Source organism: Enterococcus aquimarinus, assembly GCF_001885765.1.
GTDB classification, from domain to species: Bacteria; Bacillota; Bacilli; order Lactobacillales; family Enterococcaceae; genus Enterococcus_I; species Enterococcus_I aquimarinus.
The window spans coordinates 115,343-173,013 of record NZ_JXKD01000004.1 but is presented as its reverse complement, the minus strand read 5'-3'; the positions used below and the strand labels follow the sequence as shown (position 1 = coordinate 173,013).

Sequence of the window (57,671 nt, the reverse complement as noted above, 5' to 3'; positions counted from 1 at the left end):
TTCTTTTTTAACTTCTTCACGAACATCAAAACCTAAATCTAAACCAAATTGAATTAACGCTGTTTCGGTAGGATCTCCAACTATTTTCCCTTCTTTATCAAAGCGAGAGTCGTTGGCGTAGTTCATAATTTTAACAGCTAATGTATCCGTTGGGATGGTTCCTGTTTTATCATAGACTTGGCGGTCAACGTATAATTTTTCAACGGTCATTTGGTTTAATGTTAATGTTCCTGTTTTATCAGAAGCAATAATATCTGTTGCACCTAGTGTTTCCACCGCTGGTAATTTACGGATCATCGCATTTCGTTTTGCCATGACTTGTGTTCCTAAAGCTAAGATAATCGTTACAATCGCGGGTAAGCCTTCAGGAATCGCTGCTACCGCTAGTGAAATCGACGTTAACAACATCTCAACGACGCCACGACCATTTAACAAGGTTCCAACGAAGAACATAATGACTGCAATCAGTAAAATCGCATACGTTAAGAATTTTCCTAATTGGTTTAAGTTCCGTTTTAATGGTGTTTCTGTTTCGTCAGCGTTCGCTAACATGTTGGCAATTTTCCCAACTTCAGTGTTCATTCCTGTGTAAGCTACAACACCTTTACCGCGACCATACGTTACGTTACTATTTGCAAACGCCATATTAACACGATCACCAATACCGACTTCGCTATCATTTAAGACAACGAGTTCTTTATCAACCGGTACGGATTCACCTGTTAAAGCTGCTTCTTCAATCTTTAACGTACTAAGTTCGATTAAACGCATATCTGCAGGAACAACATCGCCCGCTTCTAGTAAGACAATATCCCCTGGTACTAAGTCATGACTGTTGACCGTAATATTGTGGCCATCGCGTAAGACGTTCGCATTTGGCGTCGACATTTCTTTTAATGCTTCAATGGCTTGTTCAGCCTTGTTTTCTTGAATAACACCCATAATCGCATTAATGATAACCACTGCGAGGATGATTAATGCATCGACCCACTCACGGTGACCTTCTGCATTGGGTACAAGCGCTGAAATCGCTGCTGCAGCAATTAAGACAATGATCATTAAATCTTTAAATTGCGCTAAGATTTTTTGGAACGTCGTCGTTTTTTTGCCTTCATCCAACTCATTTGAGCCGTATTCAGCTAAGCGTTTCTTCGCTTCTGCTTCGGTTAACCCATTAACCGTTGTATCAAGATTCTGTAGTACCTCTTCTGTCGTTTGTGTATAAAACACCTGATCGACTTGTTGCTGCTTTTTTGTTTCTTCTGTTGACATGTTCTTCCTCCTTTGAATTCGTCTTCACACGTCTATCCTTTTGCCAAAAAAAATAGACTTGTGTATGTGCAACACATACATAAGTCTCACTAATTAAGGCAACACCAGAAACTTTCATTTCGGATGGTGATGTTGCCACAGCCTTTTGTATGCTGCCAGTTACTCCCCTATGAACAAAAAATTATTACAGTTTCTATTATACAAGACTTCGGAACGTTTTGACAATGTTTTTACATTATTTTCAGAAACTAAATGTCGACAATCCGGATTTTTGTAATATTTTTATAACGGGATAAATCTTCCATGACTTGGGAATACGTCATCTTCTTGGGTAAGTCTACAGTATAAATGTTCGTATAGATACGATAGTCTTCAAAAAATTCGACGTCAAAATCAAGGGCTTCAACCTTTATCTGGTTTTCCTCAAAGTAATTCATAATAAATTCTTTCGTTTCGGCTCGGTGGACATAACGAATTTCCATTTTTTTCAACGCATTCACCCGAATGAAACGATTAATTACTGTTAAAGACAAAATAATCCCGACAAAACTACAAACGGCAATTAGATAGTACCCCATCCCAATCGCAATCCCTAAACCCGCAACCGTCCAAATTGAAGCCGCTGTTGTCAAGCCTTTGATCGAGCGATTGGAAACAATAATCGTTCCAGCACCTAAAAAACCTACCCCACTAACAATTTGGGCAATTAAGCGCGTTTGATCCGCTCGCAGTACCGGAATGAGTTCCGGAAATTCACGAGCAAGCTGTAAACTATTCGTGGCAATTTCAACTTGAGTCAAGGCAATAATAGTTGCTCCCAAACATACTAGCATGTGTGTCCGTAAACCAGCTGGTCGATTTTTGTACTCGCGTTCAGTCCCAATCACACCGCCCATGATGAGTGCCATTAGTAGGCGCAACGTGATTTCCGCCAAACTCAAATGTAATTCCATTTCCCATTCCCCCTTTGATTTCTCTTTAGCTAAATTTTAACGTATTAGTACTAAAATGGATAGCCAGAGCCTCCTGTGATTGCTTCTTTATTGCGACTTATTGGTAATCCTCGTATTTGACGACATTATAATAGAGAGTCACAACCGATTACGACCTTAGTTGCAGGTTGAATAGAACGCCCCTTTCAAACAGCAAAAAAAAAAGCAAAAAGTGATTTGGTCCCCACTTTTTGCTTTTTGATTTTTAGTTAAGGCCAGTCATGATTGCTTTTTATGCAATCACAGAACCATTTGGCATGCCATTTGGTGCTTCCACTAATTTTAATTTTCCTTCTTTGCTTTCCGCTGAAAGGATCATCCCTTGGCTAATTAAGCCACGCATTTTACGCGGTTTTAAGTTCGCCACAATGACAACTTTTTTCCCAATCAATTGACTTGGGTCTGGATAAAATTCTGCTACACCAGATAAAATTTGACGGTCTTGGTTATCACCCGCTGCTAAACGAAATTGCAGTAACTTGTCAGCGCCTTTTACTTTTTGGCAATCAATGACTTCTGCTACTTTTAATTCGACTTTATCAAAATCTTCATATTTGATTTCTTGTTCTTTCACCGAAACAAGCTCTGTCTCTTCTGGATCCCATTTAATGGTCTCTTTGGCATTTGGACTACCTTCTGCCATTTTTTTCTGAATATAAGTCACTTCCGCTTCGATTTCTAAACGTGGGAAGATTGGTGTTCCTTTCGCGACAACTTTTGTCCCTTCAGGAAACTCACCGAAATGAAGGCCTTTTAAGTTCATATTTTCAGGATTTAATCCTAATTGTTTAAAGATTTTAACCGGCACTTGCGTCATAATCGGTTGTAATAAAATCGCTGAAATACGTAAACTCTCAGCTAAATGGACCATGACACTATCTAACTCCGCTTTTTTGCTTTCATCTTTGGCTAAAACCCATGGTGCTGTTTCGTCAATGTATTTATTCGCACGCGAAACGAGTACCCAAATTTCAGATAACGCGGTATTAAATTCCATTCGCTCCATCGCTTGATGATAACGACCGATAACATTCGCTGCCGTCGTTGATAATTCACTATCAAACTCGGTTACTTTTGACGCATAAGTTGGCACCACACCATCACAATATTTGTTAATCATCGCGATTGTACGGTTTAGTAAGTTGCCAAGATCATTGGCTAAATCATAATTAACCCGCGAAACAAAATCTTCTGGCGTGAAGACGCCATCGCTACCAAATGGTACTGCGCGTAATAAGTAATAACGTAACGCATCTAGACCATATCGTTCTACTAACATTTCAGGATACACGACATTGCCTTTTGATTTGGACATTTTTCCGTCTTTCATCATTAACCAACCATGGCCAAAGACTTTTTTCGGTAATGGTAAATCAAGTGCCATTAACATAATTGGCCAATAAATCGTGTGGAAACGTACAATTTCTTTCCCAACCATATGAACATCTGCTGGCCAGTACTTACGGAATAATTCATCGTTTTGCGTTCCATAACCTAATGCAGAAATATAGTTTGATAACGCGTCAATCCAAACGTAGACAACGTGTTTTGGATCCGCTTCAATTGGGACGCCCCATGAGAACGTCGTACGTGAAACGGCCAAGTCCTCTAGACCAGGTTTAATAAAGTTATTCACCATTTCGTTTTTACGTGATTCTGGTTGAATAAATTCTGGATGCGTTTCGTAATATTCTAGCAGTCGGTCAGCGTATTTACTCATCTTGAAGAAATACGATTCTTCTTTTACGAGTTCAACTTCATGTCCACTTGGCGCTTTACCACCAATAACTTTTCCGTCAGCATCGCGATACACTTCCGCTAATTGTGTTTCAGTGAAATATTCTTCATCCGAAACAGAGTACCAACCTTCGTATTCACCAAGGTAAATGTCCCCTTGATCTAATAGTTGTTGGAAGATGCGTTGAACCGTTTCTTTATGCGCTTGATCCGTCGTCCGAATGAATTTGTCGTAGCTAATATCGAGCGTGCGCCATAATTTTTGAATATCTGCGACCATATGATCGACATACTCTTGTGGTTTCACGCCTAATTCATCGGCTTTTTGTTCAATTTTTTGGCCATGTTCATCAACGCCTGTTAAATAAAAAACATCAAATCCCATCAAACGTTTGTAACGCGCTACCGCGTCACACGCAATTGTCGTATAAGAATTTCCAATATGTAATTTTCCACTTGGGTAATAGATTGGCGTCGTAATATAAAATGTTTCTTTTTCAGCCATAAGTATATATTCCTCCTTGTTCTCTTCGAAAGTCATTCCTCGCTAGTATAACATATTTTTTTAGCCTCGTTTTATTTTTCCATCAGTTTCTTTTTTAGAAATCAAAAAAGAAACTTTCTTAGGCTTTTGCTCTTGTGCGAAGCGTGCTAAAATGGGAACTAGTATTTATCGAAAAAAGGGGTAGCGTGATGACATTTACTTCAAAAGAACAAGAAAAACACTATTACGAACAAGAAGCGAGTGAAGAAGAATTTCTTGCCTGGTATAAAAATCAAGAACAACCGCAATACGAAAAGCCATCGGTCACTGTCGACATGGTGTTAATGTGTTATAACAAAGAAGAAGATCAACTGAAAGTCGCGTTAATCCAACGAAAAACCAATCCCTACCGCAATTCATGGGCTTTGCCAGGTGGGTTTGTGAATCCAAAAGAATCCACGGGAGAATCGGTTTTACGCGAAACACAAGAAGAAACGAGCGTCGTGATTTCTGCGCGCAATATTGAACAACTGCACACGTTTAGTACACCGAATCGCGACCCTCGTGGCTGGGTCGTTACCGTGAGTTATTTAGCCTTTATCGGTGAAGAACCGTTGACTGCCGGCGATGACGCTAAGCAAGTTCGTTGGTTCGCACTTGAACGTCAGGGTGAAACGGTCGCTTTAATCGACCAAGAAACAGAAATTCTCTTAGATTTAAACACTGGAGAAGCGTTAAGCGACGATCGTCTCGCCTTTGACCACAGCGAAATCATTTTAAAAGCCTTTAAACGGATTATGAACAAAATGGAAAACCAACCACAAGTCTTACAAGTCTTAGGTGAGAATTTTACGATTACCGAAGCACGAAAAGTCTTTGCGAAATTCTTAGGAGTGAATTATCGCGAAATCGACCACTCGAATTTTAAAAAGTCACTCTTGCGTTTTCTAGAAGAAGTCGGCGTTCGTTCCATGGGAATTGGTCGCCCGTCTAAAGTCTATCGCTTAAAATCAGAAATCTTATTTGATGAGTTTTCTTAAGAGCATTCTTTCACGTCAAAAAAATGGACTGACAGGAATCACAGTCATCCACACTGAATAATCAACCAAAAAAAGAAGCCAGATCTCGTCTGACTTCTTTTTTGGTGTTAAACCACTTTTTCTTTTTTAATTTGTTTGCTTCGTAATTGGCCACATGCCGCATCGATATCTGTTCCGAATTCTTTACGGATGACACAATTCACGCCGTTTTTCTTCAAAATATCATAAAATGCTAAAACATCCGCTTTACTACTACGAGAATATTGATCGTGTTCGCTCACTTTATTGTAAGGAATCAAGTTAACGTAGGTTAATTTCTTCTTGTCTTTGAGTAAGTCGGCTAATTGTTGCGCGTGTTCAACGCGATCATTGACGTTGCTTAGCATAATGTATTCAAAAGTAATCCGACGATTGGTTTTTTCTAAGTAATAATCGACCGCAGCCATTAATTTTTCTAATGGGAAATTGCGGTTAATTCGCATAATCGATGTCCGAACGTCATTATTCGGTGCATGAAGTGAAATCGCTAAGTTGACTTGCAGACCATTTTCCGCAAATTCCTTAATTTTATGCGCCAATCCACTTGTTGAAACGGTAATGTGTCGTGCACCAATCGCTAATCCTTTGGCATCGTTGACCACATGTAAGAAAGTCATTAAGTTCTCATAGTTATCAAACGGTTCCCCAATTCCCATCACAACAATGTGCGACACGCGATGTCCTTGATCTTGTTGATCAAAGTAGCGTTGAACCATCATGATTTGGGCCACAATTTCTCCGGCAGTTAAGTCACGGCTTTTTTTCAAAAGACCACTCGCACAAAAGGTGCAACCGATATTACAGCCTACTTGTGTTGTCACACAAACGGACATACCGTATTCTTGACGCATTAAGACCGTTTCAATCATATGTTTATCCGGTAATTGGAACAAATATTTCACTGTTCCATCTTTTGATTCTTGGACTACGACTTGATTTAACGGATTAATGATAAAAGCTGCTTCTAATTTTTCAATTAACGCTTTGGATAAATTCGTCATCTCATCAAAACTTGCGACCCGTTTTTGATATAACCATTCCCACACTTGACTGGCCCGAAATTTCTTCTCATCATTTTCTAAAAACCATGCTTCTAACTCTGCTCTTTGTAAACCATAAATTGAAGGTTTCATACTCTTCCTCATTTCCAAATATTCTGTTTCACTATACCGTAATTTCGTCTAGAATACAATCCGGCTTAAGTAAAAATGAAAAAGAAATGAAAAAAATCACAGCGCTCACACACGTATGATTTTTTTCATTTCGCTATTTATTCAAACTCGTCAAAAGGTAATTCCGTTACTTCCACTTCTGCTGTAACGAGTACTTTTCGTGGCTTGCTGCCTTCTGAAGGTCCAACAATGCCGTTTGCTTCTAATTGATCGACTAAACGAGCCGCTCGATTATAGCCTACTCGAAAGCGTCGTTGTAACAACGAGACACTTGCCGTTTGCATTTCGATAACTAATTCGCGGGCTTGGTCATAAAGCTCGTCTTGTTCATCGGCAAAGGCTGTTGCGCTTTCCGTGGCGATTTCTTCTTCTGTAACCATCATTTCCTCGACATAGTTCGCTCCTTGTTGATCGGTCACAAATTTCACAATGGCTTCCACATCTTGATCGGAAATAAAGGCGCCTTGCACTCGGATTGGTTTGTTTTCACCCATCGGCAAAAAGAGCATGTCCCCACGACCAAGGAGTTTCTCCGCGCCATTGGTATCAATAATCGTACGGGAATCCGTCCCGCTTGAAACGGCAAATGCCATTCGTGAAGGAACGTTCGCTTTAATAATCCCTGTAATGACATCGACACTTGGCCGCTGAGTCGCTAAAATCATATGAATGCCTGCCGCACGAGCCATTTGTGCGAGGCGAATAATCGCGTCTTCCACTTCGTTACTTGCAACCATCATTAAGTCGGCCAACTCATCCACAATAACGACAATAAATGGTAAGATCGGATGTTTTTCACCCGTTTCTAAATTGCGTTCCCGAATCATATCATTATAGCCCGTAATATTCCGAACGCCTGCTGCGGCAAATTTTTCGTAGCGTTCTTCCATTTCTTTCACGACTTTTTGTAACGCTTGTGCCGCTCTTCGTGGATTGGTCACGACTGGCGTAAGTAAATGCGGAATGCCGTTATAGACATTTAGCTCCACCATTTTCGGATCGACCATCATTAATTTAACTTCATGTGGTTTCGCGCGCATTAAAATGCTCGTAATGATGCCATTGATGGCAACGGATTTCCCACTACCTGTAGAACCAGCCACCAGTAAATGAGGCATTTTGGCTAAATCGGCTGTTTGGACACGTCCTGAAATGTCGCGCCCTAAAGGCACTTCTAACAAGTTATCATTTTGAGCGGGGTTGTTTTCGATAATTTCGCGAAACGAAACCGTACTCACCGCGTCATTTGGTACTTCAATTCCAATCAACGATTTACCTGGAATCGGAGCTTCCATTCGAATATCTTTTGCAGCTAATGCTAAAGCTAAATCATCCGTTAAATTCACAATTTTACTCACTTTTACCCCAACAGCTGGTTGGATTTCAAATTTTGTCACCGAAGGACCCAAACTCGCTTTGACGACTTTGGCATCGACACCAAAACTTGCAAAGGTGCGTTCGAGCACCCCAATATTGTGTTCGATTTTTTTATATTCGCCACTTTGATCAGTCGCTTTGACAGCTTTTAACAACGTTGCAGGCGGCAGTTCATAGGCTTCATCTTCCACTTCTTGCGGAATTTCAAAGTCTAACTCTGCTGGTTCATCGCTTTCATCTAGTACTTCAGCTTTTTTCGTAGGAGTTGGTTGAGCTTTCGTCTGCGGAGTAGTCTCTTGAAAACTATCAATTGGCACGAAACTCATTTGTTCAGGCTCAATCGTGACTGTCGTTTTTGGTTCCTCTGATTGTGTGGTCTCTGGTTCGCTTGGTCGCACGGTGTTTTTAGCTTGTTGTTGTTGAATCTCAGCTAAAATCGCTGCCCTTTCTGCTTCTTTTTTCGCTTCTTTTGCCGCTTTTTTCGCTTCTTTCTTTTCTGCTTTTTGTAATTGACGATACGCTTTTTTGTCAGGATTTCCTGCGAGCATTTTCTTCATTTTTTCTTTGACCTGACTTAAAAATTCAATTAACTCATGCGTTTTGATCGTACTAAATAAAAAGCCACCACTTATTAATAGAAAGAATGCAATCACATAACTCCCAATTTGGGAAACGAGAAAGTACGTCCCTTGATAAAGAAGGGCGCCAATCATTCCGCCTCCGACATTTTGCGTCACTTGGTTCACTTTGATATCACTTAACAACAGATGCCAAGTTGTCGGGATAATCGTTAACTCTTCTGGCTGTACTTTGCCAAATAACTGACTATGTAAGAAGATTAAGACTGCAAGATACATGAGTAGTAGTCCACTTAACCGCCGAAAATTTTGAATGGTGGCGTTGGTATTTTTAATGACTAAAAAAGCACCATAAATCGCTAAAGCCATCGTTAATAGCGGATACGTATTTCCTCCAATCACGCGAAAGCCATTGGCAATTAAATTCCCTAAAAATCCTAATTTAAATAGGCCAACAAAAGCAAATAATATAAATGCCAGACCTAATCCTATTAACGTTAATTTTTCTTCTTGAAGTTGTTGTTTTTTTGTTTTCCGTTTTTTTGCCGGACGTTTTTTCTTTGCCATTTCATCCCTCTTTCTCTCTTTCCCATTATAGCAAAAAAAAAGATGGGAACAAAAGTTTTCCTCATCTTTCTCATTAATTTTCAGTAATCCTGATTTAATGTTGCTAAAATCTGTTGGCGTAAGGCCCTGTGTTGGTGTTCATGATAAGCCGTTTCTGGATTGGACCAATTGGATGCATCATAAAGCCAAACAGGCATTTTCCGCCGAGCGTCACTTTCCCAAGCATATCGCGGAAAAATATGAGCATGAAGAAATTGATCCGTATTACCTAAAATATCATAATTAATACGGATCGCAGATGTACTTGCTATCAGACTATCCCCTACAATACTCATATCCAGTAAAAAAGCACTTCGTTCCTCAAGCGTTAACTCATTAAGAGAAGCGACTTCGCGTTTTGGTAACAATACGCAGTAACCGGGTAAAAATTGGACATCCCCAAAAACGAGGTAGCCACCCTTTAGTTCTTTCATTAACATCGGATTGGTACCATTGATTGCTGCTTGGATACGATTGTCTTGCCAACTCATTTTACTCACTCCTTTTTTACTTTCCGTTCATACAAAGAAAGAGGCACTGCCGTTTGATCAGCCGCCTCTTTCTTGTCCTGTTAGTTCTTTGGTGTCACATCTTCGCCGAACCATTTCATTGAAATTTCAGCAAATGTGCCATTTTCTTGTAATTCTTTTAGACCAGCATTAATTTTATCCGCTAACGCTTGATCGTCTTTACGGACACCAACAGCATAGTCTTCTTGATCAAAGGTACTCTCGATGACATTGTATTCCTCTAATTTACCGGTAGAAGTTAAGTAATATTCGGCATATACTCGGTCAATCAGTAGCCCGTCAATCCGACCATTTTCTAAATCAATGAACGCTTCATTAAAACTAGCATAAAGTGTCGCATCATTGCCGTCTACCATGTCTTTTAAGACTTCCGGTTCATTATTGAAAGTGTTATAACCTGATGACCCTTCTTGTGCGCCTAATTTTTTACCGGCCATTGCGCTAAATTCCGTAATGCCACTTGATTTTGGCGTTACAAGGAGCTGTAGATTTTCCATATACGTGTCGCTAAACAACACTTTCTCTTCACGTTCGGTTGTTTTAGAGTATCCATTCCAAATCATATCAATGGTGCCATTATCGAGTTCCGCTTCTTTCATGGCCCAATCAATCGGTTGATACGTTACTTTTGTATCCGTTAAATCAAAAATAGCTTGCGATAATTCAATATCAAATCCTGTTAATTCGCCATCTTTGTCACGAAATCCCATTGGAACAAACGTATCATCTAAGCCGATAACCACTTCTGCTTGATCTGCCGCACTTCCGACTTCATTCTTGTTGCTTTCTGAACCACATGCTGCTAAGGAAACCATCCCTGCTACCATTAATACAAAACCAATATTTTTTTTCATTTTCTTTTCCTCCTAAGATTATATTCATTAAATAATGGGACTCACTTCTAATAAGTGATCCGCGATATTTTTAGCAAACGTCAAATCATGGGTTACCACAATTTGTGTGACCCCTTCTTTTTTCAAACTTAAAATCATGTCTTCCACTTGCTGTCTTAGCGCTGGGTCAAGTGCACTCGTGGGTTCATCGTAGGCCAAAATTTTAGGTGACATCGCCATCGCTCGCGCTAACGCCACTCGTTGTTTTTGCCCACCCGATAATTGAAAAGGATAACTATCCAATAACTCGCTAATCCCTAACGTCTTCGCTAAATCAGCAACTTTTTTGGTATAAAGAGCTTTGTCTTCTTTCAAAACTAGTTTTGGCGCTAACGTAATATTTTCAAAAACGCTAAGATGCGGAAATAATTGAAAATCCTGAAAGACCACGCCGACGATTTGTTCCTCTGCTTTTAGCTCTTCGGACGTCATTTCTTTACCGTCTAAGACAAAAGAACCCGCATCGGCTTTTTCTAAGCCTGCTAAAATCCTTAAAAAAGTGGTTTTACCACCGCCTGAAGGACCGACGACTGCTAAAATACTACCTGTTGGAATGTCTAAATCCAATTGACGAATGACTTGTTTGTTGCCAAATGCTTTTGATAAACCTTTAATCTGTAACATCTTCTCTCCTCCTAACGATAGTATTGATAATGCGATTCGATTTTCTTGAGTAATACCGTAAAAATACCAGTTAAAAATAAATAGATAATCGCAACTCCTAATAAAGGTAAGAGCGTTGTGTCGCGTTCCATTGCGATTTTACCCATGCGCATCACATCCGATAACCCTAAAATATAAATTAAGGAGGTATCTTTGACTAAACTAATGACTTCATTGCCGACAGACGGTAACGTAATTTTAACGACTTGGGGAATAATAATTTTCGTAATCGTTTGACGTTTCGTCAAGCGTAACACTTGGGCAGCTTCGTATTGTCCGACAGGAATCGATTGAATACCGCCACGGAAAATTTCAGCAAAGTAGGCAGCGTAATTGAGAACGAAAGCAAAAAGAGCCGCTTCGAAACGATCAAAAACAATGCCAAGTAACGGCAAGCCATAAAAGACAAAAATCAATTGCAGCAAGAGCGGCGTCCCACGCATTAACCAGACATACGCCTGTGTTAACCACCGTAACGGTTTAAAGGGACTGACTAAAGCAAAGCCTGCGAGAATCCCTAATGGAATCGAAAAGACCAACGTCAGAGAAAATAATTGTAACGTGATGGCAGCCCCTGAAAGCAGTTGGGGAAAAACAGAAATTAAATATGACATGATGATTCCTCCTAAAAATTTATACAAAAAAAGCCCCTCGGATAAATCCAAAGGACGTATGACACGTGGTTCCACCTTTTCTTCGTTTTCTTTTTTGCAAAAGAAAACCTCATTCAGTCATCAAGTAACACTTACGAAGGGAAATAAAAAAAGTCCTTTAGTCGCTAGGACTAAAGGACGTATATGACGCGGTTCCACCTTTTTTCATTTACTCTTCACAGAAGTAAATCTTCGTAAGTCATCAATAAATGACTGGGGCTATAACGGGCCTCCCGGATTTTCCTACTTGATTCAAAAAACCGACTCCAAGATGTGTTTCACTACATTCCCACGATCTCTTTTCACCAACCAGAGATTCTCTAAACGTAAAAAAATGAGTTACTGTTCTTTTCGATGTCTAATTTATTAAGTTGAGTCATACTTTACATTACTTTTAAACCATTGTCAATTGTTTCACTTTAATTTTTTTCTGTTTTTTGACTATCGAAAAACGAATTCTTTCGCTACAATGAAGCAAAGAAGATCACACCTTCAAAAAAGGTGCATCCATTGTTCGCTTGCTGCTTTACTTAGGTGGCATTGATCAAAAAAACTAGAACAACTTCTAAACATCAGCTATTTCGACCACAATGCAACATCTATCCGAGTAAGTGGTGTACGCCAAGTATCCCCTTGCTTTTTAACTAAATCAGATGAGGAGTTTTATTCATGAATATCCAAACAATCCAAAAAATCTATCCTCAAGCCATGCTCCAACCGATTTCGACAGAGGATCCTAATTACTTAGTTTTTTCAAACAATCGCCAATTTTTGTGGTTACCGACTGCCGGTCTTTCAAAAACCGAAATTCAATTATTGCAATCTTTTATCGCTCCGGCCCCGCTGGTGAATCAAACCAAAAAACATCCATGGTATGACGCATTATTTGAACACTTAACACCACCGGTTGAAGAAGGCTCTTATCGCTTGATTCAAGTCGAATTTAGTCAACTCGATGAGGCCTCTGCTGAAGCTTGGAACACCGAGCTCACGCATATTTTACCGCAACTCGTCGATTACTTTTTTATTACCAAATCGTATGCCGTCCTTATTGAAGCCTACCATGAAGAAGCGTTGACATTAAATGATCTCGCTGGTGTTTTCTTAGCATTAGATGGTGACTTTAATACGTATACGCGCGTGTTTGTCGGTTCGTTTTATCCGTATACCGAAGACTTCACCCGTTTATTAAAAGAAGAAGAACAACTCTTTAGCCACGAATTAACGATTGCCAGAGAAGGTAAATGTTACAATCTTGCTTCTGCTTGTCTCTCCTATTTTATGGAAAATGCGATTAAGGACAGTTATTTAATGCGAACGCTCTATTATCATTGGTTTGGCGAAGAAGACTTAAGCGAAATTATCACCAACCTTTGGAAAAACCAAGGAAATGTCAGCTCTACAGCAAAAGATTTATTCATGCATCGCAATACACTACAATATAAGTTAGATAAATTTCAACAAGTCACCCATTGCAATCTGAAAAATATGGATGATTTATTCCTTTGCTATCTCCTAATTTCAGCCTTTAAAACTATTTTTTAACAACATGCACAAGAAATGAGTCATTTTTTGTGCACGTTTCCATTGCAGAAGTAAACCGTTTTCATTTATAGTAAGGATGTAAATAACTTATCGAAAGAAGGAAAAACATTATGGTAGAAATGGCCTTAAAACACATACATAAAAAATACGACGGAAATGATTTTTATTCCGTAACTGACTTTAATTTAGACGTAGCCGATCGCGAATTCATCGTCTTCGTAGGACCTTCTGGTTGTGGTAAATCAACAACACTTCGTATGATTGCTGGATTAGAAGATATCTCTGAAGGAGAATTGTCTATCGGTGGAAAAGTGGTAAACGATGTTGCTCCTAAAGATCGTGATATCGCCATGGTTTTCCAAAACTACGCGTTATACCCACATATGACTGTTTATGATAACATGGCATTCGGGTTAAAATTACGTAAATATGATAAAGCTGAAATTGCAACACGTGTAAACAACGCTGCTGAAATTTTAGGATTAACAGAATTATTAGACCGTAAACCAGCTGCTTTATCTGGTGGACAACGTCAACGTGTTGCTCTAGGACGTGCGATCGTTCGTGACGCGAAAGTCTTCTTAATGGATGAGCCGTTATCAAACTTAGATGCAAAATTACGTGTTGCCATGCGTGCGGAAATTGCAAAATTACACCGTCGCTTAGAAACAACAACGATTTACGTTACCCATGACCAAACGGAAGCGATGACAATGGCAGACCGTATTGTTATTATGAAAGATGGTTTCGTTCAACAAATCGGATCTCCTAAAGACGTTTATAACAATCCGAAAAATGTCTTCGTTGCTGGTTTCATCGGATCACCTGCAATGAACTTCTTCAATGTAACGTTAAACAAAGGTGTGATTACAGATGGCCATGGTTTAGAATTACGTATTCCTGAAGGACGCAATAAAGTCTTAGTTGAAAAAGGCTACGAAGGAAAAGAATTAATCTTCGGTATTCGTCCAGAAGATATCCATACTGAACAAATTATCTTAGACGCATCACCAGAATCAACTGTTAACGCTGAAATCGTGGTATCTGAATTACTAGGTGCCGAAACAATGCTTTATACGAAGATTGGTACGACTGAGTTCATCTCTAAAGTGGATGCTCGTGACGTTCATAGACCTGGCGATATGGTTGATTTATCATTCAATATCAACAAAGCGCAATTCTTTGATAAAGTAACAGAAGACGTTATCAAATTACCTTAAGCTTGATAGTTCACTTTTGATACTACTTGGATTTGCCCCCTCGGGTATCAAAATGTTATCTATATATTTTCCTTATTTGTATCCCCCTGAGAAAGAGTTGCAGTGTGCAAGCACTGCAACTCTTTCTCTTTCTAGACTTTTCAGTTAAACTAAAGGCAGGGATTGATTCGTTTATTTAGGAGGAAAACGCATGCGTTTATTAGGGAATATTCTTTGGTTTATTTTAGGTGGTTTTGTAATGGCAGTCTCTTGGTTTGCTACCGGTATCTTGTGGTGTTTGACTATTATCGGTATTCCTGTTGGGATCCAGTGTTTTAAATTTGCCGCACTGAGTCTTTGGCCTTTTGGGAAAGAAATTGTGTATCATCCTTCTACGAGTTCTTTTTTACTCAATGTGATTTGGCTCGTTTTTAGTGGATGGATTCTTGCCTTAGAGCATTTCGTCGGTGGCATTTTACTGGCGATTACGATTATCGGTATTCCATTTGCCAAACAATCCTTTAAATTGGCTCGTTTAGCTTTAATGCCTTTTGGGGCAGAAATCGTGGATCGTCAGGATTAAACACAAGTGCAAAAATCCCACCTCAACACCTCGATTTTGAGGTGCTGAATTGGGATTTTTTCTATTTATTTAATCGATGGTAGCACCATCCGTTGCAATTACTTCTTGATACCAATAAAAACTATCTTTTTTATAACGGTTCAAACTTCCACCTGCTTCATCACGGTCCACATAAACAAAACCATAACGTTTTTGGTAACCATTTAACCAACTAAGTAAATCCGTAAAGGACCAGGTACAATAACCCCAAATTTCACATCCTTCATCCACCGCAATCATGAGTTCTTTGACATGAGCATTGATAAATGCGATACGATAATCATCATGAATTTGATCATCTTCGGTCTTTTTGTCAAACGCTCCTAAGCCATTTTCCGAAATAATAATCGGTAAATCATAGCGACTCGTAATTTCTTTACAGGCGAAACGTAACCCCGATGGATCAATCACCCAGTCCCAATCCGTCGTTTCTAAATAAGGATTGCTTGGATTTTTATACACACCAGGTAATCCTGTCACTTGGCCCGTTCCTTTTTTTCCGGTAGTATTGAATTCGCCAAATGGTGTTACACCATCGAGAGGATTGTATTCGACGACCGCGGTTTGATAGTAATTGACACCCATAAAATCAACTAATTTTGCAGCTGCTTTTAAAATCATTTTGTCTTCATCTGTGACAGTGGGGGCTACTCCCTGTTTTTCTAAATACCGCATCGCAGTTCTTGGATAACGACCATAGGCATAAACGTCCATCCACCAGTAACTCTTTAAGTTATCATGATCTAGTTTTGCCATCCCGTTAATTGGTCGACAATCGAGTGCATAACTTGGACTATAGGCAAAACTGGCTCCAATTTTCCCTTCCGGCATGATTTCTTTAAAGGCGATGACGGCTTTGGCATGCGCTAAAAAGACATGATGATTCACTTGATAATAGGTTTTTTCTTCATTAAATTTTCCTGGTGGATGCATGGCCGTCATCCAACCAAAACCCGTAAAAATATTTTGTTCATTGATCGTAATCCAATACTTAACTTTCCCTTTATACGCTTGGAACAAGTACGTCGCATAATTCACGTAATCCGCAATGGCTTCAGGACTTTCCCATCCTCCGTACGCGTCTTCTAACGCTTGTGGTAAGTCCCAGTGGTATAAGGTAACCATTGGCTCAATGTTATATTTTAAACATTCATCAATGATTGCTTCGTAAAAATCGACACCCATTTGATTCACGGCACCGCGACCTTCGGGGAAAATTCGCGTCCATGCAATCGAAAAGCGGTACGTTTTTAACCCCATTTCAGCCATTAATGCGATATCTTCTTTAAAACGATGATAATGATCGACTGCGATTTCACCCGTTGTTTCTTGATACGTTTTCCCCGGAATTTTGACGAACTCATCCCAGTTAGAGACGCCTTTGCCATCGAGCTGATGAGCACCTTCAATTTGGTAAGCGGCCGAAGCGCTTCCCCATAAAAAATCTTTTGGCATTGTTAAGTGATTCATTTTAAAAATCCTCCTTTACAAATTGATTCCTTCTTGCTCATTGTCTTATAGAGTTGGCGATCTGTCTAGTATTTAGCAAAAAAGAAGGACATTTTTCTGTCCTTCTTTTTTGCTTACTGATCTTTTAACGCAGCCTTCAATGCTTGGGCTAGCGCACTTTCTGCTGGTTCTTCTTCTTGACTATATTTCTTCACTAAGCGACGTTCTTCATGCTTCGTCATTTTTTTCTTTTGTTCTTTTTTATCGAGCATTTTTTCGCTGATACCACAATATTTACACTTGAAAAAGGCGCCATTTTTCCCATCAATAATTTCCATTTTCTTATGGCACTGAGAACAACGATGGTTGGAGACTTTCGGGTCTTTCCGACGGCGATAGCTACAATCTTTACTACTGCAAAGATAAATGACGCCATCTTTTGTCTTACGTTCTCGGAGCGCTTCACCACACTCTGGACAAACTTTTGTGGTTAACGAAAAGTCTTTGTATGCTTCTTGTGATGCTTTAATTTCCGCAACTAAGCGTTTCGTATCGGCCTCAATTTCTTTTAAGAATACTTGCGCCGATTTTTGTCCTTTGGCAATGGCTTCTAAATCTTTTTCCCATTTTTCCGTTAACTCTGGCGTGACCAATGCCGAGTTGACTAACGTTAATAACTGTTTACCTTTAGGGGTTACCGCTAAGACGTTTGCCCGGCGTTCCATCAATTCAGACTTAATCAATTTTTCAATAATTTCAGCACGGGTCGCGGGTGTCCCCAACGAATATTTTTCCATCTGTGCCAGCAAACTACCTTCTGTTGCGAGTTTTGGCGGCGATGTTAACTCTTGATTGACTTGGAAATTCCCCTTGATCGTCTTCAGTTTTTGCCAATCGACTATTTCAGCGGCTTTACCTTCACTTGTTTTCCAACCTGCTTGTAGCACTTGTTCTTGACGGAAGACAAAGTGATTTCCTGCAAAATCAACCGTTGCTTTGACGGTTTGCGTGACGTGTTTATCCGCAAATAATCCTAAGAACCGTTCGACAATTAAGCTATAAATCTTCACTTCATCACTGCTCATTCGATCGACTCTTGGACTTTCCTCTGTTGGAATCAAGGCATAGTGATCGGTTACTTTACTATCGTTAAACACACTCGTTAACTTGACTTGACTGCCTGTTTTCAAATATTCCTTGGCTTTTGGATCAAATCCCGCCACCGCATGTAAGCGATCTTTCATCGTACTAGCGATGTCTTTTGGTAAGTACTTGGAATCCGTTCGAGGATAACTCACTGCTTTATGACTCTCATAGAGACTTTGTACCAAAGACAAGGTTTTCTTCGCAGAATACTGGTACAGTTGATTGGCCACTCGTTGCAACTCAGTTAGATCATACGGTAGTGGCTGATTTAAACTTTTTTCCTTCGTTTCAACCTTAGTGACTTGCCCTAATGTTCCACTTAACGTTTTGACCAAATTTTCTGCTTGTTTTCGTTCACTAAATTGTTGCGGATTTTTTAATTGCAACCGTCCTTTATGCGCTCCGTAAAGCAAATCAATTGAGAAATAGGTAGTTGGGATAAATTTCTCTGCTTTTTCTTGGGCTTGATTGACTAAACTCAATGTCGGTGTTTGTACCCGACCGGCAGATAGACTATCTTGATATTTGACAGTCAACGCACGCGTCACATTCAAGCCGATTAACCAGTCCGCTTTGCCGCGAGCCACGGCCGATTGATACAAATTGTCAAAGTCCTTGGCCGGTTTTAACTGACGAAAGCCTTGTTGAACTGCTTGTTTTGTTTGCGAAGAAATCCAAAGACGCTCCATTGGTTTCGTTGTTTTTAACCATTCAAAAACAAAACGTCCAACTGCTTCTCCTTCTCGTCCACTATCCGTCGCAATGACAATCCCTTTCACATCAGGACGTTTAACCAAATCACCGATGACTTTTAATTGACGATGGGTTTTGGGTAGTGGTTTTAAGCCAATGTTTTTAGGAATCATTGGTAGGGTTTCTAAATTCCATGTTTTCCATTCTTGATTGATATCTTCTGGCAATTTTAAGGATAATAGATGACCATAAGCCCATGTAATGACGTACTGATCACTTTCGAAATAATCTTTCCCTTTTGGACTCGCCCCTAAAACTTTGGCGAAATCCTTGGCAACGCTCGGTTTTTCGGTTAATACTAGTTTTTTATTCATCATTTCTCCTTTACTAAATCCGGCGAGAATCGTTTTTCTCGCGACAGACAAAAAAACTGTTACTTACTCTATTATAAGCAACAGTTTCTTTTCGTCAAAATCATTTTTTATTTACGCTGACAGATCTTCGCTTTTTCTTTATCATTGAGAATATTTTGATAAAAAGTACGATCGACTTCAATGGTCACGGGATGATACTCCTGTAGTAAGGCTAAACCGAGATATAATTGGAGCCCTTCGACACATTCTTCACACCAGTATTCTTCTCCGTCATTCCAAAAAGCCGTTAGGAAATTGGGCTTCACGTGAACATGCTCATACTTTTCGCGCAGTTCAAGCCATTGTTTGGCATATTCTTCTTTTGCTTCTTCCAAAGTGTCAAATTGTTTTAGTCCGCGAATTTCATCTTGCCAACCTTCAAAAAACCACCATGGCTCATTTTCTCCATATAACGTTAGGACCTGATACATTTTTCACACCTCGTACTTTTTCTTTGATATTAAAGCTATAGTAGTCAGTTTTATGAAATGTTTCAATGTTTTTGCTTGTGAAGAAAAAGGCTTAGATTCAAGAAGCAAACGCGGATTAGATATACGGTAAAATCGTATCACCTTGGTAGGCTTGGTCAATCAAACCGCCACCCAAACAAGTCATGCCATCATAAAAGACAACTGCTTGTCCTGGAGTAACGGCTCTAGCTGGGGTATCAAAAATAACTTCCGCTTGATCATCCCCTAAGAGTCGCACCGTTACGGGAACATCTTGTTGGCGATAACGGAATTTTGCGGTACAACGAAACTCTTTTGGTTTTGCTTCATTCGTTGTAAAATGAATCACACTCGCCGTTAATTTATCGGCAAATAATTGTGGGTGGTTAAATCCTTGTCCCACATAAAGCGTATTGGTCGCTAAATCTTTGCCAATTACAAACCATGGTTCTTGGCTAGCGCCGCCCCCACCAATTCCGAGTCCTTGACGTTGACCGATTGTATAATACATTAAGCCATCATGATTGCCTTTCACTTCGCCGTCAAGCGTCACCATTTTACCACCTTGCGCAGGTAAATATTGGCCTAAAAATTGTTTGAAGTTTTTTTCACCAATGAAACAAACACCGGTTGAATCTTTTTTCTTCGCCGTCGCTAAGTCAGCAGCTTCTGCTAATCGACGGACTTCTGATTTCTCCATTCCACCTAATGGGAACATGGTTTTTTGTAACTGTTCTTGAGATAGTTGACTCAAAAAGTATGTTTGGTCTTTATTATTATCGACCCCACGTAACATTTGAACCACACCATTTTCATCTTTGACCGCTTGGGCATAATGGCCTGTCGCCACGTAATCTGCCCCAAGATCCATTGCATAGTCTAAAAAGGCTTTGAATTTAATTTCCTTATTACACATGACATCTGGATTTGGCGTCCGGCCAGCACGGTATTCTGCTAAGAAATATTCAAAGACACGATCCCAATATTCCTTTTCAAAATTGACCGAATAATACGGCACTCCAATTTGTGCAGCAACTTTCGCTACATCTTTGTAATCTTCTGTTGCCGTACAAACGCCATTTTCATCGGTATCATCCCAATTTTTCATAAAGATACCAATCACATCATAGCCTTGTTCTTTTAACAAAAGTGCTGTTACTGACGAGTCCACCCCGCCACTCATGCCGACAACGACACGTGTGTTACTGTTGTCTGTCATGAATATCACCATCATTTCAATCTAAATTCTGAATTTCTACGATTTGAAGGTCGCAACTTTTTCAGTACTTGCCATTATACAAGAAGTTCATGAAAATTTCACGAGAATCTACTTTTTTTTAGAAAATATTAGCCTTTGACTTAATTGCTGATTAGAAAACAAAAGAGAGTATGACCATTGATAGAAAAACAGTTATAATTGTTAATCCTGCAATGAGTATCACAGTACTAATCGCAGTCAAAGAGATGATATTAAAATAGAGTAAAAGAAGGAGAACAAACAAGTAAAAGAGTAAGGAAAAATAAGAATAGAACACACTCTTTTCACGAATAATTCGGATTCTTTCATCTTTCTGATAAAATTGTGGTTGTAAATAAAATAAAGATAAATTAACAACGGCACCCGAAAAAATAAGAATCAACATTGGGAAGTTCAGGTTGCCACTCATAAACAAATAAATACTTTCAAATAATAAGAATACTCCTATAATTAAATAACCTATTCTTAGATTCATTTCATTCACTCCAATATGATTAAATTTTCTTATAATCTTCTGCTTCTAAAAAAAATAGTTTCTCAACAGTTGTTTCAAATAATTCAGCTAATATCATCGCCAAAGGTAATGAGGGATTGTAACGTCCTTTTTCAATAGATATAATCGTTTGTCTAGAGACGCCTAGTTTTTCTGCTAATTTATCTTGAGAAAAACCAGATTCTTGTCGGTATTCCTTCAACTTATTTTTCAACTCATCCACTCCTATACTCTAACTTTATAGTAAAGTAAACTTTACGTCAAGTGAACTTTACATATATGATTTAAAAAATGTCCCTCTAACATATAAGAGAGACATTTTAAAACTATTGATAGTATTGCGACTGCGCATTCCATAACTCTGCATACTTTCCCTCTTTTTTTGCGATAAGAGTTTCATGGTTGCCTCTTTAATCAATCACTTGATCATCACAAACCGCAATTTTATAAATCATCTTAAACTCCTTTAAAATCAATAAAAAACTTGAAACAAAGAATTTCTCCTAACTGTCTCAAGTTTTCAACTAATTACTCTGCTTTTTCAAATAAGCCACGGCTAATGAAACCATCCATTAAGAAATAAAATTTCTCTTGGAGCATCTCATGTTGGGTGCCTTTAAATAGATTCACTGCTTTTAAGCCATTCGCGGTCGTAATCGACATTTTTAACGTTTTAATATCTGCATCCACGGTAATTTTTAATTTAAAGCCTTCTTTACTTTGGGGTGTTGCTTCTAATGGACGAATTAGTTGGAAATTGCCTCCGTTTGTTTCTGTAAAACCATTATCCCGTAACGTATAACGCTTTGCTTGGGGCGCAATCCGATAAAATACATCTGACCCTAATACTGTTGCTTTTTGCTGAAATGCCATTTTTCCACCTCTTTTATTCTCTTTCCTTAATTATAAGAGTTTCTGTTGCTTTTTACTAGTCTCTTCGAATCAATTTATTTCACTAATGGTTTACTCGCTTGAATCTTTTTTCAACCGTTTTACCGTTGCAATCAGGGTATCTGCTAGCATCACAACTTCGTCTTGCGTATTGCGATAACCAAAGCTTATCCGGATGGACTCTTTTAGGCTTTGATGATCCTTGCCATACATCGCTTCTAATACATGCGACGGCTCGACATCGCCTGCACTACATGCCGATCCGGTTGAAATGGCGATTCCTTGTAAATCAAGGTGCATTAAGAGTAAGTTACTTGGAACACCAAAAAAGCGCAAATTTAAAATATGAGGGAGGTGATGTTCCACATCGCCATTCACTTCAAACTGGATGCCTTCTTGGTTCAACCGTTCCAATAAATAAGTATGAAACTGTTGGTAGACTTCCCAGTTGATTTGTTGCTGTTCTTCCGTTAAGAAATCAATTGCCGAAGCCATTCCGACAATCCCTGCTAAGTTTTCAGTTCCTGCCCGCCGTTTTTCTTCTTGGGATCCACCATGGAGAATTTTGGCTAATTTTACGCCTTCTTTTTGGTATAAAAAACCAACACCTTTTGGGCCATTAATTTTATGGGCAGAAATGCTTAGTAAATCAATATTCGCGGCTTTCGGATTTAATGGGATTTTCCCATAAACTTGTACCGCGTCTGTATGAAACGTTGCCGGATAGTCGGCTAATATTTCTCCTATTTCTTCGATGGGAAAAATCACACCCGTCTCGTTATTAGCATACATCACGGAGACTAAAATAGTGTCTGCTCTGAGCGCTTTTTTTAGTTGTTGCGGAGTAATTTGTCCGACCTTATTCACAGGTAAATAGGTAACTTCAAAACCTTGGCTTTCTAAATAGTTCATCGTATTTAAAACGGCAGGATGTTCGACATTCGTTGTAATCAGATGTTTTCCTTCGTGTTGGCGCGCGAAGGCCGTTCCAATGATTGCCATGTTATCGCCTTCCGTTCCTCCGCTAGTAAAAACGATTTCGTTCGCTTTGACTTGCAACTGACGGGCAATGGTTTGTCGGGATTTTTCTAATGTTTCGTGCGCTGTCCGTCCATTGCGATGAATACTGGAAGGATTGCCATACACTTGTTCCAAAATCGTAGTCATTTCTGAGATGACTTCTGGACGAATTGGTGTTGTTGCAGCATGATCAAAATAAGGCATAATTTTCCTCCTAAAAATACTAAATATGGTGAAAAAACGTGACCCTTCATTAGCGAAAGTGTCACGTTTTTATTGGTTGAAACGGCATAAAACAAGCAGTGTCTCGGTGATAAGTCTTAATCTGGTCAAAAGTAAAAAAAACTTTTGAAAGATTCTGCCTTATCACTCGTCACTAAACGCTTCTTTTATGGCCTCTGTAATCTGAAACGGCATAAAGCAAGCAGTGTCTCGGTGATAAGTCTAATCTTGCCAAAAGTAAAAAACACTTTTGAAAGATTTTGTCTTATCACTCGTCACTAGACGCTTCATTTATGGCCTCTGTAATCTGAAACGGCATAAAGCAAGCAGTGTCTCGGTGATATGTCTTAATCTTACCAAAAGTAAAAAACACTTTTGAAAGATTTTGCCTTATCACTCGCAGTTAGGCGCTTTATGAATAACCTCTTATCTTACATATAACTTTTTGGTTCTAAATGAAACAGTGGGCTCATTGGTGTGTTTTCATGGATGCGTTTCATGGCTTCACCCATTAACGCTGAACAAGTGATGTATGTCATATTGCTTGGGTGACGATCATCTTCTGTGAAGCAAGAGTCTGTCACACAAATATCAACGATTGCGGCTTCTTCAAGCGTTTTTTTCGCTGGTGGTGAAAGCAGTGCGTGAGAAGCACAAGCATAGACTTCTTTGGCGCCAGCTTCCATTAATAAACGAGCAGCTGTCGCAAACGTTTCGCCTGTATTCAACATATCATCGACCATGATACATTTTTTACCGACGACGTTACCAATGACGTAGCCTTCTTCTAATGCTTCGTCTTGATCGACAATGGCCAATGTCGTATTTAAATATTCGGCTAAACTACGTGTTCGTTGCACGCCACTATTTTTCGGTGAGACAACGACATAGTCATCTCCTTCCATCCCTTTTTCTTTGTAATAATGGGCAAATAAAGGCATGGTAAATAAATTATCGACAGGGATATCAAAAAATCCTTGGACTTGAACCGTGTGTAAGTCGAGCGTTAACACTCTTGTCGCACCGGCTTCAACGAGCATGTTCGCAATTAATTTGGCACTAATTGGTTCATGAGGTTTCGCTGTACGGTCTTGACGAGAATAAGCATAGTACGGTAAAACGACGTTCACTGTTTTAGCACTCGCACGTTTCATGGCATCGATCATAATTAATAATTCCATGTATGCGTTGTTGACTGGTTCGTTCGTTGCTTGAATGATATAAGTATTGATACCACGTACACTTTCTTCAATGTTGATTGAAATCTCACCATCGGCAAAAGTTTTCACGACAGATTTACCTAATTTTTTTCCAAAAGCACTCGCAATTTTTTCTGCTAATGGCAAATTACCATTTAAACTAAAAATTTTGACTGACTCATCTTGGTATTGATTACTCATAAGACCCTCCGCTTGTTTGTTGTTTAGTCACATACTCCATTGCCATTCTATCACTAATTGTGGTTACAATTCAAGGTAAAGAGACAGTCCCGTTGACCCATTTTGCAGGAATCACCGCACAATAACTTCCCCAATTATCATGAACTTTAAAATAGCGTTCGCCCATCGCGGTTTCTTTATAGGCATAAGCCACAACCCAGTGATTACCGTACGTACTACCACATAATTTATTCAACCCAATGATCACAGGTTTTCCTTGGTCAATCCGCTTAACCGCTCGTTGCCATCCCCCAATCATAGTCGCTCTTGCCCGAACGTTTTGCTGATAACGTCCTAAAAAACTCGAGACGCCATGCGCTACTTGAAAAGCAATCGTCGGCATGCCATATCGTTGAATAAACAATTGCAAGAAAGCGGCAAGTGTTGCCCCATCTGTTGCCTTTTTTTGACGAATAAAACTTGGAATCATCTGCTCATCAACATAGTCCTGATAATAAGCCAAGAGGACACTCGCTGCATACGTCCCGCATAAATAGCCTCTTGGCGTGCGCCAATTGCGATATGCTTTAAATCGTTCTTCGGGTAAGCCATGCCAAATCTCTTTTTCCATTTTTTTCGCTCCTTTACACAATCGTTGCGCCTAACGCTCCACTAAAGTGTCGTAAAGCCCACTCATGACCAACGGGATCAAAACTTGCGACACTGTTTTCAACAATAAACAGACGATATCCTAAATTATACGCATCAATGGCGGTGTGTAAGACACAAATATCGGTACAAACACCTGTCAAGTACAGGTCCGTAATGTGACGTTCTCTTAAGCGAATATCCAAGTCGGTACCACTAAATGCTGAGTAGTGACGCTTGTCAATCCAGTAGACATTCGTTTTTTCTTTGTATTGCTCATAAATAGGCGCTAATGAACCAAAAAGTTCGCGACCCGTTGTTCCCGCTAAATTATGCGGAGGAAATAGCTTGTTTTCAGGATGGAACGCATCTTCTTTTTCATGTCGATCAATGGCAAAAACGACGAAATCACCGGCTTCAATAAATTCTTTCGTGACTTGAACAAGGGCTGTTTCAATTTTTTGACCTTCTTCTGCAGTTGTTAAAGCACCTTCTGTTGCAACAAAATCCCACGTATAATCAATCGATAGTAAAGCTTTCATTTTCCCACTCCTATTCACATAAGTTGATAAAATGTAACACCATTTCGGCTGAACGTTTCCCTGCTAACTCGATAAATTCATCAAAACTGACGGTGGCATCATGATCGGCAGTATCACTCATCGCCCGGACAACGAGACAAGGGACATCAAATTGAAAGGCGGTTTGGGCAATCGCTGCGCCTTCCATTTCACATGCTAACGCTTCTGGGAAATGACTTAAAATCGTGGCTAATTTTGTTGGATCGGCAATAAAACTATCGCCTGTGACAATTAAGCCCGATTTCACTTGATGCTTGGTTTCTTTGGCTGCTTGACTCATCAAAGTAGCAAAGGCGTGATTTGTTTCATAATAAAGAGGCATGCCACCTGGGACTTGGCCATATCGGTACCCAAAAACGGTTGCATCGACGTCATGATACGCTAATTTATCCGCAATCACGAGATCTCCCACCGCTAGACCAGCACCAATTCCTCCTGCAGAACCGGTGTTAATCACTAATGCTACACCGTATTGTTGAATCAACAAGCTTGTTGTAATCGAAGCTAATACTTTCCCAATTCCAGACTGTACGACGATGACTTCATGCTTCCCGATTGTTCCTTGGTAAAATGTCGCTCCTGCTTTTTGCCAAGTAGTTTGGTTTTCTAAATGTTCTCGCAATAACGTCACTTCTTGAGCCATCGCGCCAATAATTCCAATCTTCATTGTTGATACTCCATTCTGTTTATTCTAGCAATCATAAGAAAAATACCATTAACAAGACAAGTATAAGTAAGACGGTCACAATCAGAATCCACTTCATCAAGAAATGATTCATACGTCGTGATTTTTCTTTTTCACCCGTACGCGTTTTCTGAATAGTTGATTGTTGTTTCGCTTGTTTCCGATAATAATTGTTTATTTTTTTTTCTTCTTGTTGATAGTCTCTTTGCGCTTGCTTTTGTTCTTTTGTTTGCTCTGATGGTGACTCTATTTTGCGCTTTCTTAACTCAGAGCGTGTCACTAATGGTCCTTTTGCCATATTAATCCCTTTCTTTGCTTATTAATAATTCCCAATATTGGATAGCGAAAATCGTTTTTGCATCACAAATTTCTTGGGTCGCCATTTTTGCTTTTGCTTCTTCTAAAGTCAACTCGAAAATCTCTAATACTTCGTCTTCATCTTGCGGTAATGGCTCATCCACTTTTGTTAAGTTTTTGGCATGATACACGTGTAGTAGCTCATCCGAAAATCCTGGCGACAAATACATGGACGTCAAGTGTTCGAATGCCGTCGCCTGATAGCCAGTTTCTTCTTCTAATTCGCGCATCCCCGTTTGAAGAGGCGTATGGCCTTCTCCTTGTTCAATCTTCCCCGCAGGAATTTCTAAAATAACTTTTTCTAACGGTTTACGAAATTGTTTGACTAAAACAATTTTATTGTCAGGTGTAATGGCTAAAATCCCTACGCCACCAGGATGAAAAACGAGTTCTCTTTGTGAGGTACCGCCTTGAGGCAACGCGACATCATCTAAATAAACGTCGATAATGTTACCCTTAAAAATTTCTTTGCGCGCAATGGTTTTTTCTTCAAAATCCTCGTAACCCAGCATTGAGTCTGATGCCCCTTCCTAATCCCTATTTCTTCATATTTTAACACACAATTGTTTATAAAATTCCTAAATTATCAAAATCAATCCCAAGTCGTATATTTTTATTAAATAGAACATGATAAAATGAATAGTGTAATCAACACTGGTTTATTTTATAGGAATATAGGAGGCGTAATCAATGAAAAAAAATTCATACGGGAAGATTCTGGCCATCAGCTTGATACTCCTCGTAATCTTTAGTGCTACAGGCTTCCAAAATTCGGGAAATCTTGTTCTTTTTCTTTTAGGGGTTGCATTGTTAGTTTTTGCTTTTCGCTCTAAAGCAAAAGAATCACCACAAGAAGCTCTCCCGTCGCTCACAAAAAAACGCGAAGAAGCCTATTTAGCTAGTGGGATGAGTCCACGCGAAATTACCCTTTTTCGTGAAACACTCAATCAAGCAAAACAACAAATTGATCAATTGCAACAAAACATTCATGTCAACACCAAATTAAAAGCAATTGATTTACGACATGATACGTTACGCGCAGCCAAAGGGTTGTTCAAAGCGCTTGTCAAAGAACCGACACGACTCCACGAAGCCAATCATTTTTTATATACTCATTTACCGAATATGGTTGATTTAACAAATAAATATATCGAAATTAATAACCATGAAGTAAAAAGTCGTGAAACGTATGAAAAAATGGAAGAAAGCATCCAAATCATTGATCAACTTGCTTCGTTAATTACTTCGGATTACCAACAATTTGTTTCAGACGATTTAGAAGAATTGGATATTGAGTTATCGATTGCCAAACAGAGCTTAAAAAGAGATAATACGTATAACCAAACAGACTCACAAAAATAATCTTGGAAGAGCTGGAGGAACATTCCGGTTCTTTTTTATGACTCACTGAATTAAAGGAGGATTTTCAATGACAACTAATGAACCTGCTACAAACGTATCTGATACTTTGGATGATTTATTAAATAATCCCTTTGAAACAAATACGGATAATCTGACTGTGAATCAACAAACCGAATTAAATGAATTACAACAGCAACAAACAGCTCCTCGCATGATGGACCGATTATCGACTGAAAGACAACAACAAGCCCGAGAATTAGCTTCTAAAATCGATTCTAATGATCAACAAGCTGTGATTACTTACGGATCAGCGGCTCAAACTAAACTCAGTGAATTCTCTCAATCGATGTTAAATCACGTGCAAGCTTCCGACATCGGACCGGTTGGGGATTCCCTCACGGAACTAATGTATCGCTTGCAAGAAGCCAATCCGGATGACTTACGCGCCGGCGAGGGCAATGTTTTTAAACGGATGTTTGGGAAAGTGAAACAATCCATTTTCGAAGTAACGGCGAAATACCAAAAGATTGGCGCTCAAATTGATAAAGTTGCCATTAAATTGGACAAAGAAAAAGAAGGCTTATTAAAAGATAACCTTCTTTTAGAACAACTCTATCAAAAAAATAAAGATTACTTTGATGCCTTAAACATTTATATTGCTGCTGGCGAGTTAAAAATGGAAGAATTGCAAAACGACATTATTCCGGCAGCTATGAAAAAAGCGGAAGAAACAGGCGATCAAATGGACGTCCAAATTGTCAACGACTACACTCAATTCTTAGATCGCTTAGACAAACGAACGCACGATTTACGTTTGACGCGCCAAATTACGATTCAACAAGCGCCACAAATTCGTTTAATTCAAAATACGAATCAAGCACTAGCAGAAAAAATACAAGCTTCTATCCATACGGCGATTCCATTATGGAAAAACCAAGTAGCCATCGCCTTGACATTGCTTCGTCAAAAAGATGCGGTCACTGCTCAACGTCAAGTTGCTGAAACCACAAATGACTTATTAAAGAAAAATTCCGAATTGCTAAAAGTCTCTGCGATTGAAACAGCCCGCGAAAATGAGCGTGGCATTGTTGACGTCGAAACGTTACAACAAACTCAAAATGACTTGATTGAAACGATCCAAGAAACATTACGTATCCAGCAAGAAGGAAAAGAAAAACGTCATGCCGCTGAGATTGAACTCGGTCACATGGAAGAAGATTTAAAACAAAAATTACTTGATTTAACACAATAAGAAAAACTCAGGAGTCAAAAAGACTTCTGAGTTTTTTGGCATGATTATAGAGAATTTATCAAGGTTGTTCTACTTTCAGACATGAAAAATTATTTTTCTTTTTTCGCTAAATGACTATGTTGGTAACCGTAAAAGAAATAGATTGCCAAGCCTAGCACAATGGTAATGATGAAGACAGTCCATGTTGCTTGTTGCAAGCGACTCATTAAAAAGGCACACGCAAGGACACTTAACCATGGTAAAACGGGCACAAATGGTACTTTATATTCCCCTTTTTTGGGTTGTCCCATCGTTTTGCGTAAACGCAAGATTCCTAGAGACATCATAATCAAACAGGCTAAGGCTGTGATATTGGTTAACTCTGCTAAAATGGCTAGCGGAAAGGCCGCCGCAAAGAATAACGCAATGCCACCTGCTACATACGTTGCACGAACGGGCGTCCGATGTTTTTGATCGATCTTTTGTAAGAAAGCGGGCAATAACCCGTCTTGACTAATCGCATAAATCAAACGAACAAGCGAATACAACATCGAAATGGTGACGGTTAATAAGGTTAAAATGGCTCCAATAGAAATAACTGAACCAATCATATCCAATTTTACGTAACGAAGTGCAAATGCGACGGGATCACCGACGCCCAATTCCGTGTAAGGGACCATCCCAGTTAAAATCAAAGTCACAATCACATACAAGACGGTTGCGATGGCAATCGAACCGATAATCCCTCTTGGAATATCTTTTTGAGGATTTTCAACTTCTTCTGCTGCCAAGGCGATTGCGTCAAAACCTAAGAAAGCAAAGAACACCAGTGCAGCACCATCAAAGACGCCGGAAAAACCAAATGGCATATAGGGTTTCCAATTGCTAGGCTCAATGAAAAAGACGCCCACGACAATGAATAAGGCAATTAAAGAAAACTTTACCCAGACCATTAAATTATTTAAGCGTAGCGCTTTTTTCGCTTCTTGCGTGACCCAAACAGTGATAAATACGACAACAAGCGCCGCAATCAAATCAATATACGTGCCTTCTTTCGCGTTATAGCCTGCTGTTAAAGCTTTCGGCAAGGTAATTCCTAAACTTGCCAAAAATCCTTGCACATAAGAAGACCAGCCCGAAGCAACGGAAGAGACTGCCAACAAATACTCACAAATTAAGAACCAACCGGCCATCCAGCCACTTAATTCTCCGAATACGACATACATATAACTATATGGCCCACCTGTTATTGGGACGCGGGAGGCAAACTCTGCAAATGAAAACCCACTTAAGATCACGACAAAAGCGGCGACTAAAAATGATAACATCGCAGCTGGTCCAGCATAGTCGGCTGCGGCAGAACCCGTCACCACAAAAATCCCCGTTCCAATGACGGCACCGATTCCTAATAAAATTAAATCCTTTAACTTTAAATTTCGCTTCATATAACCTAGCGACGCTTTTTTTATGGGTTTCTTACGAAAAACATCCATCTTTTTCTCCTTTCGAAGGAATCCATGATTCCTTGTGACCACTCATTCATAAATCAATTTTTTATGATTGCTGATAATACCTTCCTTACTTTACCAAAATACCTTGAAAAGCACCATCAAAATCTGAAAAAGTGCCAAAGAATTTAGTTCTTTTCTCAGGCACTTTTTGGTTAATTATTTGAATGATAAAAGATTGGTTTGATTGACGGCAGGATATTGATTCAAAAATGGATGCAACTTCTCAATTACTTTGAAAATGTTGCCTTCTTCGTCATTTTCAATTTGTAAGACTAATAGCGGTTCGTGTAAACTCATTCGCAGTAAAAACCAACCAGAACCAAAGCCTTCACTTAACTTAAAGCGTATGCCTTCTTCGTTTTCTGGATCAACTGTCCAACCAGGAATGACGATTTGAGCGAGGTCTGCAATGACTTGTTTCCCTAATGTTTGATAATCTGCTACTTCCAGTTTGAAGCGTATTTCTTGTGTTTCTTTCGGTTGTTTTAATTGGGCAATCATTTGTTCTAATGTTTGATTTTCTGCTTTTAATTGCGGCAATAACATTAAAATTTTGGCAATCACATAGGCGCCATCATCTAAAAAGTAATTTTCTTTGAAGGCAGCGTGACCACTTGTTTCAATCGCTAACTGACAATCAACTCCTGCTTGATTCAGTGCTACGGCTTTATTGATGACATTGCGATAGCCTGAAATATAACGGACTTGTTTCCCGCCTAATGCTTCGATGAAGGCTTTCAGATGATCGGTCGTCGGTGAATTTGTCACAATACTTGTTCCTGGATATTCGGATAATACGATGCGACTTAAGACGGCGATTAAATTATTTCGATTCAAGACATTGCCACTTTTGGTCACTACGGCTGAGCGATCAACATCTGTATCAAAGATGACGCCTAAGTCAGCGCCCACATTTAAAACGGCCGCTTGAATACTGGCCATCGCTTCTTTGTTATCAGGATTTGGAATGTGATTTGGAAAATGACCGTCTGGTTCTAAAAATTGTGAACCTGTAGTATCCGCACCTAAGGGTTGTAAGACTTTTTCGGCAAAGAATCCACCGGCACCATTCCCCGCATCAACGATGATTTTCATTCCTTGGAGTGGTTGTTGCACTTTTCCAGGAATCCCTTGGCGAACTTTTTCGACTAAATCTGCGGCATAAGGAGTAATTAAATCAGCGGTTTCAACGTTTCCTTTGGTCACTGTCTCCCTTGGAGTGGTCTGAGTCAAAATCGTGTGAATATCTTCTTTTTCTGCTCCGCCTTTGGGGCTAAAAATCTTGAGTCCGTTAAAATAATAAGGTAAATGACTCGCCGTAATCATCACACCCCCGTGACAAGCAAACTGAGGAAACTGGGTACACATAAACATGGCTGGCGTTGTGGCTAAACCAAAATCAATCACCGACACGCCTTGTTCAACCAAGGATTCAATTAACGCGTTGGCTAACATTTCTCCACTTAATCGACTATCGCGACCGACACCAATCTTTAACGATTCACCTTTTTCTAGTGAGATGTTGCTTGTGAGCCAATGAATCAAACCAGACGCAATTTTTCGGACTGCGTCAACGGTTAAATCGACTTGGTGTTCCTCTGTTGCGATCGCAATACCACGTATATCTGAGCCATTTTGTAAAACCAATAATTCATTCATCATTCATGCATTCCCTCGTTTCTTTTATAGTATGTCTATTATAACAAAAAAACTCAAAAGTAAGAGGGGGATTTTACTTTTGAGCTGATTTTGGTTAGCTCACACGAACCAAATCATATTGCGACTGATACAAGTAGTGATACAGTCCTTTGTGTTCAATCAATTCATCGTGGGTTCCTGCTTCTGCAATCTTCCCTTCGGATATATAGAAAATTTGCGAACTATTTTTTATGGTCGACAAACGATGCGCGATAATGAAGGACGTTCTACCTTTTAATAATTGTTGAAGCCCTTCTTGCAACAGCTCTTCTGTTTTCGTATCAATACTTGAAGTCGCTTCGTCTAAAATTAAGATTTTCGGATCCGCCAGTAGCGCGCGGGCAAACGAAATCAGTTGACGTTGGCCGGCTGATAAGGTGCTTCCACGTTCTTCAACGACCGTATTGTACCCGTCTTTTAACTCTTTAATGAAATCATGTGCACGTACAACTTTCGCTGCTGCGATAATTTCTTCTTCTGTTGCGTCTAATTTTCCGTAACGAATATTATCCATAATCGTTCCTGAGAAAACAAACGTATCTTGGAGCATGACACCCATTTGCGTGCGTAGCGATTCGAGCGTTACGTCTCGCACATCAAACCCGTCGACTTTGACACTGCCTTCATTCACATCGTAAAAACGACTTAACAAGTTAATAATCGTTGTTTTCCCAGCGCCAGTTGGTCCAACGAGCGCAATTGTTTCGCCAGGAGTAATATCAAATGACACGCCATCTAGAATATTCTTTCCTTCTTCATAACGGAAAACCACATTTTCAAACGTGACTTGCCCTTTAATCGGTGGTAATACTTGCGCATTTGGCGCGTTTTGAATATCAGGAATTTCATCCATTGTTTCAAAAATACGTTCTAAGTAAGCCGTCGCGGTAATTAAGGAATTATAGAAGTTCCCGATATTGATGACAGGATTCCAAAAGTTATTAATATAGCCGATAAAGGCAATTAACGTTCCCGTTGAAACATCTACACCAATTTGGCGTATTCCAATAAAATAAATCAAACTCGTGGTTAAGACCGAGATATTTTGCACACCTGGCCATAATAAAAACTGAATTTTCACAGCCTTCATCCAAGCGGTACGGTATTCATCGCTCACTTCATCAAAAATGCGGGCATTCTCTTTTTCACGAGCAAATGATTGGGTAATTTTAATCCCTGAAATACTTTCGTGAATATAGGCATTTAAGTTGGATTGTTTATTACTTAAATGTTGGTACGCTTTGCGTTGTTTCGTCGTAATAATCATGACAATTCCAAATAAAATTGGCAACAAGATTAGACTGTACAACGTTAATTTCACATCGATAAAGAACATAAAGGCTAACGTGATAATGACACTGATAATATCAGAAATTAAATTAATGAGACCATTACTCAATAAATCACTTAAGGTATTAATATAATTAACCACACGAATTAAAATTTTCCCATGGGGACGATTATCAAAATACGAAAATGGTAAGCGTTGTAAATGTTCAAAAATGGAATAACGCATATCTTTTAAAATATCTTGTCCGATTTCTGTGATGGCTAAAATCCGATAACGCATACACCACGCAATAAAGAACAGCGATAATAAGAAAACAACTGTAATAATTGCAAGTAGTTGGAGATTTTTTTGAGGAATGACGTCATCAATCGCAATCTTCATAAAATAAGGACCCAACATACTCGCAATATTCGCTAAGATGATGACAATTAAGACCTTACCGATTGCCGGTTTGTAAGGCGTGACGTATTCTCCTACTCGTTTATAGTGCGACCACTTAAATTCCTGGACTAACTCTTCATCTTCGTCAAATCGATTACGCGCCATTTATTCCACCTCCCCATTCGTTAACCCTAATTGTTTTTGATAAACTTCATAGTAGAAGCCTTTTTTCTTAATCAATTCTTCATGACTACCTTGCTCGATTACCCGTCCTTTTTCCATCATTAAAATGACATCTGCATCTCTAACTGATGAAATTCGGTGAGCGATAATGAACGTGGTTTTTTCGCCTGTTAAATGAACCAATTCTTTTTGAATTTTTGATTCCGTCTCCATATCAACTGCCGACGTTGTATCATCTAAAATTAAAATACTTGGATCTTTTGCTAAAGCACGTGCTAAGGAAATTCGTTGTTTTTGTCCACCGGATAGTCCGACACCGCGTTCGCCGACAATCGTTTCGTACCCTTGTGGCATTTTCGTAATAAAACTATGCGCATCCGCAACCATCGCAACACGTTGAATGTACTCTGGCTCCATAAACGGATTTCCAAAGGCAATATTATCTTCAATTGTATTAGAAAATAAGAAGACATCTTGCATGACCATTGAAATGTTTTCGCGCAATTGACGGACAGGATACTGTTTCGCATCTTTGCCATCAATCAATACTCTACCTTCTGTTGGATCATAAAAACGAGCGACCAAATTGACAAGGGTCGTCTTACCAGAACCGGTTTCCCCTAAAATACCTAATGTTTGACCTGGTTCAATTTTAAACGAAACATCCGTTAAAATATCTGTCGTAGGATCATCGGAAAATTGGAAAGAAACATGTTGAAATTCGACAAATCCTTTCACCTTTGTTGCTTCTTCTGATAATTCGACATGAATATCGGCTTTCGTATTGAGCATTTGACGGATTTTTACACAAGAGGCAAAGAAACGTTGCACGTCATTAATCAGCCAACCACTCATCCGCATTGGTTGATTTAACATCCATAAGAAGCCATTAAAGGTGATGAGTTCTCCTAACGTCATGGAGCCATTGACAACAAACAAGCCACCTAGACCAAGGGTTGTCAACGTTAAACTTCCTGCTAATAAATCCAACCATGGTAAGAACTTGCCCGATACCTGTGCCGAGGCCATATTTTTTTCCTTGTAATCTTCGTTATAAGACGTAAACTTTTCAATTTCAAATTGTTCTCGTGCAAACGCTTTGACGACACGGTTCCCACCAATATTTTCCTCAACCATTGAATTCAAACGAGAAAAACTTTCGCGAATCTCGTAAAAAACAGGATGTGCTTCTTTCGACATTTTCATCGTTAAGATATAAATGAGTGGTGTAATCACAATCAACGCTAGCATTAAGCGTACATTAATCAACCCCATCATCACGACAGCCGTAATAAACCACAAAATGGATTCAATTCCGTTATAACTGACCCATGAAATAAAATGACGAATCGCATCCGTGTCACCAGTCATACGTGCCATAATATCTCCTACTCTTGTATGATTAAAAAAATCAAAATCCAGAGTTTGGAGCTTATGATACATATCTTGCCTTAAGCGAAAGAGCACATTTTGACTCACACGCTCAAACATGATTTGGTACGAATAACGGATGACCGTTCGAATAAACTGGACTCCAATCATAATAGCTAAAAACGGGATTAATAAATCCGTTTGTCCCTTATTAATGACGCGATCGACTAACTCTCCCGTCAAAATCGGATTAATAATAATCAATAAGGAATTGACAACGACAAAAATAAGAGCAATAACGATTCTGAATTTATAACTGCGTAAATATTGCCAAATCCATTGGAAATTATTCATATAAGACACCTCTTTCTCTTTTTTACTAGTCCTATCATACAACTTACAATCTTAATTAGAATGGAATATCTTACTTAAGGCATGGAAATTTCTATGTCTTTTTTTAACGAATGCTTAGTTGTTTACTCAATTTCACGTATGTTTAGGGTATAATTAGAACAGAAGAAATTTTTGAAGAATGCTAAGGAGATCCCATGAATTTACAATGTTTTGAACCAGAAATTTTATATGCTTTTGATCTTTGGAACCAACCAGACAATGAAAACATGATTCATCACCATGATTTTTTTGAAATCTCGATTATTTTACAAGGGGAATCCTTATATTTAATTGACAATGAATGGCGAACGGTTCGTAGCGGGGATATTTTGTTATTTAATCCTGGTGTCGATCATGCCGAGAAGCAATTATTGAATACCTACTCACATCAACTACATATCGGCATTCGCAATTTTAAATTACACGGTTTGGCACAAAACCATTTCCCAACAACCCAATCGTTACTTTCCATGCAAGACAGTCAGCTAAAAATTTTTGATAAGGCTTGGCAATTGATTGAGGAATTTAATCAGCAACAGACGAATTTTAATCTAATGGGTAAAGCGCTCGTAATGGAAATGATGATTTTAATTTTGCGGAGTCTAGAAAAAAAAGAACGACTATCTGATGAAACGCAAGCGAGTCAAAACGATCGGATGCATCAAGTCGTCCAACTCATTATGACGTATATGGAAAATAACTACGCGAAAGACATTTCGATTGAACAGTTGGCAACGCTTTATTATGTTAGTCCGACTTATTTATCTAAAATTTTCAAAGATTTAACGGGTGTCTCTCCCATTAATTATCTCATTCAAATCCGGTTGAAAAAAGCCCATGAGCTCCTCACGACTGATGATTTGACGGTCAAAGAAGTCGCGAAGGCGGTGGGGTATGAAGATGCGTACCACTTTAGTAAATCGTTCAAGAAACATTTCGGCACGTCTCCCTCTCTTGTCAAAAAGCAAGAAAATGCCAATAGCTAATAATGAAAGCGTCTAAGAAATTTAAATGATTAAAAGAAGCCATCCAAAAATGCGTGGATGGCTTCTTTATGATTTAGTGTAACGATTTCGTATCACGTACTTGCTTTTGAATTTGTTGGAGAACTTCTTTTGCAACGTTCTCTACCAACGCTGGACGAAAAGTTGGAAAGAATAAGCGAATGAACGGACCCAGCGCCAAAAATACAGATGTTGGTTTACGGGTTTTATTGACTAACAAACTAGGACGAACAATAATCGCTTTGGGATAGAACCGTTGGATTTTTTCTTCCGCCATTTTTTTTGATTGAAAATATTTTTTTAAAAATAGCGTGGTAAACGGTTGTGCCGATAAATAGACAAATACCCAAACGCCGGCTTTCTTACCTTCCCTGGCTAATATTTCTGCCGTTTCCGCATTAAAACGTTGATACGTGCGTGCTTGTTTTGGCTTTTCTTGGATAATTCCAATGGCATCGACTAAGATATCAGCGGTTTCAAGCCACTGATGCCACTTGGTGGACGTTAAAACGTCTGCGCGACGCCACTCAACTTCTGATTGCCACGTCGCAAATTCTTTTGGCGTACCACTTGGCGAAACGCTTGTCACTTGATATCCTTGCGCTAGCGCCAGTGGAATAAACGCTTGACCAAAAACACCCGTACCTCCAAACACAATCATTCTTTTTTTCATGCACTCGTCCCCCTTTGTTCTGTCTATCACCATCATAATCCTTCTCTCCACAAAAACAAATAAAAGGAATAGTTGAAAAAATCATTTTACTCTGAGAAACGGGCGGTACATTCAAAAGAGCAGACCATTATCAACCGATTAACCGACAAACGTTCATAAAAACGGTTGTATAACTTTTAGTATTGATGACGGACATTCGTATCAGTTTTCAACACTTTTCTAGGTATATTATTTTTAGTGTTAATGCATACATCATTAAACTATTTTATTTGATTATTTCTTTCATTTTTTGACAAAACAAGTATCCAAAAGAGAAGCAACACTAGCGGACCGGAGAAAAATGCCTTGTGTCAGCTGCGTCAAAAGACGAAATGTGAATCACTCTAGGTTCGTGCTTCAGCACTTACCTAGAGTTTGAAGCTTTCGAGCTGAGAGAGGGAGGCTCGAAGCGGTCTCGCAGCCCTCACACAAGGCGATTTTTCATAGGGTAGCGTGAGATTCCAACAACACCATTTGGTGAAGAGCCAATTTGCCGAAGAACCATAAAAACAAAAGAGACCATGACAATAGTCACAGTCCCTTTTTTAATACTTAGTTATTTAAGGTGTCGCTTCTACACTTACGTCTGTTTCGGCGCCAGTATCACTTAAGCCTTGTAGTTCAGGATCGGGCGTGTCTGGTACATCTGGTAAACTTGTTGTAAGGTTGCCTAAGCTAATACCAATCCAAATCGTTGATTCTAACGGAATAAATTGACCGTAAGTACTCATTTCAACGACGGTTCCTTTTGGTTCAGCCGAATCGACGTAATAAATCGAATAGTAAATATTCGCGCCTTTTGACTCATATTCATCAAAGAATAATTTTGGCAAATCGCCTTCACTCACCGAACCACGTAAATCTTTCATATATGGTTTTCCTTGCGAATAAACGACCGTCACGGGTGGAATCGTATCTGTCTCGTTAAATTGTTTGCCCGCTTCAACGGACTGGCTAATAAATTGGCCATAGGCAACATAATCCGAGTACAAGCTTTTAATCACAACGGGAATTTTGGTTTCAATAGTTGTCGCTTCTTCCATCGTATACTGACTATAATCTGGAATTTCGATCGCTTTTCCTTTTGAAAGGTGTATGGTCAAGACCTCATCTTTTCCAATTTTCGTTCCCTTTGCAATTTCTTGTGAGATTGTCACGCCCTCGGCTACCGTATTTGAAAAATCTTTGACAATTTTTATTTTCACTTCATTTTTCTTCGCCCATTCTTCTACTTCTGCGAGCGGTTTACCGGTGAAATCAATCACTTCGATATTCTTTTCAAAGACTTCTTTTCCTTTTGAATAGTAAACCATCAAGCGATCTTTTCTTTTGTAATCTTCTGCTTTGAGTTCTTTACTTGCAAATTCTTGCTTAATAAAGACACCTTTTTTGATTGAATCATCGTAGTTTTCGATGAGCGTCACATTCTCAGCTTTTTCTTCCAAAATCCAATCTGCAGCTTCGGTTTTGGTGAGCGTCGAAAAATTCGGTAAGGTAATTTTTTCCTCAGGATCTGGGCCAAGACTAGCCGTTACGTTCAGGATCTTGCCTTTGCGAATTTTTTTATCCGCTTTGACACCTTGCGTGATCACATGATTAATCTCTTCTTCAAAGTTATATTCTTGTGCGACTTCAATTTTGACTCCTGATTCACTTCCCCAAGTTCGGACTTCCGCAATTTCTTTAGAGGTGAAATCCGGAACTTTGACGTAGGATAATTGATAGTACGTAAAAATCGCTAAAATCAGTGCAAGAGCTGATCCAAGACCAATAAAGAGATATTTTCTTTGTTGTTTTTTCTTATAAGTCGGATCAAATTCAGTCTCTTCCGTTTGAAAACGACTGACGTTTGCCGTTGCTTGTTGATTACGTCTGGACCGGCTTGGTTGTTCATCAACCGGTTCGGCAGTGTTTGGTTGATTGTCGTCGTCGTGGATTTCCTCTTTCGTCACTGGTTGTTCAAATACTTCTTCTTGTGGTTTTTGCGGCATCTCATCTGAAACGACGGACGCATTGTCTTCCGTCGTTTCTCCTTGTTTTTTGCCGTCATATTTTTCTTTCGTAAAATTCGTTAAAAAATCACTCATCGGTCTTTAACACACCTTTACGCAAATATAATCGTTCATCTGCTTGTTGCGCAATTTCATTCGAGTGTGTCACCATGATGACACATTTATTATGTGTGTGGGCTAGCTCTTTGAAAATATCAACAATTTCTTGTTCCATTTCTTCGTCCAGATTCCCTGTTGGCTCATCCGCTAAAATAATATCGACATTCGTAGCTAATGCCCGGGCAATCGCCACACGTTGTTGTTCGCCCCCAGATAATTGGTTGACTAAGCGATTGGCTTTGTCTTTCGTAATCCCAATATAATCTAATAAATTGTACGCTACTTCTTGATGATTCGCTGGCAATTCATTATCAGTAATCGACATTGGAACTAAGACATTTTCAGCTGCTGTTAGATAAGGAACGAGATTATAACTTTGAAAAATAATACTAATTTTATTGCGTCGGAAATAATCATAACCGATTTCTTTAATATCCTTATCTTCTAGTAAGACGGTTCCTTCCTTTGGTGCATCTAGCGCGCTAATTAAGGATAAGAACGTTGTCTTACCGGAACCTGATTGCCCTAGAATCGAATACAATTTTCCTTTTTCAAACGCGACAGAAGCATCTTTTAGAATATAGCGACGCTGATCGCCATCTTGATAATAATAATCGACATTTTTGGTTTCTAATAAACTCATTGAAATTCCTCCTTACATCATAATTTTTTTCGGATTTAAACGTAAAATATACAATAATGGGACAATCACGGACAGTAAGACCGTACCTAAACCAATGAGTAAATAACTCACGATATATCCTAATGAAAAAGTAACGTTATAGGCATTTTGAATTTCTTCGGTCGTAATATTATTTCCCATCATATTACCATAATACATGACGCCATTTTGCGCCCCATTTAACCAATCCATTTGAAGTAAGGATCCTGAAATTCCACTAGCAAGTAAATTCCCAGTAATTAATGAAAGGATTAATGCTAACGCACTAGTGAGTAACAACTCGACTAAAATTTGGCCGATAATTTTCGCGCGGCTCTCTCCTAATGAGAGATAGATTCCTAACTCATGCTTACGATCACGTAAGAATAATAAAACAATCAAGGAAATAATCATTAATGCTGCAGCAACTGCAATGATCACGACATAGCCAGAAATTTTTCCTAATTTTTGCATCCCACCGGCAATTTGATCATATTGATCACTTGAAGCCACCACGTGATAATATTCTTTCGTAATCAGTGCATTGGCTTCTTCCCGAAAGGCTTCTAAGTCATCAATCGAATTTAAGATATAGGTCGATTGATAGTACTCATTACCAGCGACATCTTCTAATGGCATTTTCCAAATTTTTTCTTGCATCTGTGCGTTGAGTGATTGAACTAGCTTATTTGGTGCATAAATCGTATTAATTTGCTCCATGGCTTGCCAGCTTTCATTTGAAACTTCTTCGGGTGTTTTTTCTTTCGTTTCTTCTTTTTTAACGACCGTAAAAATCCCCACGACTTCCGTTGGGAAATCAAACGTAATGACTTCCGGTTCATTGAGACCTCCATCGTCCGTCATTTCGCCTTCGTCTGTGCCTTCATCCTCACGCATCACGTCTTCTTCGTTATAATATTCACCCGTTACGTCAAAAACAAGTTGATCACCGACTGAAAGATTATTTAATTCAGCGACTTCTTTACTAATGATGACATGTTGCGTCCCATCCGTAATATCTTTATCGCTAAAAGTCGACCCTTCCACGATTTTGATATAGCCTTCTTCCGCATCGACAATCTCTTTACGATTGACACCTTTTAGATTAAATTGATATTTTGCGGCACCACCATATGAAACACTGCCGTCTTCTGGCGAATAGGCTTTAACTTTATTTGTTCCCATGTAACCTGGAATCGAATAATCAAAAAATTTCACATAAGGTAATTGCCCAACCGCTTCTAATTCTTTTAAGCTTGGCGCAGAAAACCACTCACTATCATCTTCAAACTTTTCTGGATTAGCATTGTAGTCTTTATCAAATTGTTCATAATCCATGTCAATGGTCGCTTGAGCACCCATTTGTTTCTTCGTTTCAATTTCAACATTTTTAGTTGATTGTTGAATCGAGACAGCACCAGCAATCACATTTCCTAAAATAAAGATGACTAAAAACAAAATAAAGGAGCGCCCTTTTCGTCGTGTCACACTTTTTAATCCTCGTTGCCAAAAATTCATTCTTTTCCCCTCCAAATTCACTTTTCTATATTATTCCATAGTTCAACTTGCCTTACAATCGTTTTAATATCGTCTGTTCTTTCTAAAGGTGTGGACGATTCACTTACTGTATCTTTTATTCAGTCCTTTCCTTGATATAACAACATTTATAATAAAAAAACTAAAACCTTCCTCTGTCTAACAAAGTTGTAAGGTTTTAGCTTTTCTTTACTATTTCTTATAGTACTTTATGCTTATTTTTCTTTTGAGTCGATGATGATGGTCACAGGTCCGTCATTCACAAGGGACACTTGCATTTGCGCACCAAATTCACCTGTCGCAACAGGAATTCCTGTTGCTTCTAATTGTTGGTTAAATTGTTCATATAACGGTATCGCCTGTTCTGGTCGAGCCGCTTGAATAAAACTCGGGCGATTGCCTTTTTTTGTCTCCGCGTAGAGTGTAAATTGTGAAATGCTTAGGATGCTTCCTGAAACAGCCTGAATATCGACATTCATTTTCCCGTGTTCATCTTCAAAAATCCGTAATTTTTGAATTTTGCGGACAAGATACTCGACATCTGCTGACGTATCCGTTTCATGAATGCCTAGTAAAATCATGAATCCTTGCTGAATTTCTCCGACAATTTCACCATCAATTGCCACACTTGCTTGTGAGACTCGTTGAATGACTGCACGCATGAAATGATCTATCCTTTCGTCCGTTCAACGCTATAAACGTCAGGAATTTGATTGATTTTCGTTACAATTTGTTGTAAATGTTCTAAATTTTGAATGGACACGGTCAAACGGATGGTCGCATTTTTTTCTTTATCCGCGCGCGCTTCCACACTGGAAATTCGCTTAGATAACGTATTAACTGTTTGCAGGACATCATTTAACAAGCCTGAACGATCAAATCCATAAATTTCTAAATCCGCATCGTATTCCTTGTTGCTATTGCCCGTGTCTTCCCACTCAACTTCGATTAAGCGTTCTGCTTGCTCTTTGGAGTTGACGATGTTTGGACAATCCGCGCGGTGAATGGAAATACCGCGGCCTTTGGTAATATAGCCCACGATGTCATCGCCTGGGACCGGATTACAACAACGACTGATCCGAATCAATAAGTTTTGCACGCCTTGAATGACGACGCCACCTTCATGACGAATCTTCATTTTATCGGATTTCTTTTCAACTGGTTGGTTGATCAATTCTTGTATTTTTTGTTTTTCTTGTTCTTTTTCTTTTTCTTTACGTTCTTGTTCGGTGATTCGATTGGCAAAAGTCGTTGGACTCAGTTCGCCATAGCCAATAGCCGCAAATAAATCATCTTCTGTATTATAGTTATAACGACCAATGACTTCTTGCATACGGGTCTTCGTTAAAACTTCTTTTGGAACAAAGCCCATCTCTTGCAGACACTTAATCACCATGTCGCGACCTTTTTCGACGTTTTCTTCTCGACCTTGCGTTTTAAAGAAGCGACGGATTTTGTTCTTCGCTTTACTCGTTGCGACTAATTTCAACCAATCACGACTTGGACCAAGCGAATTGGCAGACGTTAAGATTTCGACAATATCGCCATTTTTTAATTTATAGTCGAGTTGGACAATTTTACCGTTAATTTTTGCCCCCACCGTTTTGTTCCCGATATCCGTATGAATATTGTAAGAAAAATCTAGTGGACCTGATCCTTGAGGCAATTCGGAAACATCGCCTTTAGGGGTAAAGACATAGACTTTATCACTGAAAATATCTCCTTTAACGCCTTCCATAAATTCAGATGCGTCAAAACTTTCATCTTGCAGTTCAAGTAATTCTTTAAACCAGCCAACTTGTTGCGTCATTTTATCCGGTTTCGCTTTTTCCGTTGCACCTTCTTTATAAGCCCAGTGAGCGGCGACCCCAAATTCGGCAATCTCATGCATTTCATGGGTGCGGATTTGGATTTCAATTGGCGTGCCTTTTGGTCCAATGACCGTCGTATGAAGCGACTGATACATGTTGGCTTTTGGCATTGCAATATAATCTTTAAAACGTCCGGGCATCGGTTTCCATTTCGTATGAATCGTACCAAGTACCGCATAACAATCTTTAATCGAATCGACAATAACCCGAATCGCCAACAAATCATAAATCTCGTCAAATTGTTTTTTCTTATCGACCATCTTGCGATAAATCGAATAGATATGCTTTGGTCTACCGTAAATTTCGGCATAAATATCTAATTCTTCGGTTGCGATACGAATTTCTTCGACGGTTCCTTCGACGTAGGTTTCCCGTTCTTCACGCTTGGTTTGCATTAAGTGCACGATGCGATAATACTGATTCGGATTTAAATAGCGTAACGCTCGGTCTTCGAGTTCCCATTTAATGCGACTAATCCCTAATCGATGTGCCAGGGGTGCATAAATTTCAATCGTCTCTTGGGCAATGCGTCGCTGTTTATCTTCTCTTAAATGGTTCAACGTTCGCATGTTGTGAAGGCGATCGGCTAATTTCACCATAATAACCCGTAAATCTTGTGCCATTGCAATTAACATTTTGCGGTGATTTTCAGCGAGTTGTTCTTCATGGGATTTATACTCGATTTTTCCTAACTTGGTAACGCCATCGACCAACATCGCTACGTCTTTCCCGAACTCTTGGACCAGATCTTCTAACGTCACATCGGTATCTTCCACCACATCGTGTAAAAAACCGGTTGCGACAGTATGGGGATCCATGTGGAGTTCCGCTAAAATACCCGCTACTTGAATCGGATGGATAATATAAGGTTCTCCCGATTTACGGAATTGCCCTTCATGCGCTTTCGTTGCATAATCTAACGCTTTTTCAACAAATTTTGTGTGTTCTTCACTCATATAAAATGATACTAATTTGATCACATTCGGTCCAGTTAAAATGACTTCTTTTGCCATCGAGAACCCTCCTTAATAAAAAGGTCTGGGAAGCTCCCAGACACTACAGTATTGTATGTACTCTTTTAATCGAATCTTACAGCGTTATTATACAAATTTTCAGAAGGTTTTTCAATTCTCTCTCCTCAATCGAACAAGTCTTTTACTGTAATTCTAATTGATAACTCACCGCACTTAAAAAATAAAGCGGCGCTGTCTCACAACGTAAAATACGTGGCCCTAAGCCACAAAGTACTCCTTTTTGAGCAGTCAACAGGTCAATTTCTTTGGGTGTCAAACCACCTTCAGGCCCAAAAATCGCGAGGATTTTCGCACCTGGAACAGTCTGACTTAACACTTTTGCGAGTTGACTTTTTTCACCAGCCTTGGCTGCTTCTTCATAAGCCACCACAATTTCATCGTATTCGGCTAAGCGTTGATAAAATTCTTGTGCCGTAGCCAGTAACGTCACTTGGGGTGTTACTTGACGATGGGATTGCTCGGCCGCTTCTTGCGCAATTTTTTCGCATCGTTGTTGTTTTTTCACTCGTTTTTTATCGTCCCATTTTACCACAGAACTTTGTGCAGGAAAGCCGATAAAGTCATGTGCCCCTAGTTCCGTACCTTTTTGAATGATCCACTCTAATTTATCGCCTTTTGGGTAGCCTGAAGCAATCGTGATATGAACAGGTAATTCTTTTTCCTGATGTTCTTTTTCGATTTCTTTTAGCAAAACCTTATCCGTTAAAACAGCCGTAATTTCTGCGACAATCGTGATTTGGTTGGCAAAAGCTAAGTACACGTGATCGCCTTTACTCATTCGAATCACTCGTACCATATGGTGATAACTTTCGCCGGTCACTTCATATTCAGACTTCGCTTCATATTGATCTGTTAAAAAATAGCGTTGCATCTTAGTCTTCCTCTGGTTTTCCTAGAATAATCGCATACCAGTCTTTTTGTTGTAAAATTTGCGTAACGACAAAGCCTTGCGCTTGTGCAGCATCAATGACTAGTTGCTTTTTGTTTTCAATGATTCCTGATACGATGAGTTTCCCTGTTTGCTTTAACAAGCGCCAAGCATCCGGCAACATGAGTAAGATAATATCGGCTAAAATATTCGCCACAATGATATCCGCTTCAATCGTCACGCCTTGTAATAAATCATTGGCTTCAACCGTGACATCTTTTGCGATTGGATTTAAATCCATATTTTCTTGCGCCGAGCGAACAGCGACTTCATCTAAATCGTAGGCATATACGTCGTTGGCACCTAAGTATTTACTCGCAATACTTAAAACGCCCGATCCTGTGCCGACATCTAAAACCGTTTCGCCTCCGCGCAAGGTAACCTCAAGAGCTTGAAGGGTCAAATTGGTTGTCGGATGCGTTCCTGTTCCAAAGGCCATCCCGGGATCTAATGTAATAATTTTTTCAACCGCATCGCGTGCTTCATACTTTTCCCAACTCGGAACAATGGTTAAATAACGCGTCACGCGTACCGGATGATAATACTTCTTCCAAGCTGTTGCCCAATTTTCATCCGCCACTTCACTCACTGTCAATTGATTTTTCCCAATGGCTAAGCCAAATTCAGGTAATTGATTCACGCGCGTCGTAATAAAAGGCATCACTTCTGGCAGAAAAATGGTTTCAGGGAAATAAGCCATCACTAGCGCGCCTTCTTCTAAACGTGTATATGTTTCTTTATCTAATATCTCACCGTATTGATCACTTTTAAAGTTTTCAATATCAAGGGTATCTTCAATAGCGACGCCACTTGCCCCAGCTTCCATCAAAATATTCGCCACGGCTTCAACCGCTTCACTGGCTGTTTCAATTTTTACTTCATTCCACTTCATTGCTGTACGCTCCTTTTAGTAACTTGGGTAAGGGATCATTTGGTCTGGACCTTTATAGGCTGCAACGATTTGGGCATATCGTGCTTCATCAAAATGCAGTTCAAAAACATCCGTCTCTTCTTGGTCGAGAAAATCAAGCAAGTCTCCTTGTCCTTCATCGAGTATTTCTTTGATGTAGTCTACTAGACCGACGAGTTCACTTTTTTTCATTCCTTTTTTACCGGCATATGGTAGACACGCTAAGTAGTCATCTGGATCTATCTTTGATTTGACGGGATCGTATAACAAAATACTATCTTCAAATTCAATCACTTCTTCTTCTGAACCGACACCCGTCGCATCGTCAATCAACCATTGTTCTTTATTTTCAGCAAAGAGTAAAAAAACTAATTCAATCGTGTGATTCCGGTTATCCCAATCAATTGCCACCTCATAATCGGACATTTTTTTGGTTAATTGTTCATCTAAGAAATGTAACATTGTTTCTTTTGCCATTTTTTTTCCTCTTTTCTATTCATTCATACGACCAACCATAATGGTCATCGATTTCTTTTTTGCGAATATTTGTCACATATGGATTCCCCCACGCGACGTAGCGTAACGGGGCGTTCGTCCAAGGCCCCTTATTGGGAATTCCAATACGAGGGAGCCGTACAATCTTTTTAGGTTGTCGTTTTTTCTCAGGAACGAGCCGAAGCGGACTCGTAAAAATAGACCGGCCATAAAGTTCTTTGGTGATGCCTAATGCGGCGACAAGTTTTCCGGGGCCATTGGAAAGTTCTGATCCCGTCTTCCCTCGTCTTACTTGCATCTGTTCTATACCGTCAATCGGTTCCAGCCCTCGAATCATTACGCCTTGAGGTATTCCGATGTTTTGTGTCACAATGTTCAAAATTAAATTACCATGCATCGAATACAAATAAATCGTGCCTGGTTCTTGATACATCGCTTTTAAGCGCGGCGTATCACGCATGCCGTAACTATGAGCCGCTTCATCTTCTGGTCCAAGGTACGCTTCGCAATCCACAATATAGCCACCTACTATCCCATCCGGTAAACAGTGCTCCAGATACATCCCAATTAGACTTTCGGCAATTTCTTCGGTCGTTTGTGTTTGAAATTGTTCCATCCATTCGTTCATTCATCTCACCTATTATCATTCTACACAATTCTTGGCTTTAACGCTATTAAGAATCAAAGAGAATGTGAAATAACCCGTCGTGATTTGTCCTATGTTATACTAGTACTATGATTTTGTAGAAAGGGGAATGTCCCATGCAACAACCACTCGCGTATCGGATGCGTCCGAAAAATCTCGATGAAGTCGTTGGACAAAAACAATTAGTTGGGCCCGGAAAAGTGATTCGGCGGATGGTCGAAGCCAAGATGCTATCCTCGATGATTTTATATGGGCCTCCAGGAACAGGGAAAACTAGTATTGCGAGTGCCATCGCTGGCTCAACGCGTTATGCTTTTCGTATGTTAAATGCGGCGACCGATACAAAAAAAGATTTACAAGTTGTCGCCGAAGAAGCCAAAATGAGTGGCACGGTCATCTTATTGTTAGATGAAGTGCATCGACTCGATAAAACGAAACAAGACTTTCTCTTGCCTCATCTTGAAAGTGGCCGACTAATATTAATTGGCGCGACAACCGAAAATCCCTACATCGCTATCAATCCAGCGATTCGAAGTCGAACACAAATTTTTGAAGTGCTTCCCTTAACAGAAGAAGATATTTTACAAGCGGTGGAACACGCTTTGCAAGATAAGATCAATGGATTAGGGGATTATCCTGTTACCATTGAAGAAGCCGCATTATTCCATTTGGCACGGGGAACGAACGGCGATTTACGGAGTGCTTTAAACGGCTTAGAACTAGCCGTTCGCTCCACGCCTCCTAATGAAGCAGGAGAAATTCAACTAACCCTTCCAATTATCGAAGAATGCATTCGCCGAAAAGCGCTCACGCATGATAAAGATGGTGACGCGCACTACGATGTTATCTCCGCGTTACAAAAATCAATCCGTGGCAGTGATGTCGATGCTGCCCTTCACTATTTAGCCAGATTAGTGGAAGCTGGGGACTTGACGATTATTTGTCGACGATTATTAGTCATTGCGTATGAAGATATTGGTCTTGGCAATCCAGGGGCCGCCTCTCGCACAGTGAATGCCGTTTTAGCAGCAGAAAAACTCGGGTTCCCCGAAGCACGAATTCCGTTAGCGGAGACTGTGATTGATCTTTGTCTATCACCTAAGTCAAATTCCTCCATTACAGCAATTGATCGCGCACTCGGCGACATTAAACAAGGCAAAGCCGGCAGCGTTCCTGATCATTTAAAAGATAGCCATTATCAAGGGGCGAAAACGTTAGGTCGGGGTGTCGGTTATCAGTATCCACATCAAAACGAACGTGGCTGGGTCAACCAACAATATTTGCCACATTCGCTCAAGCATGCGCGTTACTATTTACCTAAATCAACCGGAAAATACGAGCAAGCACTCGCTTCTCGCTTGCAACAACTTCAAGAGTGGAAAAAAAAATCATCATCTTAAAAAACGCTTTCATTCCATAGTACCTACCTATTGCGTGATTTTAAATCCTGTGCTACTATGGAAGTGGGGAATCTGTGATGTACGAGTTATCCCACTTTAGTGTTGACCGAACATTTTTATTGATATCTTGGGATCCGTCCGGTGTTAAAGTTAGTAACACGCCTTTTCACTTGGTAGTTCGATACTTTGACCGTGGAGCCCACCTGCTTGAACTTGCGGGATCAATACTCCGGGACAAGAAACGGCATCAACGGTAACCCACTTTTTTTGAACAATTAACCCTCTTATTCTCCTGAATAAGAGGGTTTTTATTTTGGGATGACCGATTGAATCAGATAATTTTTTCATCACCTTCATCTTCAATCGATGTAAAAGAAGTCATTTTTTCAAAACAAATTAAGACAACCACTAGCACTAAAATCGCGAGCGATAAATAAAGTGTGTCAATTCCACCACCATGCTCTAATAATAACTCGCGTAAAATAGCCGTCATACTAATTAAGACCAAATAACGAATCGGAATGTGATGGTCATCTTTAATATACTTTAATAACATCAAAATAATCTCAAGTAAAATAAACATGGTCGCAATTTCTTCAATTAAGTAACTCATCTCTCCAATTTCTGTCAATGGAATGACGTGTTGAATCATCATATAAATACTCTCTCCCATCGCGATTAATACCACGATAATGAGGATTCCGATTAAAATATCGACTGCTTGTCCAATGATTTTTTCGAATTTTTGAAACACTGGCATCTGTTCACCGTTCCTTCTCTTTTTTACTTCTGGTGTCACACTGGCGCTTCCAAGTTACCGAGGACTATTTTTTTCATCCTCCGTTTGCATCTCGTTACGCCTTCTTCTATACTAGTTATATTATAACCTTGAAAGGAATTACTTCCAGATGATTTTTATTATTTTTATTCTCATTGGTCTATTTTTAAGTGTCTTTGCCTTTTTCTTATTAAAAAAACAAACCATTTTCCTAGCACTATTGGCCGCTGATCACGAAAGTAACAAACAATTTTTAGCTCGTTACGGCTTTTTATTCCTTTGTTTAGCGTTACTCGCATTTGGTCTTTCACCTTTTATTCAACGAGATGGCGCTTTGTATTTTATTGCGCTAATGATGTTCGTCTCTGGTTTGTTTAGCTATCAATTTTCTAAAAAAATAAAATAAGTTCTACTTAGATATTTGGCAATTCCTTTGAAATAGCTTACAATAAAGAAAAGGATAGAAGGATGTGGTCAATATGTTACAACAATACAATCGAATCATGGTCGCCGTTGACGGCTCAAAAGAAGCAGAGCTCGCTTTTAAAAAGGCGATTAACGTCACAAAACGTAATAATGCGGAATTGGTTTTACTTCATGTCATCGACGCACGTGCTTTTCAAACAATGACGTCTTTTGACACGATGTTAGCAGAACAAGCAACCGATATGGCAAAAGAGTCATTAGCCGAATATGAAGAAACTGCAAAAAAACAAGGCATTACTTCGATTAAAACATTGATTGAATATGGGTCACCTAAAACGGTCATTGCCAAATACGTTCCGAGCGAACATCAAATTGATTTAATTATGTTAGGTGCTACGGGTCTAAATGCCGTTGAGCGTTTGTTTATTGGTTCTGTTTCAGAATACGTGATTCGCCACGCACCTTGTGATGTGCTCGTTGTGCGTACCGACCTCAACAACCAGCTTCCAAAAGAAGAATAAACCATTGTCATAACTAAGTGATTCTCTTCGTCTCGATGGGAACCACTTAGTTTTTTAGTGATTCATTCTCTTATCGATTCATTCCATCAGCCATTTGATAAAGGTGAGCATTGTTTTTGACACGCTTATTTTTATATGTTAATTTGTATGTACAAATGAGGACGTGAAATTATGAAAATAGATGATTCTGCTTTAACTGAATGCTTATTTTTTAATGCTAATCGTTTTGCGCGCGCAATGACAAAATTAGCAGAAGAAGCCTTTGTCGATATTAATCTCTCTCCTAACTACGCCTATTTATTAATTTTGGTCGCACAATATCCTAATATTACCCAAAAAAAATTGTGCGAAAAACTAGACATTGCACCATCAACCAGCACTCGCTTTATTAATAAATTAGAAGATGCGGCACTGGTTACTCGTACAAGTCAGGGAAAAGAAACCCATATCCATTTAACGGACAGTGGGTATGCCTTACAAGAAACGATTGAAGCAGGCTTTGATCGTTTGTCGAAAGCATACCAAGAAAAAATAGGTGAAAAAGAGAGTGCTTTACTCGCAAAAATGCTTTATGAATCAAGCGAAATCTTAAAAGAAGAGTGACATCGCTCTTTTTTTTCAAGTGTCATTTGCATATACAAACGAATATTGGAGGAATATTATTATGAACAACTTTCATCAATCACCACAAGCTTACGTAGGACACGTTACACTGAACGTCATGGATTTAAACCGCTCAATCCCTTTTTATACTGAAATGCTTGGCTTTAAAATTTTAAATCAAACAGCAACCTCGGTTGATTTCACGGCAGATGGTTCGACATCACTCTTGACCATTAATCAACCTGCTCATGTAACACCACGCCCACAACGAACAACTGGTATGTATCATTTTGCTTTATTATTACCTAAACGCTCGGATTTAGCCGATTTACTCGCACACTTTATTACAACAGGTCTTCCTTATGGCGCATCTGATCATCTTGTAAGTGAAGCATTGTATATTGCCGATCCTGATGGCAATGAAATTGAAATTTATACGGATCGTCAGGCTGATGAATGGACCTGGTTAGAAGATGGCGTACAAATGACCATTGATCCGATTAATGGGCATGACTTGTTAACGTTAAGAAATCCCGAGGGTTGGCAAGGTCTTCCTGCAAAAACCATTATGGGACATATTCATTTATACGTTTCAGAATTACAAGCCACAGCAGATTTTTACGTCAAAGGTCTGGGCTTTGCGATTGCGAGTCGCTATAGCGATCAAGCGCTATTCCTCTCTACAGGAAATTATCATCACCACATCGCTTTAAACACTTGGATGGGTGTGGGTGCGCCAACGCCTCCTGAAAATAGTACAGGCTTAGACTTTTACACGATTGTCTATCCGGATGCAACTGCTAGAGAAATAGCCATCCAAAACGTGATTGCTTTAGGTGGGTCTGTCGTTGAAAAAGGAGAAAACTTTTTAACGATCGATCCAGCGGGTAACCATATTTTACTTAGTTTGTCGTAAAATTAAATAACATTTCTATAAAAAGCACAAGATAAACGATGAGGCGGCCTTCAAACAGAGAACGAAACAATCTCTCTTTGAAGGCCGCCTTAAACTTTTTTTAGATTTCGACACTATAATCTTCCATCATACGTTTCACACTGAAACCACGACCATTGACTTCACTTGCATCTAATGCGACAAAAAAGGCCGTTTCATCAATCGCTAAGATCGCTTCTTTGATTGCCATAAATTCTTTTTCAGGAATCACAGTCATAATAATTTTCCCTTGTTTTTGAGTATAACCACCCTCAATCGGCAAAAGGGTAACGCCTTTATCTAATTCTTTAATGAACATTTGATGAATGGCTTCATATTTGTCCGAGATAATAAATAAGTTTTTCGAACGTAAGACGCCTACTTGAACGCGGTCAATCACACGACCAATAATGAAAAGACTAATCAGAGAAAATAAAACCGTATCTTTTGTAAACACGAAAAGAGCCGTCGCAATGACAAAACCATCTACTACGAAAACAGAAACCCCTAAAGAGATTTTAAAATACTTATTCACAATTTGTGAAATAATAGCTGAGCCACCCGTTGAGGCATTTCCCCGAAAAACAAGGCCTAAACCAATTCCAGTCAACACGCCACCATACAAGGTTGCTAAAAAAATATTATTCGTTAACGGAGGTAATGATCCCGTAATCGCAATAAAAAAAGGATTAATTAAGCTTCCATAAATCGTTTTTAATCCAACATCTTTGCCTAAAAGTAAAAAACATAAAATTAAGAGCGGAATATTAATCGCATATAAGGTTAAGGCGACGTTCCAGCCGAATAACTCATTCAACACGATACTTAAGCCACTTGCACCGCCTGCGACAATTTGATTCGGTAAAAAAATTAAGTTCACACTAATCGCTAAAATAAATGCTCCTAACGTCACATAAAGTGTCTCTTTTAATCGTTGTACTTGTTCTTGCTTCTTCAATAAAATTCCTCCTTAAATGATTCCTTATCTGTTATACCATATTGTTTTTGATTAAGAAAGAAAAGAAGTATAATGAACAAAAGGGGATGATAAAAATGAAACGGCTCTCATTATCATTGTTATTTCTATTATTGTTTTTTAGCGCCTGTCGTACTACCCCAACCCCACCTTCTAGTAGCAGTTCTTCAAGCGAAATGACAAGTTCAACTACAACCGAAGAATCAAGCTCTTCTTCTTCGACTGAAACGACTCAAATTTCCGAAAGTCATTCAGAAATTCCAGTTCCCATAGAGACAAGACGTAATATCGTCGGCACTTGGAAACAAGAGAATCAAACACTCACTGTTCAATCGGATGGGACTTGGCAACTAACTGGAGAAATTAATAGTTCTGGCACATTGACCGTTGCAGCTGATTTTGAAGACACCCAACTCCTTAAACTCTATGGATTCAATGAAAATATCGACGGAATCGGTACGTATTTTATCGCGAACTTTAATCAAGACTCCACAAAGATGGGCTTTGGTTACTTGGGGCAATTTAACCGTTTAGGAAACGTGACAGAGGTCAATTTATCAACGGATGTTTTTCAAAATGACATCCAAACGACGCCTGTTGATTTCAACACAACGATTCTAGGCACTTGGACCATTAAAGAAGGCATCGAATTTCATAATACTTGGAATTACAACCCTGATGGGACATTCGAAACGTTTTCTCAAGGTCGTGGTCAAGCAATGACTGGCGAATATCGTGTCAAACAATTAAACGGTAATTGGGTTGATGTCACTTATACTTTTGATGAAGATGGTCAATCGTACACAAGTTTGTATCTGATTGAAAATGGCATGATGATTGAAAATCATTTTGAAGATATTAAAATTGTCCGAAACGTGATTCCTGATTTCCCTTCATAAGTCGTTATGAGGAACGATAGTCATTTTTCCAAAAACTGCCGTCATCAGTAGCCATTCTAAGACACCCTTTTAACTATAATAAGCCTCAGGAATAGATAGATTTGACCTCCTCAAGTTAGACGATAAGCGCTAACTTAGGGAGGTCTCTCAATTTCCTTCTGATTTTTTTCAACTTCATAGTCACACCGCAAAACACGACTCCTAGCAGTGATTTTATACGAATGAAGTCGACAGCATGCTCCAAGACAGTATCTTAGGAGACACTCGAACATTTCTGTTATTTCACACGAAACTTCATCAAACGTAAGCCATTTAAAATCACGAACAAAATCGAGGCTTCATGCACAAACATGCCTGATGCCATGTAGATGAATCCGGCAAATAGTCCGACAAATAAAAGGCCAACAGTGGCTAACGAGATGCCAATATTTTGACGCATATTAAAAATGGTCGCTCTTGTTAAACCAAAAGCATGCACTAACTCATCAAAACTCGAGCGCATTAAGACAATATCAGACGTTTCAACCGCGACGTCGGTGCCTGAACCCATCGCAATCCCAATATCCGCTAGTGCAATCGAGGGCGAGTCGTTGATACCATCCCCCACAAAAGCCACGATATGCCCCGTATCTTTTAATTTTTGCACTTCTTTGACTTTATCTGCTGGTAACAATTCGGCTTTCACCTCATCAATTCCTAGTTGTGTTGCTACCGCTTGGGCCGTGATCTGATTATCGCCCGTCAACATCACAAATCGTTTAATTCCCATTTTACGAAGTTTCATCAGTGCCTTTTTTGCCTCCGGACGAATCTCATCGGAGACGCCTATCACAAACCTTAATTCTCCACTCACTGTGACGAGAACAATGGAGTTGCCTTGTTCTTTGATTGCTTGAATTTCTTTTTGTGTCTTTGGTGCAATCGTCAACGCTTGTTCCTTTAATAAACGCTCATTCCCAATCAAAACTTCTTCCTCCTGAACGATTGCTTGAATCCCACGCCCTTCAAGGACCGTTGTCGATTGGACAGGATAAGGATTTCTGATATTTTTTTCGCCTAAATAAGCGACAATCGCTTTGGCTAACGGATGATCGGATTCTTTTTCGATTGCCATTAAGTAGGCCAACGACTTTTCCTCTTCTTCTTCAAGTGAAATAAAGGTTGTGACTGCGGTTGTTCCTTGGGTTAACGTTCCTGTTTTGTCAAAGACCATCGTATCGACTTGATTCATGCGATCCATGACTTCTCCGCCTTTAATGAGTACGCCATGTTTGGCGCCGTTCCCAATCCCTGTTACGTTCGACACAGGAACCCCGATGACTAAGGCTCCCGGACAACCGAGTACTAAAATCGTGATAGCCAAGCGAATATCTTGGGTGAAAAGATACGTCACCAGTGCAAAAATGAGTACTACAGGGGTGTAATATTTTGAAAATTTATTAATGAATTTTTCCATCACTGACTTACTATCTTGCGCCTCTTCGACTAGTTCAATTATCTTGCCAAAAGTCGTATCTTCCCCTACTCTTTGGGCTTCAATTTGTAAGGTACCATTATTCAAGATTGTCCCCGCAAAAACGTGGTCGCCAACTTTTTTCTTGACGGGAAAAGATTCCCCCGTAATCGTCGCTTCATCTACAAAACCTTCGCCAACTAATACAAGGCCGTCTACGGGTACTTTTGATCCCGTTTTCACTAATAAGCGATCCTCTTTTTCAACGAATTCAATGTCGACCTCTTCGGCTTCTCCGGATTCATCTACTAACAAGGCCGTCGTCGGTGCCATCTCCACTAAGCTCTTAACGGATTTTCGTGTCTTTTCGATTGTTCGTCGTTCTAAGTATGCACCAAATAAAAATAAAAAAGTCACGATGCCAGACTCGTAATATTCCCCAATAAAAAACGCTCCTATAACAGCGATTGAAACTAGTAATTCAATACTAATTACTTTATTTCGAAGTGCTTGATACGCTTGAATCATAATCGGTATCCCACCCACAATCGAGGCTAAAATCATCGCCCACATTCCTACTTGAGAAAGATTCAATAGATAGTCACTGATGATGGCACTTGCTACAAGGACCCCACTTAAGATAATAATCTGGTTCTGGTGTTGCTTGATCAAACGTTGAATGTTCATTTTCTTGATCTCCTTCCTTATTGACACCCTTAGTGTAATCGTAAAACGCATCAACTAAATTGATAGGTGTCAAGAAACCAAAGAAGTAGGCAAAGAAAATAAAAAAGTACCAAAGAAAAGCGAACTTTTCTCTGATACCTTCTTTTATTTAGGGCGCGCTAACGAAAAAATTTCTCCAAGCTTACTATAATCTTGACCAGCGAGACGACTGACGGGTGCGAGTTTATGAGGATTAATTTTCCCATCTTCGTAGACTTCTTCCGCAATCACATAGTTCTCAATTTGTAATAAAAAGAAATCAGCTGTAACCGTTTCTTCCTTTTTGATGTCGATTCTTTCTAAAACCGAGACTTCAAAACGAACTTTGGCTTCTTGTAAACCAGGCGTCAACACCTTTGAAGAGGGAACGAGTGTCAACTTCGCGACGGATAGTTCACTTTCCTCCGGCGCTAAGTTAGCCGCCGTCTCATTCGCTTCAAAAACGTTCTCTTCGTCTAAAATGTGGATGACACCTTCGCCTTGCTCTCGTAAATTGCGGGCTGTATCTTTTTCGATCCCATTTTTTCTTTGAACAGATAA

At 39.4% G+C, this 57,671-nt stretch carries 53 protein-coding genes, 1 other RNA gene and 1 other annotated feature (2 of these 55 running past the window's edge); of the genes, 14 read left to right on the top strand and 40 right to left on the bottom strand.

The window, feature by feature from the left end; genetic code table 11:
• From RU93_RS04790 to metG, 3 genes are all read right to left on the bottom strand, one after another.
• On the bottom strand, positions 1-1,272 hold the beginning of the coding sequence (locus RU93_RS04790) for a cation-translocating P-type ATPase (RefSeq protein ID WP_071874472.1). The gene continues 1,461 nt to the left of window position 1, outside the view; the window shows 1,272 of its 2,733 coding nt (coding positions 1-1,272); its start codon is at positions 1,270-1,272; its stop codon lies off the left edge, out of view.
• 248 nt (positions 1,273-1,520) lie between these two features.
• Positions 1,521-2,225, bottom strand: coding sequence for an MgtC/SapB family protein (locus tag RU93_RS04785; RefSeq protein WP_071874471.1), 705 nt, complete (start codon positions 2,223-2,225; stop codon positions 1,521-1,523).
• Between the two features lie 271 nt (positions 2,226-2,496).
• Positions 2,497-4,506 (bottom strand): methionine--tRNA ligase, encoded by a 2,010-nt coding sequence (metG, locus tag RU93_RS04780; RefSeq protein ID WP_071874470.1) that lies wholly within the window; start codon positions 4,504-4,506, stop codon positions 2,497-2,499.
• Positions 4,507-4,691: 185 nt separating this feature from the next.
• Between metG and RU93_RS04775 the strand changes: the two genes are divergently transcribed.
• Positions 4,692-5,525, top strand: coding sequence for an NUDIX domain-containing protein (locus tag RU93_RS04775; protein ID WP_211272558.1), 834 nt, complete (start codon positions 4,692-4,694; stop codon positions 5,523-5,525).
• A 107-nt stretch (positions 5,526-5,632) separates the two neighbouring features.
• Here RU93_RS04775 and rlmN read toward each other — a convergent pair whose 3' ends face one another.
• The 6 genes from rlmN to RU93_RS04745 all read right to left on the bottom strand — a co-directional run bounded on the left by rlmN (position 5,633) and on the right by RU93_RS04745 (position 11,997).
• The gene (gene rlmN, locus RU93_RS04770; RefSeq protein WP_071874468.1) at positions 5,633-6,697 is read right to left on the bottom strand and encodes a dual-specificity RNA methyltransferase RlmN; all 1,065 of its coding nucleotides are present in this window, start codon (positions 6,695-6,697) and stop codon (positions 5,633-5,635) included.
• Positions 6,698-6,834: 137 nt separating this feature from the next.
• The gene (locus RU93_RS04765) at positions 6,835-9,258 is read right to left on the bottom strand and encodes a DNA translocase FtsK (protein WP_071874467.1); all 2,424 of its coding nucleotides are present in this window, start codon (positions 9,256-9,258) and stop codon (positions 6,835-6,837) included.
• Between the two features lie 80 nt (positions 9,259-9,338).
• Complete coding sequence (locus tag RU93_RS04760; RefSeq protein ID WP_071874466.1) at positions 9,339-9,788, bottom strand: HIT family protein; 450 nt, start codon at positions 9,786-9,788, stop codon at positions 9,339-9,341.
• A gap of 80 nt (positions 9,789-9,868) precedes the next feature.
• Positions 9,869-10,681 carry an amino acid ABC transporter substrate-binding protein gene (locus RU93_RS04755; RefSeq protein WP_071874465.1) on the bottom strand — a complete coding sequence of 271 codons (813 nt, stop codon included), beginning with the start codon at positions 10,679-10,681 and terminating at the stop codon, positions 9,869-9,871.
• 27 nt (positions 10,682-10,708) lie between these two features.
• On the bottom strand, positions 10,709-11,344 hold the full coding sequence (locus RU93_RS04750) for an amino acid ABC transporter ATP-binding protein (protein WP_071874464.1): 636 nt from the start codon (positions 11,342-11,344) through the stop codon (positions 10,709-10,711).
• Between the two features lie 11 nt (positions 11,345-11,355).
• Complete coding sequence (locus RU93_RS04745; RefSeq protein ID WP_071874463.1) at positions 11,356-11,997, bottom strand: amino acid ABC transporter permease; 642 nt, start codon at positions 11,995-11,997, stop codon at positions 11,356-11,358.
• A gap of 170 nt (positions 11,998-12,167) precedes the next feature.
• Positions 12,168-12,400, bottom strand: a binding site (T-box leader).
• A 305-nt stretch (positions 12,401-12,705) separates the two neighbouring features.
• On the opposite strand from RU93_RS04745, the gene RU93_RS04740 reads away from it, so the two are divergent.
• The 3 genes from RU93_RS04740 (at position 12,706) to RU93_RS04730 (ending at position 15,363) form a co-directional block, all read left to right on the top strand.
• Positions 12,706-13,581 (top strand): helix-turn-helix domain-containing protein, encoded by an 876-nt coding sequence (locus RU93_RS04740; RefSeq protein WP_071874462.1) that lies wholly within the window; start codon positions 12,706-12,708, stop codon positions 13,579-13,581.
• Between the two features lie 110 nt (positions 13,582-13,691).
• Positions 13,692-14,801, top strand: coding sequence for an ABC transporter ATP-binding protein (locus RU93_RS04735; protein ID WP_071874461.1), 1,110 nt, complete (start codon positions 13,692-13,694; stop codon positions 14,799-14,801).
• A 190-nt stretch (positions 14,802-14,991) separates the two neighbouring features.
• Positions 14,992-15,363: a YccF domain-containing protein gene (locus RU93_RS04730; RefSeq protein WP_071874460.1), complete on the top strand. Its 372-nt coding sequence runs from the start codon at positions 14,992-14,994 to the stop codon at positions 15,361-15,363.
• Positions 15,364-15,432: 69 nt separating this feature from the next.
• Here the strand turns inward: RU93_RS04730 and RU93_RS04725 are convergent, their stop codons facing one another.
• The 13 genes from RU93_RS04725 to RU93_RS04660 form a co-directional block, all read right to left on the bottom strand.
• Positions 15,433-16,872, bottom strand: coding sequence for a glycoside hydrolase family 1 protein (locus RU93_RS04725; protein WP_071874459.1), 1,440 nt, complete (start codon positions 16,870-16,872; stop codon positions 15,433-15,435).
• 113 nt (positions 16,873-16,985) lie between these two features.
• A complete protein-coding gene (locus RU93_RS04720; protein WP_211272555.1) occupies positions 16,986-19,067 on the bottom strand; it encodes a DNA topoisomerase 3 in 2,082 nt (693 codons plus the stop codon).
• 104 nt (positions 19,068-19,171) lie between these two features.
• Positions 19,172-19,534 carry a DUF1033 family protein gene (locus RU93_RS04715; protein ID WP_071874457.1) on the bottom strand — a complete coding sequence of 121 codons (363 nt, stop codon included), beginning with the start codon at positions 19,532-19,534 and terminating at the stop codon, positions 19,172-19,174.
• A 115-nt stretch (positions 19,535-19,649) separates the two neighbouring features.
• Positions 19,650-20,771: a tRNA 2-thiouridine(34) synthase MnmA gene (gene mnmA, locus RU93_RS04710; RefSeq protein WP_071874456.1), complete on the bottom strand. Its 1,122-nt coding sequence runs from the start codon at positions 20,769-20,771 to the stop codon at positions 19,650-19,652.
• A 533-nt stretch (positions 20,772-21,304) separates the two neighbouring features.
• The gene (locus tag RU93_RS04700; protein ID WP_071874454.1) at positions 21,305-21,517 is read right to left on the bottom strand and encodes a helix-turn-helix transcriptional regulator; all 213 of its coding nucleotides are present in this window, start codon (positions 21,515-21,517) and stop codon (positions 21,305-21,307) included.
• A gap of 314 nt (positions 21,518-21,831) precedes the next feature.
• Positions 21,832-22,176 (bottom strand): DUF1831 domain-containing protein, encoded by a 345-nt coding sequence (locus RU93_RS04695; RefSeq protein WP_071874453.1) that lies wholly within the window; start codon positions 22,174-22,176, stop codon positions 21,832-21,834.
• A 90-nt stretch (positions 22,177-22,266) separates the two neighbouring features.
• Positions 22,267-23,418 carry a cysteine desulfurase family protein gene (locus RU93_RS04690; protein WP_071874452.1) on the bottom strand — a complete coding sequence of 384 codons (1,152 nt, stop codon included), beginning with the start codon at positions 23,416-23,418 and terminating at the stop codon, positions 22,267-22,269.
• Positions 23,419-23,867: 449 nt separating this feature from the next.
• Complete coding sequence (locus RU93_RS04685) at positions 23,868-24,836, bottom strand: ribose-phosphate diphosphokinase (RefSeq protein WP_071874451.1); 969 nt, start codon at positions 24,834-24,836, stop codon at positions 23,868-23,870.
• A 70-nt stretch (positions 24,837-24,906) separates the two neighbouring features.
• The gene (locus RU93_RS04680; RefSeq protein WP_071874450.1) at positions 24,907-25,446 is read right to left on the bottom strand and encodes a C39 family peptidase; all 540 of its coding nucleotides are present in this window, start codon (positions 25,444-25,446) and stop codon (positions 24,907-24,909) included.
• Between the two features lie 13 nt (positions 25,447-25,459).
• Complete coding sequence (locus tag RU93_RS04675) at positions 25,460-26,005, bottom strand: cysteine hydrolase family protein (protein ID WP_071874449.1); 546 nt, start codon at positions 26,003-26,005, stop codon at positions 25,460-25,462.
• A 10-nt stretch (positions 26,006-26,015) separates the two neighbouring features.
• On the bottom strand, positions 26,016-26,711 hold the full coding sequence (locus tag RU93_RS04670) for a 5'-methylthioadenosine/adenosylhomocysteine nucleosidase (protein WP_071874448.1): 696 nt from the start codon (positions 26,709-26,711) through the stop codon (positions 26,016-26,018).
• A gap of 31 nt (positions 26,712-26,742) precedes the next feature.
• Entirely contained in the window at positions 26,743-27,027 is a 285-nt protein-coding gene (macP, locus tag RU93_RS04665; RefSeq protein ID WP_071874447.1) for a cell wall synthase accessory phosphoprotein MacP, read from the bottom strand.
• 1 nt (position 27,028) lies between these two features.
• A complete protein-coding gene (locus tag RU93_RS04660) occupies positions 27,029-27,598 on the bottom strand; it encodes an NUDIX hydrolase (protein ID WP_071874446.1) in 570 nt (189 codons plus the stop codon).
• 178 nt (positions 27,599-27,776) lie between these two features.
• Here RU93_RS04660 and RU93_RS04655 point away from each other — a divergent pair, with 178 nt between their 5' ends.
• Together RU93_RS04655 and RU93_RS04650 are read left to right on the top strand one after the other, a co-directional pair.
• Positions 27,777-28,448: a 5-bromo-4-chloroindolyl phosphate hydrolysis family protein gene (locus RU93_RS04655; protein ID WP_071874445.1), complete on the top strand. Its 672-nt coding sequence runs from the start codon at positions 27,777-27,779 to the stop codon at positions 28,446-28,448.
• A 67-nt stretch (positions 28,449-28,515) separates the two neighbouring features.
• Positions 28,516-29,700, top strand: a complete 1,185-nt coding sequence (locus RU93_RS04650) for a toxic anion resistance protein (RefSeq protein WP_071874444.1) — start codon at positions 28,516-28,518, stop codon at positions 29,698-29,700.
• A gap of 89 nt (positions 29,701-29,789) precedes the next feature.
• On the opposite strand, the gene RU93_RS04645 is transcribed toward RU93_RS04650, so the two are convergent.
• The 4 genes from RU93_RS04645 to RU93_RS04630 form a co-directional block, all read right to left on the bottom strand.
• On the bottom strand, positions 29,790-31,172 hold the full coding sequence (locus RU93_RS04645) for an amino acid permease (RefSeq protein ID WP_071874443.1): 1,383 nt from the start codon (positions 31,170-31,172) through the stop codon (positions 29,790-29,792).
• Positions 31,173-31,346: 174 nt separating this feature from the next.
• A complete protein-coding gene (locus RU93_RS04640; protein WP_071874499.1) occupies positions 31,347-32,849 on the bottom strand; it encodes a phosphohexomutase domain-containing protein in 1,503 nt (500 codons plus the stop codon).
• Between the two features lie 94 nt (positions 32,850-32,943).
• Positions 32,944-34,725 carry an ABC transporter ATP-binding protein gene (locus tag RU93_RS04635; RefSeq protein ID WP_071874442.1) on the bottom strand — a complete coding sequence of 594 codons (1,782 nt, stop codon included), beginning with the start codon at positions 34,723-34,725 and terminating at the stop codon, positions 32,944-32,946.
• Entirely contained in the window at positions 34,726-36,468 is a 1,743-nt protein-coding gene (locus RU93_RS04630; protein WP_071874441.1) for an ABC transporter ATP-binding protein, read from the bottom strand. It lies immediately after the preceding gene.
• 194 nt (positions 36,469-36,662) lie between these two features.
• On the opposite strand from RU93_RS04630, the gene RU93_RS04625 reads away from it, so the two are divergent.
• A complete protein-coding gene (locus tag RU93_RS04625) occupies positions 36,663-37,493 on the top strand; it encodes a helix-turn-helix transcriptional regulator (RefSeq protein ID WP_071874440.1) in 831 nt (276 codons plus the stop codon).
• Positions 37,494-37,566: 73 nt separating this feature from the next.
• Here the strand turns inward: RU93_RS04625 and RU93_RS04620 are convergent, their stop codons facing one another.
• The 10 genes from RU93_RS04620 to RU93_RS04575 all read right to left on the bottom strand — a co-directional run bounded on the left by RU93_RS04620 (position 37,567) and on the right by RU93_RS04575 (position 48,397).
• Positions 37,567-38,184, bottom strand: a complete 618-nt coding sequence (locus RU93_RS04620; protein WP_071874439.1) for an SDR family oxidoreductase — start codon at positions 38,182-38,184, stop codon at positions 37,567-37,569.
• A 599-nt stretch (positions 38,185-38,783) separates the two neighbouring features.
• Entirely contained in the window at positions 38,784-40,310 is a 1,527-nt protein-coding gene (locus RU93_RS04615) for a PASTA domain-containing protein (RefSeq protein WP_071874438.1), read from the bottom strand.
• Positions 40,303-40,977 carry an ABC transporter ATP-binding protein gene (locus RU93_RS04610; RefSeq protein WP_071874437.1) on the bottom strand — a complete coding sequence of 225 codons (675 nt, stop codon included), beginning with the start codon at positions 40,975-40,977 and terminating at the stop codon, positions 40,303-40,305. Before RU93_RS04610 ends, RU93_RS04615 begins: the two co-directional genes overlap by 8 nt.
• Positions 40,978-40,989: 12 nt before the next feature.
• On the bottom strand, positions 40,990-42,513 hold the full coding sequence (locus tag RU93_RS04605) for an ABC transporter permease (RefSeq protein ID WP_071874436.1): 1,524 nt from the start codon (positions 42,511-42,513) through the stop codon (positions 40,990-40,992).
• A 233-nt stretch (positions 42,514-42,746) separates the two neighbouring features.
• A complete protein-coding gene (dtd, locus tag RU93_RS04600; protein ID WP_071874435.1) occupies positions 42,747-43,193 on the bottom strand; it encodes a D-aminoacyl-tRNA deacylase in 447 nt (148 codons plus the stop codon).
• Between the two features lie 8 nt (positions 43,194-43,201).
• Entirely contained in the window at positions 43,202-45,415 is a 2,214-nt protein-coding gene (locus RU93_RS04595) for a RelA/SpoT family protein (RefSeq protein ID WP_071874434.1), read from the bottom strand.
• A 142-nt stretch (positions 45,416-45,557) separates the two neighbouring features.
• Complete coding sequence (locus tag RU93_RS04590) at positions 45,558-46,307, bottom strand: 16S rRNA (uracil(1498)-N(3))-methyltransferase (RefSeq protein ID WP_071874433.1); 750 nt, start codon at positions 46,305-46,307, stop codon at positions 45,558-45,560.
• 1 nt (position 46,308) lies between these two features.
• Positions 46,309-47,256 carry a 50S ribosomal protein L11 methyltransferase gene (gene prmA, locus RU93_RS04585; protein WP_071874432.1) on the bottom strand — a complete coding sequence of 316 codons (948 nt, stop codon included), beginning with the start codon at positions 47,254-47,256 and terminating at the stop codon, positions 46,309-46,311.
• 15 nt (positions 47,257-47,271) lie between these two features.
• The gene (locus RU93_RS04580; RefSeq protein WP_071874431.1) at positions 47,272-47,751 is read right to left on the bottom strand and encodes a DUF3013 family protein; all 480 of its coding nucleotides are present in this window, start codon (positions 47,749-47,751) and stop codon (positions 47,272-47,274) included.
• A gap of 19 nt (positions 47,752-47,770) precedes the next feature.
• Complete coding sequence (locus tag RU93_RS04575; RefSeq protein WP_071874430.1) at positions 47,771-48,397, bottom strand: DNA-3-methyladenine glycosylase; 627 nt, start codon at positions 48,395-48,397, stop codon at positions 47,771-47,773.
• A gap of 134 nt (positions 48,398-48,531) precedes the next feature.
• Between RU93_RS04575 and RU93_RS04570 the strand changes: the two genes are divergently transcribed.
• Together RU93_RS04570 and ssrS are read left to right on the top strand one after the other, a co-directional pair.
• On the top strand, positions 48,532-49,815 hold the full coding sequence (locus RU93_RS04570) for a replication-associated recombination protein A (protein WP_071874429.1): 1,284 nt from the start codon (positions 48,532-48,534) through the stop codon (positions 49,813-49,815).
• Between the two features lie 66 nt (positions 49,816-49,881).
• Positions 49,882-50,076, top strand: a non-coding RNA gene (gene ssrS / locus RU93_RS04565) — 6S RNA.
• Positions 50,077-50,146: 70 nt separating this feature from the next.
• Here the strand turns inward: ssrS and RU93_RS04560 are convergent.
• On the bottom strand, positions 50,147-50,575 hold the full coding sequence (locus RU93_RS04560; RefSeq protein ID WP_071874428.1) for a phosphate-starvation-inducible PsiE family protein: 429 nt from the start codon (positions 50,573-50,575) through the stop codon (positions 50,147-50,149).
• 148 nt (positions 50,576-50,723) lie between these two features.
• Between RU93_RS04560 and RU93_RS04555 the strand changes: the two genes are divergently transcribed.
• The 4 genes from RU93_RS04555 to RU93_RS04540 all read left to right on the top strand — a co-directional run bounded on the left by RU93_RS04555 (position 50,724) and on the right by RU93_RS04540 (position 53,059).
• On the top strand, positions 50,724-50,999 hold the full coding sequence (locus tag RU93_RS04555) for a hypothetical protein (RefSeq protein ID WP_071874427.1): 276 nt from the start codon (positions 50,724-50,726) through the stop codon (positions 50,997-50,999).
• A gap of 73 nt (positions 51,000-51,072) precedes the next feature.
• Positions 51,073-51,540 (top strand): universal stress protein, encoded by a 468-nt coding sequence (locus RU93_RS04550; RefSeq protein WP_071874426.1) that lies wholly within the window; start codon positions 51,073-51,075, stop codon positions 51,538-51,540.
• A gap of 171 nt (positions 51,541-51,711) precedes the next feature.
• Complete coding sequence (locus RU93_RS04545; protein WP_071874425.1) at positions 51,712-52,143, top strand: MarR family winged helix-turn-helix transcriptional regulator; 432 nt, start codon at positions 51,712-51,714, stop codon at positions 52,141-52,143.
• A gap of 61 nt (positions 52,144-52,204) precedes the next feature.
• A complete protein-coding gene (locus RU93_RS04540) occupies positions 52,205-53,059 on the top strand; it encodes a VOC family protein (protein WP_071874424.1) in 855 nt (284 codons plus the stop codon).
• Positions 53,060-53,159: 100 nt separating this feature from the next.
• Here RU93_RS04540 and RU93_RS04535 read toward each other — a convergent pair whose 3' ends face one another.
• Positions 53,160-54,035: a YitT family protein gene (locus tag RU93_RS04535; protein ID WP_071874423.1), complete on the bottom strand. Its 876-nt coding sequence runs from the start codon at positions 54,033-54,035 to the stop codon at positions 53,160-53,162.
• Positions 54,036-54,229: 194 nt separating this feature from the next.
• Here RU93_RS04535 and RU93_RS04530 point away from each other — a divergent pair, with 194 nt between their 5' ends.
• Positions 54,230-54,952, top strand: coding sequence for a hypothetical protein (locus RU93_RS04530; RefSeq protein ID WP_211272554.1), 723 nt, complete (start codon positions 54,230-54,232; stop codon positions 54,950-54,952).
• Positions 54,953-55,229: 277 nt separating this feature from the next.
• Here RU93_RS04530 and RU93_RS04525 read toward each other — a convergent pair whose 3' ends face one another.
• Positions 55,230-57,092 carry a heavy metal translocating P-type ATPase gene (locus RU93_RS04525; RefSeq protein WP_071874421.1) on the bottom strand — a complete coding sequence of 621 codons (1,863 nt, stop codon included), beginning with the start codon at positions 57,090-57,092 and terminating at the stop codon, positions 55,230-55,232.
• A gap of 144 nt (positions 57,093-57,236) precedes the next feature.
• Positions 57,237-57,671 carry the 3' portion of a flavin reductase family protein gene (locus RU93_RS04520; RefSeq protein WP_071874420.1) on the bottom strand. Its footprint extends 174 nt past the window's final position, so only the last 435 of its 609 coding nucleotides appear in the window; its start codon lies off the right edge, out of view; the stop codon is at positions 57,237-57,239.

Excerpts from the sequence above, each read along its gene's own strand:
- RU93_RS04785 (WP_071874471.1), bottom strand. The coding sequence starts at position 2,225 with ATGGAATTACATTTGAGTTTGGCGGAAATCACGTTGCGCCTACTAATG.
- metG (WP_071874470.1), bottom strand. The coding sequence starts at position 4,506 with ATGGCTGAAAAAGAAACATTTTATATTACGACGCCAATCTATTACCCA.
- rlmN (WP_071874468.1), bottom strand. The coding sequence starts at position 6,697 with ATGAAACCTTCAATTTATGGTTTACAAAGAGCAGAGTTAGAAGCATGG.
- RU93_RS04765 (WP_071874467.1), bottom strand. The coding sequence starts at position 9,258 with ATGGCAAAGAAAAAACGTCCGGCAAAAAAACGGAAAACAAAAAAACAA.
- RU93_RS04760 (WP_071874466.1), bottom strand. The coding sequence starts at position 9,788 with ATGAGTTGGCAAGACAATCGTATCCAAGCAGCAATCAATGGTACCAAT.
- RU93_RS04755 (WP_071874465.1), bottom strand. The coding sequence starts at position 10,681 with ATGAAAAAAAATATTGGTTTTGTATTAATGGTAGCAGGGATGGTTTCC.
- RU93_RS04750 (WP_071874464.1), bottom strand. The coding sequence starts at position 11,344 with ATGTTACAGATTAAAGGTTTATCAAAAGCATTTGGCAACAAACAAGTC.
- RU93_RS04745 (WP_071874463.1), bottom strand. The coding sequence starts at position 11,997 with ATGTCATATTTAATTTCTGTTTTTCCCCAACTGCTTTCAGGGGCTGCC.
- RU93_RS04740 (WP_071874462.1), top strand. The coding sequence starts at position 12,706 with ATGAATATCCAAACAATCCAAAAAATCTATCCTCAAGCCATGCTCCAA.
- RU93_RS04735 (WP_071874461.1), top strand. The coding sequence starts at position 13,692 with ATGGTAGAAATGGCCTTAAAACACATACATAAAAAATACGACGGAAAT.
- RU93_RS04730 (WP_071874460.1), top strand. The coding sequence starts at position 14,992 with ATGCGTTTATTAGGGAATATTCTTTGGTTTATTTTAGGTGGTTTTGTA.
- RU93_RS04725 (WP_071874459.1), bottom strand. The coding sequence starts at position 16,872 with ATGAATCACTTAACAATGCCAAAAGATTTTTTATGGGGAAGCGCTTCG.
- RU93_RS04720 (WP_211272555.1), bottom strand. The coding sequence starts at position 19,067 with ATGATGAATAAAAAACTAGTATTAACCGAAAAACCGAGCGTTGCCAAG.
- RU93_RS04715 (WP_071874457.1), bottom strand. The coding sequence starts at position 19,534 with ATGTATCAGGTCCTAACGTTATATGGAGAAAATGAGCCATGGTGGTTT.
- mnmA (WP_071874456.1), bottom strand. The coding sequence starts at position 20,771 with ATGACAGACAACAGTAACACACGTGTCGTTGTCGGCATGAGTGGCGGG.
- RU93_RS04695 (WP_071874453.1), bottom strand. The coding sequence starts at position 22,176 with ATGGCATTTCAGCAAAAAGCAACAGTATTAGGGTCAGATGTATTTTAT.
- RU93_RS04690 (WP_071874452.1), bottom strand. The coding sequence starts at position 23,418 with ATGCCTTATTTTGATCATGCTGCAACAACACCAATTCGTCCAGAAGTC.
- RU93_RS04685 (WP_071874451.1), bottom strand. The coding sequence starts at position 24,836 with ATGAGTAATCAATACCAAGATGAGTCAGTCAAAATTTTTAGTTTAAAT.
- RU93_RS04680 (WP_071874450.1), bottom strand. The coding sequence starts at position 25,446 with ATGGAAAAAGAGATTTGGCATGGCTTACCCGAAGAACGATTTAAAGCA.
- RU93_RS04675 (WP_071874449.1), bottom strand. The coding sequence starts at position 26,005 with ATGAAAGCTTTACTATCGATTGATTATACGTGGGATTTTGTTGCAACA.
- RU93_RS04670 (WP_071874448.1), bottom strand. The coding sequence starts at position 26,711 with ATGAAGATTGGAATTATTGGCGCGATGGCTCAAGAAGTGACGTTATTG.
- macP (WP_071874447.1), bottom strand. The coding sequence starts at position 27,027 with ATGGCAAAAGGACCATTAGTGACACGCTCTGAGTTAAGAAAGCGCAAA.
- RU93_RS04660 (WP_071874446.1), bottom strand. The coding sequence starts at position 27,598 with ATGCTGGGTTACGAGGATTTTGAAGAAAAAACCATTGCGCGCAAAGAA.
- RU93_RS04655 (WP_071874445.1), top strand. The coding sequence starts at position 27,777 with ATGAAAAAAAATTCATACGGGAAGATTCTGGCCATCAGCTTGATACTC.
- RU93_RS04650 (WP_071874444.1), top strand. The coding sequence starts at position 28,516 with ATGACAACTAATGAACCTGCTACAAACGTATCTGATACTTTGGATGAT.
- RU93_RS04645 (WP_071874443.1), bottom strand. The coding sequence starts at position 31,172 with ATGGATGTTTTTCGTAAGAAACCCATAAAAAAAGCGTCGCTAGGTTAT.
- RU93_RS04640 (WP_071874499.1), bottom strand. The coding sequence starts at position 32,849 with ATGAATGAATTATTGGTTTTACAAAATGGCTCAGATATACGTGGTATT.
- RU93_RS04635 (WP_071874442.1), bottom strand. The coding sequence starts at position 34,725 with ATGGCGCGTAATCGATTTGACGAAGATGAAGAGTTAGTCCAGGAATTT.
- RU93_RS04630 (WP_071874441.1), bottom strand. The coding sequence starts at position 36,468 with ATGAATAATTTCCAATGGATTTGGCAATATTTACGCAGTTATAAATTC.
- RU93_RS04625 (WP_071874440.1), top strand. The coding sequence starts at position 36,663 with ATGAATTTACAATGTTTTGAACCAGAAATTTTATATGCTTTTGATCTT.
- RU93_RS04620 (WP_071874439.1), bottom strand. The coding sequence starts at position 38,184 with ATGAAAAAAAGAATGATTGTGTTTGGAGGTACGGGTGTTTTTGGTCAA.
- RU93_RS04615 (WP_071874438.1), bottom strand. The coding sequence starts at position 40,310 with ATGAGTGATTTTTTAACGAATTTTACGAAAGAAAAATATGACGGCAAA.
- RU93_RS04610 (WP_071874437.1), bottom strand. The coding sequence starts at position 40,977 with ATGAGTTTATTAGAAACCAAAAATGTCGATTATTATTATCAAGATGGC.
- RU93_RS04605 (WP_071874436.1), bottom strand. The coding sequence starts at position 42,513 with ATGAATTTTTGGCAACGAGGATTAAAAAGTGTGACACGACGAAAAGGG.
- dtd (WP_071874435.1), bottom strand. The coding sequence starts at position 43,193 with ATGCGTGCAGTCATTCAACGAGTCTCACAAGCAAGTGTGGCAATTGAT.
- RU93_RS04595 (WP_071874434.1), bottom strand. The coding sequence starts at position 45,415 with ATGGCAAAAGAAGTCATTTTAACTGGACCGAATGTGATCAAATTAGTA.
- RU93_RS04590 (WP_071874433.1), bottom strand. The coding sequence starts at position 46,307 with ATGCAACGCTATTTTTTAACAGATCAATATGAAGCGAAGTCTGAATAT.
- prmA (WP_071874432.1), bottom strand. The coding sequence starts at position 47,256 with ATGAAGTGGAATGAAGTAAAAATTGAAACAGCCAGTGAAGCGGTTGAA.
- RU93_RS04580 (WP_071874431.1), bottom strand. The coding sequence starts at position 47,751 with ATGGCAAAAGAAACAATGTTACATTTCTTAGATGAACAATTAACCAAA.
- RU93_RS04575 (WP_071874430.1), bottom strand. The coding sequence starts at position 48,397 with ATGAACGAATGGATGGAACAATTTCAAACACAAACGACCGAAGAAATT.
- RU93_RS04570 (WP_071874429.1), top strand. The coding sequence starts at position 48,532 with ATGCAACAACCACTCGCGTATCGGATGCGTCCGAAAAATCTCGATGAA.
- RU93_RS04560 (WP_071874428.1), bottom strand. The coding sequence starts at position 50,575 with ATGCCAGTGTTTCAAAAATTCGAAAAAATCATTGGACAAGCAGTCGAT.
- RU93_RS04555 (WP_071874427.1), top strand. The coding sequence starts at position 50,724 with ATGATTTTTATTATTTTTATTCTCATTGGTCTATTTTTAAGTGTCTTT.
- RU93_RS04550 (WP_071874426.1), top strand. The coding sequence starts at position 51,073 with ATGTTACAACAATACAATCGAATCATGGTCGCCGTTGACGGCTCAAAA.
- RU93_RS04545 (WP_071874425.1), top strand. The coding sequence starts at position 51,712 with ATGAAAATAGATGATTCTGCTTTAACTGAATGCTTATTTTTTAATGCT.
- RU93_RS04540 (WP_071874424.1), top strand. The coding sequence starts at position 52,205 with ATGAACAACTTTCATCAATCACCACAAGCTTACGTAGGACACGTTACA.
- RU93_RS04530 (WP_211272554.1), top strand. The coding sequence starts at position 54,230 with ATGACAAGTTCAACTACAACCGAAGAATCAAGCTCTTCTTCTTCGACT.
- RU93_RS04525 (WP_071874421.1), bottom strand. The coding sequence starts at position 57,092 with ATGAACATTCAACGTTTGATCAAGCAACACCAGAACCAGATTATTATC.